This window comes from Enterobacter cloacae complex sp. 385G4 (assembly GCF_057320665.1).
Window position 1 is genome coordinate 1 of the sequence record NZ_JBXWDD010000007.1, and the last position, 55,441, is coordinate 55,441.

At 59.1% G+C, this 55,441-nt stretch carries 55 protein-coding genes and 3 tRNA genes (1 of these 58 cut by a window edge); 26 read left to right on the forward strand and 32 right to left on the reverse strand.

Going from position 1 to position 55,441, the window contains the following annotated elements; translation table 11 throughout:
* Window positions 1-13: 13 nt before the first annotated feature.
* The 12 genes from AC2FAJ_RS16990 to mltB all read right to left on the reverse strand — a co-directional run bounded on the left by AC2FAJ_RS16990 (window position 14) and on the right by mltB (window position 9,962).
* Window positions 14-90, reverse strand: a tRNA-Arg gene (locus AC2FAJ_RS16990).
* 64 nt (window positions 91-154) lie between these two features.
* A tRNA-Arg gene (locus AC2FAJ_RS16995) sits at window positions 155-231 on the reverse strand.
* Between the two features lie 4 nt (window positions 232-235).
* A tRNA-Ser gene (locus tag AC2FAJ_RS17000) sits at window positions 236-328 on the reverse strand.
* Window positions 329-670: 342 nt separating this feature from the next.
* Window positions 671-856, reverse strand: a complete 186-nt coding sequence (gene csrA / locus AC2FAJ_RS17005) for a carbon storage regulator CsrA (RefSeq protein WP_000906486.1) — start codon at window positions 854-856, stop codon at window positions 671-673.
* A gap of 241 nt (window positions 857-1,097) precedes the next feature.
* Window positions 1,098-3,725, reverse strand: coding sequence for an alanine--tRNA ligase (alaS, locus tag AC2FAJ_RS17010; RefSeq protein ID WP_485454340.1), 2,628 nt, complete (start codon window positions 3,723-3,725; stop codon window positions 1,098-1,100).
* Between the two features lie 131 nt (window positions 3,726-3,856).
* Window positions 3,857-4,357, reverse strand: coding sequence for a recombination regulator RecX (gene recX / locus AC2FAJ_RS17015; protein WP_041908514.1), 501 nt, complete (start codon window positions 4,355-4,357; stop codon window positions 3,857-3,859).
* Between the two features lie 68 nt (window positions 4,358-4,425).
* The gene (gene recA / locus AC2FAJ_RS17020; protein ID WP_028014189.1) at window positions 4,426-5,484 is read right to left on the reverse strand and encodes a recombinase RecA; all 1,059 of its coding nucleotides are present in this window, start codon (window positions 5,482-5,484) and stop codon (window positions 4,426-4,428) included.
* Between the two features lie 89 nt (window positions 5,485-5,573).
* A complete protein-coding gene (gene pncC, locus AC2FAJ_RS17025) occupies window positions 5,574-6,071 on the reverse strand; it encodes a nicotinamide-nucleotide amidase (protein ID WP_028014190.1) in 498 nt (165 codons plus the stop codon).
* Window positions 6,072-6,200: 129 nt separating this feature from the next.
* Complete coding sequence (locus AC2FAJ_RS17030; protein WP_485454341.1) at window positions 6,201-7,079, reverse strand: metal ABC transporter substrate-binding protein; 879 nt, start codon at window positions 7,077-7,079, stop codon at window positions 6,201-6,203.
* Window positions 7,080-7,093: 14 nt separating this feature from the next.
* Complete coding sequence (locus AC2FAJ_RS17035; RefSeq protein ID WP_485454342.1) at window positions 7,094-7,954, reverse strand: metal ABC transporter permease; 861 nt, start codon at window positions 7,952-7,954, stop codon at window positions 7,094-7,096.
* Window positions 7,951-8,604: a metal ABC transporter ATP-binding protein gene (locus tag AC2FAJ_RS17040; RefSeq protein WP_485454343.1), complete on the reverse strand. Its 654-nt coding sequence runs from the start codon at window positions 8,602-8,604 to the stop codon at window positions 7,951-7,953. The genes AC2FAJ_RS17035 and AC2FAJ_RS17040 overlap by 4 nt, the downstream gene beginning before the upstream one ends.
* 257 nt (window positions 8,605-8,861) lie before the next feature.
* Complete coding sequence (mltB, locus tag AC2FAJ_RS17045) at window positions 8,862-9,962, reverse strand: lytic murein transglycosylase B (protein WP_168733281.1); 1,101 nt, start codon at window positions 9,960-9,962, stop codon at window positions 8,862-8,864.
* Between the two features lie 253 nt (window positions 9,963-10,215).
* Between mltB and srlA the strand changes: the two genes are divergently transcribed.
* The 7 genes from srlA to gutQ all read left to right on the forward strand — a co-directional run bounded on the left by srlA (window position 10,216) and on the right by gutQ (window position 15,126).
* Window positions 10,216-10,779 (forward strand): PTS glucitol/sorbitol transporter subunit IIC, encoded by a 564-nt coding sequence (srlA, locus tag AC2FAJ_RS17050; protein ID WP_003862164.1) that lies wholly within the window; start codon window positions 10,216-10,218, stop codon window positions 10,777-10,779.
* Window positions 10,776-11,735: a PTS glucitol/sorbitol transporter subunit IIB gene (gene srlE, locus AC2FAJ_RS17055; protein WP_045261264.1), complete on the forward strand. Its 960-nt coding sequence runs from the start codon at window positions 10,776-10,778 to the stop codon at window positions 11,733-11,735. Before srlA ends, srlE begins: the two co-directional genes overlap by 4 nt.
* Before the next feature lie 12 nt (window positions 11,736-11,747).
* The gene (srlB, locus tag AC2FAJ_RS17060) at window positions 11,748-12,110 is read left to right on the forward strand and encodes a PTS glucitol/sorbitol transporter subunit IIA (protein ID WP_485454344.1); all 363 of its coding nucleotides are present in this window, start codon (window positions 11,748-11,750) and stop codon (window positions 12,108-12,110) included.
* Between the two features lie 14 nt (window positions 12,111-12,124).
* On the forward strand, window positions 12,125-12,904 hold the full coding sequence (gene srlD / locus AC2FAJ_RS17065; RefSeq protein ID WP_023294411.1) for a sorbitol-6-phosphate dehydrogenase: 780 nt from the start codon (window positions 12,125-12,127) through the stop codon (window positions 12,902-12,904).
* A gap of 67 nt (window positions 12,905-12,971) precedes the next feature.
* Window positions 12,972-13,331 (forward strand): transcriptional regulator GutM, encoded by a 360-nt coding sequence (gene gutM, locus AC2FAJ_RS17070; RefSeq protein ID WP_028014197.1) that lies wholly within the window; start codon window positions 12,972-12,974, stop codon window positions 13,329-13,331.
* A gap of 63 nt (window positions 13,332-13,394) precedes the next feature.
* Window positions 13,395-14,168, forward strand: a complete 774-nt coding sequence (srlR, locus tag AC2FAJ_RS17075; protein ID WP_010434430.1) for a glucitol operon DNA-binding transcriptional repressor SrlR — start codon at window positions 13,395-13,397, stop codon at window positions 14,166-14,168.
* Complete coding sequence (gutQ, locus tag AC2FAJ_RS17080) at window positions 14,161-15,126, forward strand: arabinose-5-phosphate isomerase GutQ (protein WP_041908497.1); 966 nt, start codon at window positions 14,161-14,163, stop codon at window positions 15,124-15,126. The genes srlR and gutQ overlap by 8 nt, the downstream gene beginning before the upstream one ends.
* On the opposite strand, the gene norR is transcribed toward gutQ, so the two are convergent.
* Entirely contained in the window at window positions 15,123-16,637 is a 1,515-nt protein-coding gene (gene norR, locus AC2FAJ_RS17085; RefSeq protein ID WP_485454345.1) for a nitric oxide reductase transcriptional regulator NorR, read from the reverse strand. The genes gutQ and norR overlap by 4 nt on opposite strands.
* Window positions 16,638-16,824: 187 nt before the next feature.
* On the opposite strand from norR, the gene norV reads away from it, so the two are divergent.
* Together norV and norW are read left to right on the forward strand one after the other, a co-directional pair.
* Window positions 16,825-18,267, forward strand: a complete 1,443-nt coding sequence (norV, locus tag AC2FAJ_RS17090; protein ID WP_045629922.1) for an anaerobic nitric oxide reductase flavorubredoxin — start codon at window positions 16,825-16,827, stop codon at window positions 18,265-18,267.
* Complete coding sequence (gene norW, locus AC2FAJ_RS17095; protein WP_485454346.1) at window positions 18,264-19,397, forward strand: NADH:flavorubredoxin reductase NorW; 1,134 nt, start codon at window positions 18,264-18,266, stop codon at window positions 19,395-19,397. The genes norV and norW overlap by 4 nt, the downstream gene beginning before the upstream one ends.
* 90 nt (window positions 19,398-19,487) lie before the next feature.
* Here norW and AC2FAJ_RS17100 read toward each other — a convergent pair whose 3' ends face one another.
* The 4 genes from AC2FAJ_RS17100 to AC2FAJ_RS17115 all read right to left on the reverse strand — a co-directional run bounded on the left by AC2FAJ_RS17100 (window position 19,488) and on the right by AC2FAJ_RS17115 (window position 24,427).
* Window positions 19,488-20,510 (reverse strand): HoxN/HupN/NixA family nickel/cobalt transporter, encoded by a 1,023-nt coding sequence (locus tag AC2FAJ_RS17100; protein WP_045261259.1) that lies wholly within the window; start codon window positions 20,508-20,510, stop codon window positions 19,488-19,490.
* A gap of 1 nt (window position 20,511) precedes the next feature.
* A complete protein-coding gene (hypF, locus tag AC2FAJ_RS17105) occupies window positions 20,512-22,728 on the reverse strand; it encodes a carbamoyltransferase HypF (RefSeq protein WP_485454347.1) in 2,217 nt (738 codons plus the stop codon).
* Window positions 22,729-22,734: 6 nt separating this feature from the next.
* Window positions 22,735-23,280, reverse strand: a complete 546-nt coding sequence (hydN, locus tag AC2FAJ_RS17110) for an electron transport protein HydN (protein ID WP_045261257.1) — start codon at window positions 23,278-23,280, stop codon at window positions 22,735-22,737.
* Window positions 23,281-23,413: 133 nt separating this feature from the next.
* Window positions 23,414-24,427 carry a LacI family DNA-binding transcriptional regulator gene (locus AC2FAJ_RS17115; protein ID WP_032644912.1) on the reverse strand — a complete coding sequence of 338 codons (1,014 nt, stop codon included), beginning with the start codon at window positions 24,425-24,427 and terminating at the stop codon, window positions 23,414-23,416.
* 213 nt (window positions 24,428-24,640) lie between these two features.
* Between AC2FAJ_RS17115 and ascF the strand changes: the two genes are divergently transcribed.
* Both ascF and AC2FAJ_RS17125 read left to right on the forward strand, forming a co-directional pair.
* Window positions 24,641-26,092 (forward strand): PTS cellobiose/arbutin/salicin transporter subunit IIBC, encoded by a 1,452-nt coding sequence (gene ascF, locus AC2FAJ_RS17120; RefSeq protein ID WP_045261256.1) that lies wholly within the window; start codon window positions 24,641-24,643, stop codon window positions 26,090-26,092.
* 18 nt (window positions 26,093-26,110) lie between these two features.
* Entirely contained in the window at window positions 26,111-27,535 is a 1,425-nt protein-coding gene (locus tag AC2FAJ_RS17125) for a 6-phospho-beta-glucosidase (protein ID WP_045261255.1), read from the forward strand.
* Window positions 27,536-27,614: 79 nt separating this feature from the next.
* Here the strand turns inward: AC2FAJ_RS17125 and hycI are convergent, their stop codons facing one another.
* From hycI to hycA, 9 genes are all read right to left on the reverse strand, one after another.
* Window positions 27,615-28,070, reverse strand: coding sequence for a hydrogenase maturation peptidase HycI (gene hycI / locus AC2FAJ_RS17130; RefSeq protein ID WP_485454348.1), 456 nt, complete (start codon window positions 28,068-28,070; stop codon window positions 27,615-27,617).
* A complete protein-coding gene (locus tag AC2FAJ_RS17135; protein ID WP_041908479.1) occupies window positions 28,063-28,473 on the reverse strand; it encodes a formate hydrogenlyase maturation HycH family protein in 411 nt (136 codons plus the stop codon). Before AC2FAJ_RS17135 ends, hycI begins: the two co-directional genes overlap by 8 nt.
* A complete protein-coding gene (locus tag AC2FAJ_RS17140) occupies window positions 28,470-29,237 on the reverse strand; it encodes an NADH-quinone oxidoreductase subunit B family protein (protein WP_028014210.1) in 768 nt (255 codons plus the stop codon). Before AC2FAJ_RS17140 ends, AC2FAJ_RS17135 begins: the two co-directional genes overlap by 4 nt.
* On the reverse strand, window positions 29,237-29,779 hold the full coding sequence (locus AC2FAJ_RS17145) for a formate hydrogenlyase complex iron-sulfur subunit (RefSeq protein WP_309257476.1): 543 nt from the start codon (window positions 29,777-29,779) through the stop codon (window positions 29,237-29,239). Before AC2FAJ_RS17145 ends, AC2FAJ_RS17140 begins: the two co-directional genes overlap by 1 nt.
* A 9-nt stretch (window positions 29,780-29,788) precedes the next feature.
* Window positions 29,789-31,498 carry a formate hydrogenlyase subunit HycE gene (gene hycE / locus AC2FAJ_RS17150; RefSeq protein ID WP_041908476.1) on the reverse strand — a complete coding sequence of 570 codons (1,710 nt, stop codon included), beginning with the start codon at window positions 31,496-31,498 and terminating at the stop codon, window positions 29,789-29,791.
* A gap of 15 nt (window positions 31,499-31,513) precedes the next feature.
* The gene (locus AC2FAJ_RS17155; RefSeq protein ID WP_063437559.1) at window positions 31,514-32,437 is read right to left on the reverse strand and encodes a respiratory chain complex I subunit 1 family protein; all 924 of its coding nucleotides are present in this window, start codon (window positions 32,435-32,437) and stop codon (window positions 31,514-31,516) included.
* Window position 32,438: 1 nt separating this feature from the next.
* Window positions 32,439-34,253, reverse strand: a complete 1,815-nt coding sequence (gene hycC, locus AC2FAJ_RS17160) for a formate hydrogenlyase subunit 3 (protein WP_045629932.1) — start codon at window positions 34,251-34,253, stop codon at window positions 32,439-32,441.
* Entirely contained in the window at window positions 34,250-34,858 is a 609-nt protein-coding gene (locus tag AC2FAJ_RS17165) for a 4Fe-4S dicluster domain-containing protein (protein ID WP_028014215.1), read from the reverse strand. The genes hycC and AC2FAJ_RS17165 overlap by 4 nt, the downstream gene beginning before the upstream one ends.
* 73 nt (window positions 34,859-34,931) lie before the next feature.
* Complete coding sequence (gene hycA, locus AC2FAJ_RS17170; RefSeq protein ID WP_041908468.1) at window positions 34,932-35,396, reverse strand: formate hydrogenlyase regulator HycA; 465 nt, start codon at window positions 35,394-35,396, stop codon at window positions 34,932-34,934.
* Window positions 35,397-35,607: 211 nt separating this feature from the next.
* Between hycA and hypA the strand changes: the two genes are divergently transcribed.
* The 10 genes from hypA (at window position 35,608) to AC2FAJ_RS17220 (ending at window position 45,541) form a co-directional block, all read left to right on the forward strand.
* A complete protein-coding gene (hypA, locus tag AC2FAJ_RS17175) occupies window positions 35,608-35,958 on the forward strand; it encodes a hydrogenase maturation nickel metallochaperone HypA (protein ID WP_028014217.1) in 351 nt (116 codons plus the stop codon).
* A gap of 3 nt (window positions 35,959-35,961) precedes the next feature.
* Window positions 35,962-36,825 carry a hydrogenase nickel incorporation protein HypB gene (gene hypB / locus AC2FAJ_RS17180; RefSeq protein WP_485454349.1) on the forward strand — a complete coding sequence of 288 codons (864 nt, stop codon included), beginning with the start codon at window positions 35,962-35,964 and terminating at the stop codon, window positions 36,823-36,825.
* Window positions 36,816-37,088 (forward strand): HypC/HybG/HupF family hydrogenase formation chaperone, encoded by a 273-nt coding sequence (locus AC2FAJ_RS17185; RefSeq protein WP_028014219.1) that lies wholly within the window; start codon window positions 36,816-36,818, stop codon window positions 37,086-37,088. The genes hypB and AC2FAJ_RS17185 overlap by 10 nt, the downstream gene beginning before the upstream one ends.
* A gap of 3 nt (window positions 37,089-37,091) precedes the next feature.
* Window positions 37,092-38,213: a hydrogenase formation protein HypD gene (hypD, locus tag AC2FAJ_RS17190; RefSeq protein ID WP_045629934.1), complete on the forward strand. Its 1,122-nt coding sequence runs from the start codon at window positions 37,092-37,094 to the stop codon at window positions 38,211-38,213.
* Window positions 38,210-39,220, forward strand: coding sequence for a hydrogenase expression/formation protein HypE (gene hypE, locus AC2FAJ_RS17195; protein WP_485454350.1), 1,011 nt, complete (start codon window positions 38,210-38,212; stop codon window positions 39,218-39,220). The genes hypD and hypE overlap by 4 nt, the downstream gene beginning before the upstream one ends.
* A gap of 63 nt (window positions 39,221-39,283) precedes the next feature.
* Complete coding sequence (gene flhA, locus AC2FAJ_RS17200) at window positions 39,284-41,356, forward strand: formate hydrogenlyase transcriptional activator FlhA (RefSeq protein ID WP_045629936.1); 2,073 nt, start codon at window positions 39,284-39,286, stop codon at window positions 41,354-41,356.
* 151 nt (window positions 41,357-41,507) lie between these two features.
* Window positions 41,508-42,506 carry a siderophore ABC transporter substrate-binding protein EitA gene (gene eitA / locus AC2FAJ_RS17205; RefSeq protein WP_028014223.1) on the forward strand — a complete coding sequence of 333 codons (999 nt, stop codon included), beginning with the start codon at window positions 41,508-41,510 and terminating at the stop codon, window positions 42,504-42,506.
* On the forward strand, window positions 42,506-43,543 hold the full coding sequence (locus tag AC2FAJ_RS17210; protein WP_028014224.1) for a FecCD family ABC transporter permease: 1,038 nt from the start codon (window positions 42,506-42,508) through the stop codon (window positions 43,541-43,543). Before eitA ends, AC2FAJ_RS17210 begins: the two co-directional genes overlap by 1 nt.
* Window positions 43,543-44,304, forward strand: a complete 762-nt coding sequence (eitC, locus tag AC2FAJ_RS17215) for a siderophore ABC transporter ATP-binding protein EitC (protein ID WP_045629937.1) — start codon at window positions 43,543-43,545, stop codon at window positions 44,302-44,304. Before AC2FAJ_RS17210 ends, eitC begins: the two co-directional genes overlap by 1 nt.
* 16 nt (window positions 44,305-44,320) lie before the next feature.
* Window positions 44,321-45,541 (forward strand): MDR family MFS transporter, encoded by a 1,221-nt coding sequence (locus AC2FAJ_RS17220; RefSeq protein ID WP_045629938.1) that lies wholly within the window; start codon window positions 44,321-44,323, stop codon window positions 45,539-45,541.
* 5 nt (window positions 45,542-45,546) lie between these two features.
* Here AC2FAJ_RS17220 and AC2FAJ_RS17225 read toward each other — a convergent pair whose 3' ends face one another.
* Entirely contained in the window at window positions 45,547-45,891 is a 345-nt protein-coding gene (locus AC2FAJ_RS17225; RefSeq protein ID WP_028014227.1) for a nitrous oxide-stimulated promoter family protein, read from the reverse strand.
* Window positions 45,892-46,066: 175 nt separating this feature from the next.
* Between AC2FAJ_RS17225 and AC2FAJ_RS17230 the strand changes: the two genes are divergently transcribed.
* The gene (locus AC2FAJ_RS17230) at window positions 46,067-46,297 is read left to right on the forward strand and encodes a SymE family type I addiction module toxin (RefSeq protein ID WP_041908449.1); all 231 of its coding nucleotides are present in this window, start codon (window positions 46,067-46,069) and stop codon (window positions 46,295-46,297) included.
* Window positions 46,298-46,410: 113 nt separating this feature from the next.
* On the forward strand, window positions 46,411-48,972 hold the full coding sequence (gene mutS, locus AC2FAJ_RS17235; protein ID WP_041908448.1) for a DNA mismatch repair protein MutS: 2,562 nt from the start codon (window positions 46,411-46,413) through the stop codon (window positions 48,970-48,972).
* Between the two features lie 93 nt (window positions 48,973-49,065).
* Here the strand turns inward: mutS and AC2FAJ_RS17240 are convergent, their stop codons facing one another.
* Genes AC2FAJ_RS17240 through AC2FAJ_RS17250 form a run of 3 tightly spaced genes read right to left on the reverse strand, consistent with a single transcriptional unit; the run spans window position 49,066 to window position 51,317 of the window.
* Complete coding sequence (locus AC2FAJ_RS17240; RefSeq protein ID WP_003862116.1) at window positions 49,066-49,287, reverse strand: non-oxidative hydroxyarylic acid decarboxylases subunit D; 222 nt, start codon at window positions 49,285-49,287, stop codon at window positions 49,066-49,068.
* A gap of 10 nt (window positions 49,288-49,297) precedes the next feature.
* Window positions 49,298-50,725: a non-oxidative hydroxyarylic acid decarboxylases subunit C gene (locus AC2FAJ_RS17245; RefSeq protein WP_485454351.1), complete on the reverse strand. Its 1,428-nt coding sequence runs from the start codon at window positions 50,723-50,725 to the stop codon at window positions 49,298-49,300.
* The gene (locus AC2FAJ_RS17250) at window positions 50,715-51,317 is read right to left on the reverse strand and encodes a non-oxidative hydroxyarylic acid decarboxylases subunit B (protein WP_045629940.1); all 603 of its coding nucleotides are present in this window, start codon (window positions 51,315-51,317) and stop codon (window positions 50,715-50,717) included. The genes AC2FAJ_RS17245 and AC2FAJ_RS17250 overlap by 11 nt, the downstream gene beginning before the upstream one ends.
* A gap of 173 nt (window positions 51,318-51,490) precedes the next feature.
* Between AC2FAJ_RS17250 and AC2FAJ_RS17255 the strand changes: the two genes are divergently transcribed.
* Window positions 51,491-51,898, forward strand: a complete 408-nt coding sequence (locus AC2FAJ_RS17255) for a MarR family winged helix-turn-helix transcriptional regulator (RefSeq protein WP_045629941.1) — start codon at window positions 51,491-51,493, stop codon at window positions 51,896-51,898.
* Here the strand turns inward: AC2FAJ_RS17255 and AC2FAJ_RS17260 are convergent.
* Entirely contained in the window at window positions 51,895-52,782 is an 888-nt protein-coding gene (locus AC2FAJ_RS17260) for a LysR family transcriptional regulator (RefSeq protein WP_059358076.1), read from the reverse strand. The genes AC2FAJ_RS17255 and AC2FAJ_RS17260 overlap by 4 nt on opposite strands.
* A 108-nt stretch (window positions 52,783-52,890) precedes the next feature.
* Here AC2FAJ_RS17260 and AC2FAJ_RS17265 point away from each other — a divergent pair, with 108 nt between their 5' ends.
* Both AC2FAJ_RS17265 and AC2FAJ_RS17270 read left to right on the forward strand, forming a co-directional pair.
* A complete protein-coding gene (locus AC2FAJ_RS17265) occupies window positions 52,891-54,093 on the forward strand; it encodes an MFS transporter (protein ID WP_485454352.1) in 1,203 nt (400 codons plus the stop codon).
* Window positions 54,090-54,467 (forward strand): DUF4440 domain-containing protein, encoded by a 378-nt coding sequence (locus AC2FAJ_RS17270; protein WP_028014235.1) that lies wholly within the window; start codon window positions 54,090-54,092, stop codon window positions 54,465-54,467. Before AC2FAJ_RS17265 ends, AC2FAJ_RS17270 begins: the two co-directional genes overlap by 4 nt.
* 52 nt (window positions 54,468-54,519) lie before the next feature.
* Here the strand turns inward: AC2FAJ_RS17270 and rpoS are convergent, their stop codons facing one another.
* Window positions 54,520-55,441 carry the 3' portion of an RNA polymerase sigma factor RpoS gene (gene rpoS, locus AC2FAJ_RS17275; RefSeq protein WP_013098493.1) on the reverse strand. It continues 71 nt past the right edge of the window, so the window shows 922 of its 993 coding nt (coding positions 72-993); its start codon lies off the right edge, out of view; the stop codon is at window positions 54,520-54,522.

Genomic DNA, 55,441 nt, shown 5'->3' on the forward strand with positions numbered 1-55,441 from the left:
ATGAAGTAATAGATGGTGCATCCGGGAGGATTCGAACCTCCGACCGCTCGGTTCGTAGCCGAGTACTCTATCCAGCTGAGCTACGGATGCATCGGGATTTACTACTGTACTGCTCGATATTCATATCACTTCGAAAGCAATATGAAGTAATAGATGGTGCATCCGGGAGGATTCGAACCTCCGACCGCTCGGTTCGTAGCCGAGTACTCTATCCAGCTGAGCTACGGATGCAAAATGGCGGTGAGGCGGGGATTCGAACCCCGGATGCAGCTTTTGACCGCATACTCCCTTAGCAGGGGAGCGCCTTCAGCCTCTCGGCCACCTCACCACACAACGCCTCTTTCGAGTGCTTCGAGTGACTCGTTAAGAGCTTCTCGTCGCTGCGTGGCGCATATATTACTTTCTGGGACTTATAAGTCAAACAATTTTCCAAAAGCTTTTATCGTTTGCACAAATCACACGCAATTCGCATGTAAAAGCCGCAAAGAGGGTGTTTTATAAGCGGATTTTGCAGGCAATGCCACAGAAAACATCTGCCGAAATGGCGGTATTGAGACGAGTTAAGGGTAACGGAGTGGTTAAAAAGAGAGCGATTGAAATTAAACGGTAACTTTGAGCAGGAAAAATAGCGGGAGGGTTGCGTCTCGCCCGACAGCGAGACGCGACAATATCAGTAACTGGACTGCTGGGATTTTTCAGCCTGGATACGCTGGTAGATCTCTTCACGGTGGACAGATACTTCTTTAGGAGCGTTAACACCAATACGTACCTGGTTACCCTTTACCCCTAAAACTGTCACGGTGACCTCATCCCCAATCATGAGGGTCTCACCAACTCGACGAGTCAGAATCAGCATTCTTTGCTCCTTGAAAGATTAAAAGAGTCGGGTCTCTTGTATCCCGGCATTATCCATCATATAACGCCAAAAAGTAAGCGATGACAAACACGTAAAGTGTAAGCAGTCACGGCATCACATTCTGTTAAACGTAAGTTTAGCCGATATACACAAACTCAACCTGACTTTATCGTTATCGATAGCACAGTGAACAAGACGCCATAACGTTGCCGCTATGGCGTCTGCTTGTGCTTTGTAGTTATTACAGTTTCGCGCTTACCCAGCTTTCAACGCTGGCTAATGCCGCAGGAAGTGCCGCCGCATCCGTACCACCGGCTTGCGCCATGTCCGGACGACCGCCACCCTTGCCGCCCACCTGCTGGGCGACCATACCAATCAGTTCCCCTGCTTTAACGCGGTCGGTCACATCCTTAGAGACGCCCGCAATCAGAGAAACCTTACCTTCTGCCACCGTCGCCAGCACGATAACGGTAGAACCAAGCTGGTTCTTGAGATCGTCGACCATAGTACGCAGCATCTTAGGCTCAACGCCCGCCAGATCGCTGACCAGCAGTTTGACGCCCTTAATGTCTACAGCCTTGCTGGAGAGGTTTGCACTCTCCTGCGCCGCAGCCTGCTCTTTCAGCTGCTGCAGCTCTTTTTCCAGCTGACGAGTACGATCCAGCGCAACGCGCACTTTCTCGCCCAGATTCTGGTTATCGCCTTTCAGCAGCTGCGCGATGTCGTGCAGCTGATCGCTCTGCGCATGCAGGCTGGCGATTGCGCCTTCACCGGTCACCGCTTCAATACGACGCACACCTGCAGCCGTACCGGATTCGGAAACAATGCGGAACAGGCCGATGTCACCGGTGCGCGAGGCGTGAGTACCGCCGCACAGTTCGGTAGAGAAGTCGCCCATGCTCAACACGCGAACGCGCTCGTCATATTTCTCGCCAAACAGCGCCATCGCACCTTTTTTCTTCGCGTCCTCAAGATCCATGATGTGGGTCTCAATTGGCAGGTTACGACGGATCTGCGCGTTCACCAGGTCTTCCACCGCGCGAATTTCAGACGGCTTCATCGCTTCAAAATGCGAGAAGTCGAAGCGCAGCACTTTATCGTTTACCAGAGAACCTTTCTGTGCAACGTGGGTACCCAGCACGTCGCGCAGGGCTGCGTGCATCAGGTGGGTTGCAGAGTGGTTCAGACGAATGCGCGCACGGCGTGCTTCATCAACGTTAGCCTGTACGCCCTCGCCCACTTTCAGAGAACCGGATACCAGTTTGCCCTGGTGACCGATCGCCTGACCGTATTTCTGGGTGTCGCTGACGCTGAAGCTAAAACCGTTGCCTTTCAGTTCGCCTTTATCGCCAACCTGGCCGCCGGATTCCGCATAGAACGGCGTTTTGTCCAGAATGACAACGGCTTCCTGACCCGCGCTGATGCTGTCTACGGCTTTACCGTCAACAAACAGGGCAGTCACTTTGCCGGTCAGTTCCAGCACTTCATAACCTTTGAATTCAGACGCGCTATCAACGCGGATCATCGCGTTGTAGTCTGCACCGAAACCGCTGGACTCACGCGCACGACGACGCTGCTCTTCCATCGCAGCTTCAAATCCTGCTTCATCAACTTTGATGTTGCGCTCGCGGCAAACGTCCGCCGTCAGGTCAACCGGGAAGCCGTAGGTGTCGTACAGGCGGAAAGCGGTTTCGCCATCCAGCGTGTCACCCTTAAGCTTCGCCAGTTCTTCGTCCAGCAGCGCCAGACCGCGCTCCAGCGTACGAGCGAACTGCTCTTCTTCGGTTTTCAGAACCTGCTCAACCTGCGCCTGCTGGCGTTTCAGCTCGTCGCCGGCTGACCCCATCACGCCAATCAGTGGCCCAACGAGTTTATAAAAGAAGGTGTCCTTCGCGCCCAGCATGTTGCCGTGACGGATCGCACGGCGAGTGATGCGACGCAGCACGTAGCCACGGTTTTCATTCGACGGAATAACGCCGTCGGCAATCAGGAACGCACAGGAACGAATATGGTCCGCGATAACGCGCAGCGATTTGTTGTTCAGGTCGGTCCGGCCGGTAACGTTCGCAACGGCTTTGATCAGAGTGCTGAACAGGTCAATCTCGTAGTTGGAGTTAACGTGCTGCAGAACCGCGGCGATACGCTCCAGGCCCATACCGGTATCAACGGATGGCTTCGGCAGCGGCTCCATAGTGCCGTCAGCCTGGCGGTTGAACTGCATGAAGACAATGTTCCAGATCTCAATATAGCGATCGCCGTCTTCTTCCGGGCTGCCTGGAGGGCCGCCCCAGATATGGTCGCCGTGATCGTAGAAGATCTCGGTGCACGGACCGCAAGGACCGGTGTCGCCCATCTGCCAGAAGTTATCAGACGCATATGGCGCACCTTTGTTATCACCGATGCGAATAATACGCTCGCGCGGGATACCGACCTCTTTTTCCCAGATTTCGTAGGCTTCGTCATCGGTTTCATAGACGGTAACCCACAGACGCTCTTTCGGCAGGTTGAACCAGTTTTCACCGGTCAGCAGTTCCCACGCATACTGGATGGCATCGTGTTTGAAGTAGTCGCCGAAGCTGAAGTTACCCAGCATTTCGAAGAAGGTGTGGTGACGCGCGGTGTAACCGACGTTTTCCAGGTCGTTGTGTTTACCGCCCGCACGCACGCAACGCTGTGAGGTTGTAGCGCGGGAATAATTACGCTTGTCGAGACCAAGGAACACATCCTTGAACTGGTTCATCCCGGCGTTGGTAAACAGCAGAGTCGGATCGTTGTTCGGTACCAGGGAGCTGCTTGCAACAACCTGGTGTCCCTTACTATGGAAAAAATCGAGAAACGCCTGACGGATCTCAGCGGTGCTCTTGCTCATAATTATCCTGAAATCAAGCTAACGAAATGTCGTAGCCAGCCTGTATCGGTAAACCGTTGGACAGACCAGCTACTGGAAAAAGTGGGAATAAGATAAGTTTTCTTTAGTGGGAAGTAAAATCCCGCATGCGTTCAATCGGCAAAATTACGCCAGATATCCTGAATATCTTCCATCAGAAAGCCGCGGTAGAGCAAAAAGCGCTGGATTTTGACTTTTTCTGAAAATTCACGCGGCAACGGTTCGCCGTACTTACGAATCGCCTGCTCTTTTGCCAGTTCGCACCAGTCGGTGTCGCTTTCGCGCATCGCTTTTTCGATGGACTCCCTGGCCACCCCTTTCTGGCTTAGCTCCTGGCGGATGCGCGCGGGCCCATACCCTTTGCGACCACGGCTGGCGAGAAAACGCGAGGCAAACCGGTCATCGTCCAGGTAATGATGCTCATAGCACCAGGCCACCACGCGGTCGTAGTCTTCCGCAGTGGCATCAATCCCTTCCGGCCCGTTTTTGCTCATGACGGGCGCTGACAGCTTCCGCCGCAGCTCCTGTTCACTGTGGTCGCGCACGGCGAGAATGCGTACCGCACGATCCAGCAAGCGCGCGTAGGCGGGTCGGCGTGATGTCGGTTCACTCATAAAAAACCTGCAGAATCAGAAATGCAAAAAGGGCCGCGTCAGCAGCCCTTCATCTTTACACGAGAGACTTAAAAGTCTTCGTTGGTTTCTTCAGCATCCGCGGCATCCACCACGAAATCAGGTTTGGAGTCCTGGTTGTTCAGCAGAAGCTCACGCACCTTCTTCTCAATCTCTTTCGCCGCAGCCGGGTTCTCTTTCAGCCAGGAGATAGCATTCGCTTTACCCTGACCAATCTTGTCACCGTTGTAGCTGTACCAGGCGCCCGCTTTTTCAATCAGCTTCTCTTTCACGCCCAGGTCAACCAGCTCGCCGAGGAAGTTGATACCTTCGCCGTAGAGGATCTGGAATTCGGCCTGTTTGAACGGTGCTGCGATTTTGTTCTTCACAACCTTCACGCGGGTTTCGCTACCCACCACGTTCTCGCCCTCTTTCACCGCGCCGATACGGCGGATATCCAGACGGACAGAGGCGTAGAATTTCAGGGCGTTACCACCGGTGGTGGTTTCCGGATTACCGAACATCACACCAATTTTCATACGGATCTGGTTGATGAAGATCAGCAGCGTATTGGACTGCTTCAGGTTACCGGCCAGCTTACGCATCGCCTGGCTCATCATACGTGCCGCGAGGCCCATGTGAGAGTCACCGATTTCACCTTCGATTTCCGCTTTTGGCGTCAGCGCCGCAACGGAGTCGACGATGATCACGTCAACCGCACCGGAGCGTGCCAGCGCGTCACAAATTTCCAGCGCCTGCTCGCCGGTGTCCGGCTGGGAACACAGCAGGTTGTCGATATCAACGCCCAGCTTACGGGCATAGACCGGGTCCAGCGCGTGCTCGGCATCGATAAACGCACAGGTTTTACCTTCGCGCTGCGCCGCTGCAACAACCTGCAGGGTCAGCGTCGTTTTACCTGAGGATTCCGGACCGTAGATTTCTACGATACGCCCCATCGGCAAACCGCCCGCGCCCAGTGCGATATCCAGAGAAAGCGAACCGGTGGAGATAGTTTCCACATCCATGGAACGGTCTTCACCCAGGCGCATGATGGAGCCTTTACCGAATTGCTTTTCGATCTGGCCCAGTGCTGCCGCCAACGCTTTCTGTTTGTTTTCGTCGATAGCCATTATTACTCCTGTCATGCCGGGAGAAGCAACTGCGCTTCACCATGGACTTCTGTTCTGTTGGTGCAATTATACTGTATAGTCATACAGTATCAAGTATTTTGTAGAAATTGTTGCCAGAGCGTTTTTAACGCATAAACGGTAGCCTGACGACGCACGCTTTCGCGATCGCCGCTAAAGCACTCCCGGCGGGTTATCCCTTCCCCTTTGGACGTGGCAAACCCGAACCAGACGGTGCCGACAGGCTTCACGTCGCTGCCGCCGTCCGGCCCCGCGATGCCGCTGATGGAAATGGCGTAATCTGCCCGCGCCTCTTTCAGCGCGCCAATGGCCATTTCAATGACAACCGGTTCGCTGACCGCGCCATGCTGTTCCAGCGTGGCTTCGCGCACGCCAATCATCTGCGCCTTAGCTTCGTTACTGTAGGTCACAAAGCCACGTTCAAACCAGGCGGAACTGCCGGCGATATCGGTAATCGCTTTCGCCACCCAGCCGCCGGTGCAGGATTCCGCGGTGGTGATTGTCGCGCCACGCTGCTTCAGGGCAAGGCCAACGATCTCGCTTAGCTGCATCAATTCATGGTCAGTCATTCTAGCTCCAGGCTTGAGAAAAACGTGCAGCACAAGATAGCACTTTCTCGTCAGATATGGGGATGCGCTTCAGGTTTTACGAGGGGGCTTCAGAAAAAAGCCGGTGCGGGCGCACCGGCTGTAGAAATATTATTTCATGCTGTTCGCAAGCGTATCGACATTATGGCGAAACGCCTTAACGTAGGTGTCTGCTGCCCCACCTTTTGCCGACAGGGCTTCCGGGTAAAGTTCGCCGCCCGGCTGTGCGCCCGTCGCCGACGCAATCTGCTTCACCAGACGCGGATCGAGCTGGTTTTCCATAAACCACGTTTTCACGCCGTCGGCTTTAATCTGCTTGATAATCTCCGCCACCTGCGACGCGCTGGCCTCGCTCTCTGAAGAGAGTCCTTGAGGTGCCAGGAAGGTTACGCCGTAAGCGCGGCCAAAATAACCAAACGCGTCATGGCTGGTCAGCACTTTGCGCTTTTCCTGCGGGATCTGGCTAAAGCGCGTTTTGGCCCAGCTGTCCAGTTGGGTCAGTTGCGCAATGTAAGGTTTTCCTGAAGCCTCCAGCGCCGCTTTGTCTTCCGGATCGGCTTTCACCAGCCCGTTCAGAATATTTTGCGCATACAGCGCACCGTTCGCCGCGCTGTTCCAGGCGTGCGGATCGGTCACGGTCTTTCCATCTTCCTCAAGCGTGTGGGTTTTCACCCCGTTTGAGGCAACGACCAGCTGGCCTTTGAACCCGGAGGCTTTCACCAGGCGGTCGAGCCAGCCTTCCAGCCCTAAACCGTTGACCACGACCACGTCAGCCTTGCTCAGCGCCGCGCTGTCCTTAGGCGACGGTTCGAAGGTATGGGGATCGCCGTCCGGCCCCACCAGCGTCGTCACGTTTACACGATCGCCCCCCACCTCCTGTACGATATCCCCCAGTATCGAAAAGCTGGTGACCACATTCAGCGTTTTCGCCATCACGCTATGCGACATCATCCCCAGCGCTAGCGCCATGATTAATCCTGTACTTTTCATCGTTTCCCCTTGCGTTAAAAAAGCGCCCGCAGGCTGCCAGCCAGCCTGCTGCGCGTGCCAAATAAAACGGAAATAAAGAACAGCGCGCTGGCGGTCAGCACAATAGATGGCCCCGCCGGTAAACTTGCCGCCCAGGAGAGGCTTAGCCCCAGCCACGCGCAGAAAATACCGCTGATACCGGCCATCAGGAGTAATCCGGGTAAGGTGCGGACCCAACAGCGCGCCGCCACCGCCGGGAGCATCATCAGCCCGACGGCCATCAGCGTGCCGAGCACCTGAAAACCGGCCACCAGGTTCAGGACCAGCAGCGCCAGAAACAGACCGTGCAATACGCCGGGTAGCCAGCGGGCATTCACCTGCAGCCAGGCGGTGTCAAACGCCTCCGTCACCAGCCCGCGGTAAAAAAGGGCCAGCATGATAAGGGTGAAGATGCACACGCCGGTCACAAACAGCGCGGCGTCGTTGTCCACCGCGAGGATTGAACCAAACAGCAGATGCAGCAGATCGACATTCGAGCCGCGCAGAGATACCAGCGTGACGCCCAGCGCCAGTGACCCCAGGTAAAAACCGGCAAAGCTGGCATCCTCTTTCAGCGGCGTGCGGCGGCTGACCAGCCCGGCCACCAGCGCAACGGCAATCCCGGCGATAAACCCGCCGACGGTCATAGCCAACAGCGACATCCCGCAGAGCAAATACCCCACGGCGACGCCGGGCAAAATGGCGTGAGAAAGCGCATCGCCCATCAGGCTCATCCGGCGCAGCTGAAGAAACACGCCGAGCGCGGTGGTGCTGACGGAGAGCGCCAGGCAAACCACCAGCGCGCGGCGCATAAAACCGAATTCGATAAACGGCTGGAAGAATGTGTGCCAGATCATGCCACCCTCACCCGTTCGGTTTTCCACTGGGGGGCTTCAGTATCCAGCCGCAGCGTTTGCGGGAAGTGGCGCGCCACGCGCTCGCTGTCGTGCAGTACCGCGAGCAGCGTTTGCCCCTGCATATACATCTCCAGCATCAGATCCATCAGCACGTTGCAGGTCGCTTCATCAACGCCGGTAAAGGGCTCGTCGAGCATCACCAGCGGCGCCTGCTGTACTAACACGCGGGCAAAAAGCATGCGCTGAAACTGGCCGCCGGAGAGTTCATCAATGGTGGAGAGCGCCATCGACTCCAGCCCCACGCGCTCAAGTGCACCACTAATGCGCAGACGCGCTTCGCGACGAAAACCGGCGAAAAGCGAAATTCCGGGCCAGCAGCCCATGCTCACCACGTCCTGGACGGTCAGCGGAAATTGCGCTTCCAGCGCGTGACGCTGCGCCAGCCAGCCGATTACCGGTCGTCTACCCTGCCAGTGAAATCTGCCGCTGACGGGCGGAATAAATCCGGCGAGGGTTTTCAGCAGCGTGGATTTGCCGCAGCCGTTGGCGCCGATAATCGCGGTCATGCTGCCGCGTTCAATCACGCCCGAAAGCGGACGCGTGACGGGCTGGCGGTCGTAGCCCGCAACCAGTGCGTTCATCACGATCATGGCAGCGCCACCGCCCAGCGCACGGCCAGCCCGAGAAACAGAATGAGCACCATCGCCAGCAGCAGCCGAACCGGGGATGAGAGAGAAAACAGGGACATGGATATTTCAACTCAAAAATAATGTTATAACATAACAATAATGAAAGGCGATGAAGATGTAAACGGCGGGAATGAAATGGGAGTGTGGCGAAATGTTTCTGCGGGAAAGAGGTGCGCGCGGGTGCCCTCTCCCACAGGGAGAGGGCGGAATAAGGCGAGTTACTGACTAAACGGCGACGCCGCCGGGACGCGAGCCTGCGATACCGCCAGCCCCAGTTGCCACACCGCCATCGCATAGTGGGTGCTATGGTTGTAGCGGGTGATGGTGTAGAAGTTCGGCATGCCGTACCAGTACTGGTAGCCGGTTCCCACGTCCAGACGCAGCAGGCTCACCTGGTCAACGTTGCCCAGCGGCTGGGTTGGCGTTAAGCCTGCCGCCGTCAGCTGCGCAACGCTGTATTTGGTTTTAAAGCCGTTTTCCAGACCAAACGCTTCGCCGTTCGCCTGCACGGCAACCTGGCCGCCCGGCGTCCAGCCGTGCGCTTTAAAGTAGTTCGCCACGCTGCCGATGGCATCCACCGGATCCCACAGGTTAATGTGACCATCCCCGTTAAAGTCGACGGCATACTGTTTATAGGACGACGGCATAAACTGGCCGTAACCCATCGCGCCGGCAAATGACCCTTTCAGATCGAGCGGATCGTCCTGCTCGTTGCGCGCCATCAGCAGGAAGGTTTCCAGCTCGGAAGAGAAATACTCCGCGCGGCGCGGGTAGTTAAAGGAGAGTGTCGCCAGTGCGTCGAGGATGCGGGTTTTGCCCATCACGCGCCCCCAGCGGGTCTCTACGCCGATAATCCCGACGATGATTTCCGGCGGCACGCCGTAAACCTGCCACGCGCGGTTGAGCGCATCTTCATACTGGTTCCAGAACGCCACGCCGTTTTGCACGTTGTCCGGGGTAATAAACTGTTTGCGGTAGCGCAGCCATGCGCCGTTCGGCCCGCTCGGCACCTGGGCGGATGGTGCCTGCCTGTCCATCAGGCGCAGAACGTAGTCCAGACGCTTCGCCTGAGACAAAATTTCATGCAGCTGCTGGCGGTCGAAACCGTGTTTGCTCACCATTTTATCGATGAACTGCTCGGCCGCCGGGTTATTCGCGAAGTCGCCTCCCATCTGCATCATATTGTGCTGCGGCTCCAGCAGGAATCCCCCGGAAGGCGCGCCCGCCGTTTGCTGAACGGCTTCGGTCTTAGGTTTGCTGCTACAGGCAGACAGCAGGATAAGCGCAGGCAACAGCGCTGCATAACGACGCTTGAACATGAGACATCCATTTAACGGGTTCGATAAGAACCCAGTATGGTAAAGCATCCGCAACACCTCAAGGAAGCGGTACGCGCCTCCACAACGCAAATCCGCGCTTTTTTCCACCGAAAATCATTCACCCCACCAATTAACTTTCAAAATAATACATTTTTCTTTCATTGTGAGATCTAACTAACACTTTAAAACCTTTCAAAGTGATTATTATTAGCCGCAGTTATACAAAAACAAAAAAGCCCCACAGGAGAGAAGAATGATAGAGACCATTACCCACGGCGCCGAGTGGTTCATCGGGCTGTTTCAGAAAGGCGGAGAAGTGTTCACCGGCATGGTGACCGGGATCCTGCCCCTGCTGATCAGCCTGCTGGTGATCATGAACGCGCTGATCAACTTTATCGGCCAGCAGCGCATCGAACGCTTTGCCCAGCGCTGCGCCGGTAACCCGCTGTCCCGCTACCTGATATTGCCATTCATCGGCACCTTTGTTTTCTGTAACCCGATGACCTTAAGCCTCGGCCGCTTTATGCCGGAAAAGTACAAGCCGAGCTACTACGCCGCCGCCTCCTACAGCTGCCACTCGATGAACGGCCTGTTCCCGCACATCAACCCCGGAGAGCTGTTTGTCTACCTCGGGATCGCCAGCGGCCTTACCACGCTTGGCCTGCCGCTCGGCCCGCTGGCGGTGAGCTACCTGCTGGTTGGCCTGGTGACCAACTTCTTCCGCGGCTGGGTGACTGACCTCACCACCGCTATTTTCGAGAAAAAAATGGGCATCCAGCTTGAACAGAAGGTCCATCTTTCAGGAGCGACAGCATGAACCGGATCCGCATTGAGAAAGGCACGGGCGGCTGGGGCGGCCCGCTGGAGTTCGACGCCACCGAAGGCAAAAAGATCGTCTACATCACCGCGGGCACGCGCCCGGCGATTGTCGACAAGCTGCGCGAGCTGACCGGCTGGGAAGCGGTTGACGGCTTTAAAGAGGGCGAGCCGCCGGAAGCGGACATCGGCGTGGCGGTGATTGACTGCGGCGGCACGCTGCGCTGCGGCATCTATCCGAAGCGCCGCATTCCGACGGTGAATATTCACTCCACCGGGAAATCCGGCCCGCTGGCGCAGTACATCCTGGAGGACATTTATGTCTCGGGCGTGAAGGAGGACAACATCACTCTGGTGAATGGCACTGCCGCGCCGCAAAAAGCAGCCCCGCGCGAGTACGACACCAGCAAGAAGATCACCGAGCAGAGCGACGGCCTGCTGGCAAAGGTCGGGATGGGGATGGGCTCCGCCGTGGCGGTGCTGTTCCAGTCCGGGCGCGACACTATCGATACGGTGCTGAAAACGATTCTGCCGTTTATGGCGTTCGTCTCGGCGCTGATCGGCATCATCATGGCGTCCGGCCTGGGCGACTGGATTGCCCACGGCCTCGCCCCGCTCGCCAGCCACCCGCTCGGGCTGGTGACGCTGGCGCTGATCTGCTCCTTCCCGCTGCTGTCGCCGTTCCTCGGCCCGGGCGCGGTGATTGCCCAGGTCATCGGCGTGCTGATAGGGGTGCAGATTGGTCTGGGCAACATTCCCCCGCACCTCGCCCTGCCCGCCCTGTTTGCCATTAACGCCCAGGCGGCGTGCGACTTCATCCCCGTGGGTCTGTCGCTGGCCGAAGCGCGCCAGGACACCGTGCGCGTGGGCGTGCCGTCCGTGCTGGTGAGCCGCTTCCTGACGGGCGCGCCGACGGTGCTGATTGCCTGGTTTGTCTCCGGCTTTATCTATCAATAAGAGGTTCCTGCAATGAACGTCATTTACCAGACCACCATTACCCGCATCGGCCAGAGCGCAGCGGACGCGCTGAGCGACCAGATGCTGATCACCTTCCGCGAAGGCGCTCCGGCGGATATCGAAGAGTTTTGCTTTATGCACTGCCACGGCGAACTGAACGGCGAGCTGAAGGCCGGAAGCCAGCTGGAGCTGGGCGAGGCGCGCTATGCCGTCACCGCCGTCGGCGACGTGGCCGAACAAAACCTGCGCGAGCTCGGCCACATCACCCTGCGCTTCGACGGCCAGCCGCAGGCGGAATACCCCGGTACGGTTCACGTGGATGGCCCGGTTCCGCAGTCTGTCACCCCAGGCTGCACGTTAAAATTTGTTGCGTAATTAAGGAGAGTCACATGAGTCAGGTTGCCGTTGTCATTGGTGGGGGACAAACCTTAGGCGAGTTCCTCTGCCGTGGGCTTGCCGCAGAAGGTTACCGCGTGGCGGTAGTGGACATTCAGAGTGAAAAAGCCGCCCGCGTGGCGGACACCATTAACACCGAGTTTGGCGAAGGGATGGCGTACGGGTTTGGTGCGGACGCCACCAGCGAGCAGAGCGTGATGGCGCTGGCCCGCGGCGTGGACGAGATTTTTGGGCGCACCGATCTGCTGGTCTACAGCGCGGGGATTGCGAAAGCGGCGTTTATCAGCGATTTCGAACTGGGGGATTTTGACCGTTCGCTGCAGGTGAATCTGGTGGGCTATTTCCTCTGTGCCCGCGAGTTTTCCCGTCTGATGATCCGCGACGGCATTCAGGGGCGCATCATTCAGATCAACTCAAAATCCGGGAAAGTGGGCAGCAAGCACAACTCCGGGTACAGCGCGGCGAAGTTTGGCGGCGTGGGGCTGACGCAGTCCCTGGCGTTGGATCTGGCCGAATACGGGATTACCGTGCACTCGCTGATGCTGGGCAACCTGCTGAAATCGCCGATGTTCCAGTCCCTGCTGCCGCAGTACGCCACCAAGCTCGGCATCAAGGCTGAGGAAGTGGAGCAGTACTACATCGATAAAGTGCCGCTGAAGCGCGGGTGTGACTATCAGGACGTGCTGAACATGCTGCTGTTTTACGCCAGTCCGAAAGCGTCGTACTGCACCGGGCAGTCGATTAACGTGACCGGTGGGCAGGTGATGTTCTGATCGAGCGGCCTGATGCCCTCACCCTAACCCTCTCCCACCGGGAGAGGGAACAAAACAAGGAGTCGATATGGTAACCGCACTCATCACCGTCGCCGCCCTCGCCTGGCTGTGCCAGATGGCGTTTGGCGGCTGGCAGATCCACCAGTTTAACCGCGCGTTTGATGCGCTGTGTCAGAAGGGCCGCGTCGGCGTCGGGCGTTCCGGCGGACGCTTTAAACCGCGCGTGGTCGTCGCCGTAGCGCTGGACGAGCACGACCGGGTGTGCGATTCCCTCCTGATGCGTGGCATGACGGTATTTGCCCGTCCGGCCAAAATCCAGGCAATCAACGGCCTCTTGTTACAGGAATTGCAGCCTGATGTGATCTTTCCCCATGATCCACTCTGTCAGAATGCACTATCATTAGCGCTCAATCTGAAACATGGATAATTTCGTTGTGAAAGTTATAGACTTGCGAAATTATCATTTCGCAACCTAAGGAACGAAGCGCCTATGAAACCACGTCAGCGGCAGGCGGCCATTCTCGAGCATCTGCAAAAGCAGGGAAAATGCTCGGTAGAGGATCTGGCCCACTACTTTGACACCACCGGCACGACAATACGCAAGGACCTGGTATTGCTCGAAAACTCTGGCGCCGTTATTCGCACCTACGGCGGCGTGGTGCTCAACAAGGACGAAGCGGACCCGCCAATCGATCACAAAACGCTGATCAATACCCACCAGAAAGCGCTGATTGCCGAAGCCGCCGTGAAATTTATCCAGGACGGCGATTCCATCATCCTCGACGCAGGCAGTACCGTCCTGCAGATGATCCCCCTGCTCAGCCGCTTTAACAACATCACGGTGATGACCAACAGCCTGCACATCGTCAACGCGCTGTCGGAGTTCGACAGCGAGCAGACCATCCTGATGCCCGGCGGCACCTTCCGCAAAAAATCGGCGTCCTTTCACGGCCAGCTGGCGGAGAACGCTTTCGACCACTTCAGCTTCGATAAACTGTTTATGGGCACCGACGGCATCGACCTGAACGCAGGCGTCACGACGTTTAACGAGGTGTTCAGCGTCAGTAAAGCGATGTGTAACGCCGCGCGGGAGGTGATTTTAATGGCCGACTCGTCGAAGTTTGGCCGCAAAAGCCCCAATATTGTCTGTAGCCTCGAAAGCGTTGATAAGCTGATTACCGACGCGGGTATCGATCCGGCGTTCAAAAAAGCGCTGGAAGAAAAAGGCATCGACGTGATCGTAACCGGAGAAAGAGATGAGTGATTTTCTGTTAGAAACGGGCCGCCAGACGCTGATGCTGGAGCTGCAGGAAGCCAGCCGCCTGCCGGAACGTCTGGGCGAGGATTTTGTCCGCGCCGCCAACACCATTATCCACTGCGAAGGCAAAGTGATTGTGGCGGGCATCGGTAAATCTGGCCATATCGGCAAGAAGATTGCCGCGACGCTCGCCAGCACCGGTACCCCGGCGTTCTTCGTGCATCCGGCAGAGGCGCTGCATGGCGATCTCGGGATGATCGAAAGCCGCGACGTGATGCTGTTTATCTCCTACTCCGGTTCGGCCAAAGAGCTGGATCTGATTATTCCGCGCCTGCAGGAAAAATCTGTCGCCCTGCTGGCGATGACCGGGAAACCCCGCTCGCCGCTGGCGCTGGCCGCCAAAGCGACGCTGGATATTTCCGTTGAGCGTGAAGCCTGCCCGATGCACCTCGCCCCGACCTCCAGCACCGTTAACACCCTGATGATGGGCGACGCGCTGGCGATGGCGGTAATGCAGGCGCGCGGATTCAATGAGGAAGATTTTGCCCGTTCGCATCCGGCAGGTGCGCTCGGCGCGCGACTGCTCAACAAGGTTCACCATCTGATGCGCACCGACGATGCCATTCCGCAGGTCAAACTCGATACCAGCGTGATGGACGCGATGCTGGAGCTGAGCCGCACCGGTCTGGGGCTGGTGGCGGTATGCGATGACGGCGGAAACGTGAAGGGCGTCTTCACCGACGGCGACCTGCGCCGCTGGCTGGTGGGCGGCGGCAGGCTGGAAACAAACGTGTCTGACGCCATGACCAAAGGCGGGCTGACGCTCAACGCCGACAGCCGCGCCATTGAAGCCAAAGAGGTGCTGATGAAGCGCAAAATCACCGCCGCACCGGTGGTGGACGAGCACGGCAGGCTGTGCGGCGCTATCAACCTGCAGGACTTCTACCAGGCCGGGATTATTTAACCCTTCAGCCCAAGACGCTTCGCCAGCCGGTGCAGGTTGGCGACGTCCATCTCCAGCGCCCGCGCGCACGCCGCCCAGCTGCGGTTATTCTGCTCCAGCGCGCGGGTAATCATCTGACGCTGAAACTCTTCCGTCGCTTCGCGCAGGTTTTCGATTGCGCTCTCAGGCACAGCAGGCTTCACGGTCGGGGCATTTTCCTCATGCAGCGCAAAATGGCGCGCATGAATCACCACTTCATCCCCCGAGCGCGTCGCCCTCGCCAGCACCACCGCGCGGTGAATCGCATGCTCCAGCTCGCGCACGTTGCCCGGCCAGCCGTAGCTGAGCAGATGCGCTCTCGCCCCCGGGCTAAGCACCACGCGGGACAGCCCCATTTTGAGACGGCACTGTTCGCAGAAATAACCCGCCAGCAGCACCGCGTCGTCTCCGCGCTCGCGCAGCGGCGGCACGGACAGCGGGAACACGCTCAGGCGATGGAACAGGTCGGCGCGGAACTGCCCGGCCAGCACCGCTTCGCGCAGATCCCGGTTGGTCGCAGCAAGGACCCGCACGTCCACCCGCAGGCTGCGGTCATCCCCCACGCGCTGGATGTCGCCGTACTGCAATACGCGCAGCAGCTTGGCCTGAAGTGAAAGGGAAAGCTCGCCAATCTCATCAAGAAACAGCGTGCCGTTATCGGCCATTTCAAACTTGCCGCTGCGGTTGCTGATGGCCCCGGTAAACGCCCCTTTGACGTGACCGAACAGCTCGCTCTCCGCCACGCTTTCCGGCAGCGCGGCGCAGTTGAGGTACACCAGCGGATTGACCGCGCGCGGCGACGCTTCGTGAATCGACTTCGCCACCAGCTCCTTACCGGTACCAGTCTCTCCGAAGATCAGCACGTTCAGATCGGACGCGGCGACAATCTCAATCTCTTTTTTGAGCTGCTCCATGCCCGGTGAAAGGCCGATCATCTCGGTGTGCGCCACCGGCTCAAACGCCGTCGGGCTACCGGGAAGAATATTCTGGCTCTCCAGTTGCTCTATCAGCAGCGCATTATTCAGCGCCCCGGCGGCCAGCGCGGCAATCAGCCGTAGCTCTTCGTCGCTGAAGGTGTCGAACTGATCCGGCGACATGCCGTCGAGGGTTAATGCGCCAATCAGATTCTGCCCGGCGAACAGCGGCAGGCCAATACAGGCGTGCACCTTCAGGCTCTCCTGCCCCGGAATCAGGCCGTCGTACGGATCGGGCAGATCGCTGTCTGCCGGGAAACGCACCACGTCGCCCGCGCGGGCGATGGTTTCCAGACGCGGGTGGCCCTCCAGCGTAAAGCGCCGCCCGAGTACGTCCTTCGCCAGGCCGTCGATAGCCAGCGGAATAAACTGCCGCCCTTCGTAACGCAGCAGCGCCGACGCATCGCAATCCAGCACGTGGCGCAGCGTGGAGATCAGGCGCTGAAAGCGGTCCTGATGGCCGATACCGGTCTGCAACTCAATGGCGATCTTCGCCAGCACGTCTACGGAAAAGCTCATTTTGACCTCGCTGTCATTTTGACAATGCATAATGTCATATTGACTCTTTTTAGGATAGTCATAATGACTACTCATCATGGGGCATTAAATCGCAACTTATTGAATATTAATAATTTAAAAAGTTGGCACGCAACTTGATATAAGCAAACCATCTTATTTGAAAACGCTGTATTAAGTTGAGGTTGCTATGTCTATTCTGGTTAAAAATAACATTCATTGGGTGGGTCAACGTGACTGGGAAGTGCGCGATTTCCACGGGACGGAATACAAAACGCTGCGCGGCAGCAGCTACAACAGCTATCTCATCCGCGAAGGTAAAAACGTCCTGATCGATACCGTCGATCACAAATTCAGCCGTGAGTTCGTGCAGAACCTGCGCGGTGAAATCGACCTGAATGACATCGACTACATCATCATCAACCATGCGGAAGAGGACCACGCCGGGGCGCTGACCGAACTGATGTCCCACATTCCGGATACCCCAATCTACTGCACCACCAACGCCATTGATTCAATTAACGGCCACCACCATCATCCGGAGTGGAACTTCCACACCGTAAAAACCGGCGACACGCTGGATATCGGCAACGGCAAGCAGCTGATCTTCGTCGAAACCCCGATGCTGCACTGGCCGGACAGCATGATGACCTACATGACCGGCGACGCGGTGCTGTTCAGCAACGACGCCTTCGGCCAGCACTACTGCGACGAACGCCTGTTCAATGACGAAGTGGATCAGACCGAGCTGTTCGAACAGTGTCAGCGCTACTACGCCAATATCCTCACTCCGTTCAGCCGCCTGGTGACGCCTAAAATTACCGAAATCCTCGGCTTCAACCTGCCGGTGGAGATGATTGCCACCTCCCACGGCGTGGTGTGGCGTGAAAACCCCACCCAGATCGTCGAGCTGTACCTGAAGTGGGCCGCGGATTACCAGGAAGATCGCATCACTATCTTCTACGACACCATGTCCAACAACACCCGCATGATGGCGGACGCGATTGCCCAGGGGATCAATGAAGTTGACCCGAACGTAGCGGTGAAAATCTTCAACGTGGCGCGCAGCGATAAGAACGAGGTATTGACCAATGTCTTCCGCTCCAAGGGCGTGCTGGTGGGAACCTCCACCATGAATAACGTGATGATGCCGAAGATTGCCGGCCTGGTGGAAGAGATGACCGGCCTGCGCTTTCGTAACAAACGCGCCAGCGCCTTTGGTTCACACGGCTGGAGCGGCGGCGCGGTAGACCGTCTTTCCACCCGTTTACAGGATGCGGGTTTTGAGATGTCCATGAGCCTGAAGGCGAAATGGCGTCCTGATATCGACGCGCTGGAAATCTGCCGCCAGCATGGCCGCGACATCGCCCGTCAGTGGGCGCTCGCCCCGCTTCCTGAAGTCACCGCAAAACCTGCGGAACAGCCACAAACCTGTTCTACGGCAGCCAGCGCCGATCTCGGTCCGCGCATGCAGTGCAGCGTCTGCCAGTGGATCTACGATCCTGAGCTGGGCGAACCGCTGCAGGATGTTGCCCCGGGCACGCCGTGGAGCGAGGTGCCGGACAACTTCCTCTGCCCGGAATGCTCCCTCGGCAAAGACGTCTTTGATGAACTGGCAACGGAGGCAAAATGAGCAACAGCATCGTTATCATCGGCTCGGGCTTTGCTGCCCGCCAGCTGGTGAAAAATATCCGCAAACAGGATGCAAACGTGCCGTTGACGCTGATCGCCGCCGACAGCATGGACGAGTACAACAAGCCTGATTTAAGCCACGTCATTAGCCAGAATCAGCGCGCCGATGACCTCACCCGCCAGACGGCGGGGGAGTTCGCGGAGCAGTTCAACCTGCGTCTGTTTCCGTACACCTGGGTCACCGATATCGACGCCGACGCCCACGTGGTAAAAGCGAAAGAGAAAACCTGGCAGTACGACAGGCTGGTGCTGGCGACCGGGGCATCTGCGTTTGTGCCGCCGGTTGAGGGCCGCGAGCTGATGATTACCCTCAACAGTCAGCAGGAGTATCAGGCCAGCGAAACCCGGCTACGCGATGCCGCCAGAGTGATGATCGTCGGCGGCGGGCTGATCGGCACCGAGCTGGCGATGGACTTCTGTCGGGCGGGAAAATCCGTGACCCTGGTTGACCACGCGGCCAGCATTCTGTCGGCGCTGATGCCCGCAGAAGTAAGCAGTCGCTTACAGCATCGTCTGACCGATATGGGCGTGCATCTGATGTTGAAATCGCAGCTACAAAGCCTGAGCAAAACCGAAGGCGGCATTCGTGCCATGCTCGACCGAAGCCGCAGCGTAGAAGTGGATGCGGTGGTTGCCGCGACGGGCCTGCGCCCGGAAACCGCGCTGGCGCATCGCGCAGGGGCTGAAATAAACCGCGGCGTGAAGGTAAATAGCTACCTGCAAACCACGCGGCCGGATATTTATGCCCTGGGCGACTGCGCGGAAATTAACGGCCAGGTGCTGCCCTTCCTGCAGCCGATACAATTAAGCGCCATGTATCTGGCAAAAAACCTGCTCGGCGGCAGCGCGCCGCTGAAATTACCCGCCATGCTGGTAAAGGTCAAAACGCCGGAATTGCCGCTGCATCTTGCAGGAGAAACGCAGCGTCAGGATCTGAACTGGCAAATTACCCTCGAACCGCAGGGAATGGTGGCGCGCGGCACCGATGCTGACGGTCAGATATGCGCCTTTGTCGTCAGCGAAGACCGGATGAAGGAGGCCTTCGCCCTGCTGAAATCGCTGCCTGCTTAACCCTCGTATTGCCGGGTAGCGCTCCGCTTACCCGGCCTACATGCAGACCCGCGCAAGCGTAGCGCCGCCGGGTAAAACAGGGTGGGGAGTTCAGGAACGCACCACCAGCGCGTCGTAGCCGCGCCAGCGATAGTTGGCCATGGAGATGAGCCAGCAGGCAACGAACAGCCCGACAACCACAAACCCGGCGTTGCCCAGGTTGTCATTTACCGCGCCGATCAGATCCCAGATGCCGCCGCTGAGAGCAAATTTATCCATCAGCAGGCCCAGCGCTTCCAGCCCGCCGATAAACAGCGCAACAACCACGGAGGTGCCGGTGATGGTCATGTTGTAGTAGAGCTTGCGCTGCGGTTTATCAAACGCCCAGCCGTAGGCACCGACCATCAGCAGGTTATCGAGCGTATCCACCAGCGCCATGCCGCTGGCGAAGAGCGCCGGGAAGATCATGATTGACCACACGGACATCCCGCTGGAGGCGCTGGCGGCGGAGATCCCCAGCACGCCGATTTCCGTGGCCGTGTCGAAGCCGAGGCCAAACAGGAAACCCACCAGATACATCTGCCAGCTTTTATTGACGAGGCGGAAGGTTTTACCGAACAGCCAGTTCATAACGCCCCCCTGGGCAGGCAGCGTGACGTCACCCTGCACCGTCTGGCCCTTTTTCAGCGCCTGGAAACTGCGCCAGACGCCGCGCAGGATCACCATGTTCACCAGCGCCATCGCCAGCAGGAAGGTGGCGGATACCGCAGTGCCAATCAGGCTGCCGGTTTCGTGGAACCATTCCATGTTTTTCTGAAACGCCGTGGCGGTGGCGGCGATGGCAATGGAGGCCAGCACCACGATGGTGGAGTGCCCCAGCGAGAACCACGCCCCCACCCCGCACGGGCGTTTGCCCTGCTGCATCATCTTACGCGTCACGGTATCAATGGCCGCGATGTGGTCGGCATCCACCGCATGGCGCAGCCCGTAGCACCACGCCAGCAGGCTGGCGGCCATCAGCGCCGTGCTGCCGCTAAAAGAGTGCCATGCCCATCCCCAGGCCAGCAGGTTTGCCATTACCAGAGCCAGCAGCAGAAGCGCGGCGCGAGGTTCGTTGCGTAACAGTCGTAACATTTTAAATCCTTTTTGAACATGACCGGGCAGCGGCAACCACCGCCTGCCCGAAGGAGATCGCTCCGTCACCTGCAGGCAGGCGCGAAGGAAAAAGAAGCGTAAAGTCAGAAAGATAATGACGCAGGCGCGCGCGCAGCAGACGGTTGTGCAACACGCCGCCGCTGAGACAGATTGTCGACAGCGATAAGCGTCGGGCATGGAGCGCGGCGAGTTCTGCCAGCCCTTTTGCCAGCGCGTCGTGAAACGCCCACGCGCGCTCGCAGGGCTCCGCCTGCCAGTTCAGCCACTGCTGCCAGAACAGCGCAAGGTTATTCGCTTCCAGAATCACCGGATGGTCAACGCCCGCGCACTGCGATGCCAGCGCCTCCAGCCTGCACGCTGCCTCGCCTTCGTAGCGCTGCGCGTCGATGCCCAGCGCGCAGGCGACCGCGTCAAACAAACGACCGCAGGACGACGCCTGCGGGGCGTTGATGCCACGCTGGATCGCCGTTGCCAGCAGCGGCCAGCTGTGGCGCTGAACCGCTCGCGTTTCCGGGTAGCGTTGCCAGTCCGGGACAAACGCCAGGCTGTGGGCGAGCAGATTACGCCACGGCTGCTTTGCCGCCAGATCGCCGCCCGGCAGCGCCACGGCAGGCAGGCCGCCGAGCCGTTCGCAGTCGAGATAGTTCACCCGCAGGCACTCTCCGCCCCACAGCGCGCCGTTCTCGCCCATGCCGATCCCGTCCAGCGTCAGAGCGATAGCGTCTCCGCCGCCGAGCGGCCAGCCGTTCTCCGCCAGGCACGCCGCCGCGTGAGCGTGATGATGCAGCACGGTTTCGACGGGCAGCGCCTGCTCCTGCGCCCACCGGCGCGCGCGATACCCCGGATGGGCATCGCACACCAGCTTATCAGGCTGGAAAGCGTAGATGACCTGCATCGTCGAGAGCGCGCTGCGCCACTGCGCCTCTACGCCCTCGTCGCTCAGATCGCCAAAGTGCTGGCTCAGCACCGCCTGGTTGCCGCGCACCAGGCAGAAGGTGTTTTTCATCTCTGCACCGGTGCACAGCATGGCGGGGACATTCTCAAAACCCGCGGGCAACGTGACGGCATCGGGCACAAAACCCCGGGCACGACGCAGGATAGCGCCATCCCGATCCATCACCGAATCATCCATGCGCTGCAGGATGTCGCGGTTGTGCAGCAGGAAGCCGTCCGCGATGCCGCCGAGCTCCTCCAGCGCCTGCGCGTTGGTGACGGCAGGCGGCCTGCCGCAGAGGTTGCCGGAGGTCATCACCAGCGGGCGCCGGCAGTCCATCAGCAAAAGATGCTGGAGCGGGTTCGCGGGCAGCATCACGCCTACGCAGTCGAGCCCTGGGGCAATTTCCTCGGGAAACGCGGGAAGCGAAGCTTTCGGCGTCAGCACGATCGGTGCCGCGGGCGAGCGTAACAGCGTCTGTATCGTCTCCGGCAGATCGTCCGCATCCGGTAGCATCACCGCCAGCGGCTTCGTCGGGCGCTGCTTGCGTGCCCGCAGCGTCGCCACTGCCTGCGGGTTAAGCGCGTCGCAGACCAGATGAAATCCCCCCAGCCCTTTAACCGCCACGATCCCGCCGTTTTTCAGCCTCTTCACCGCCGCGTTTAAGGCCGATTCGCGAGTGGCAATAGTGTCTCCGGCTCGCCATTCCAGCTGCGGCCCGCAGTCCGGGCAGGCCACCGGCTGGGCGTGGAAGCGGCGGTCGGCCGGGTTGCGGTACTCGGTTTCGCACGGCGCGCAGAGCGGGAATGCGGCCATTGCCGTGGCCGGGCGGTCATAGGGCATGGCGCGGATAATGGTAAACCGCGGCCCGCAGTGGGTGCAGTTGATAAACGGGTAGCGATAGCGGCGCTCGCCGGGGTCGCGCATTTCAGCCAGACACGCCGGGCAGGTGGCGGCATCCGGCACGATTTGCGTATCCATCGCCCCGCGATCGCTGTGGCGGATGGTAAAGTCCTCAGGCATGTCCGCCCAGGTGAACGGCTGCGTTTCAACGCGATCGATGCGCGCCAGCGGTGGGCAGTCCTGATGCAGCCTCGCGGTAAAGTCCCCCCCATTACCCGCGAGACGCACCAGGACACCCTCTCCGTCGTTGCAGACATCGCCCACAAGCTTCAGCCGGTGTGCCAGCTGCCAGACGAAGGGCCGAAACCCCACGCCCTGCACTTTGCCGCGCACCCGAAGCAGTACGCCGTTAACGCTCATCGCAGCTTAAAACAGCAGCGATGACGAGGTGTCGAACGCCGCGCGACGGCGTTTTTCTGCGCTCATCTGCTCAAGCTTGTCACGATCCACGCAGACCAGCGCGTGCGTAGGGCAGGCCTCCATACAGGCCGGGCCGGCTTCGCGGTGATAGCAAAGATCGCATTTATTGGCTTCGGCTTTCTCCGCCCGCACGCTCAGCCCCATGCCGCTGTTGCGCACCACCGGGCGGACAACCACCTCCATCGCGCCATACGGACAGGCCACCACGCAGGTTTTGCAGCCAATGCAGCGCTCCTGCATCACGTGCACAAAGCCCTTCTCGCGCTTAATCGCCCCGTTCGGGCAGACGTTCGCGCACGGCGCATCTTCGCACTGGCGACAGATGGCGGCGGTGGAAATATTCACACCTTTAATGACGTGAATGCGCGGCAGGAAGGTATCGGGAGTGAGAGAGGCGCAATCCTGCTCCACCTGGTGGGAAACCACGCACGCCACTTCACAGGTACGGCAACCAATGCACTTGCTGGCATCGGCCATAATAAAACGGTTCATCTGCTTCTCCGGCATAACTGTTATGCGCGAAGCTATTCATAAACCGTGCCAATATTTAACACACTGATTTTTAAGAATAATAAAAACGCAGCGTTTCTGTCATCGTCATTAGTGACGATGACAGATGTCGACGTCAGCGGTGCGGGCCATCGGTAACGGAGTCGCGCAGGACAAGCTCGCCAGAAAAGGTTTGCTGATATTTGAACTCTCCGCCGTCGAGCATGAAAATCAGGCGACTGACGATCTCCTGGATCATCGCCGTCACCGGAATACGCACGCTGGAGAGCGACGGCACGATGTAGGGCGCAATCGCCACGTCGTCAAAGCCGATGACGGACACCGCGTCCGGCGTGGCGACGCCGCTGTCGTGCAGCTGCTTGATGGCGCCGATCGCCATATCGTCGTTGCTCGCCACCAGCGCGGTAAACGGTTCGCCGCGGGAGAGGAGTTGAGTGACCGCCGCCGCGCCGCTGGCCGGGTTCCACTTCCCTTCGGCGATAAGCGCGTCACGCGCTGCAATACCGTGCTGCGCCAGCGCATCCCTGTAACCGGAAAGACGCTCAACCCCGGTGGGGGAATCCAGCGAACCGGTGATAAAGGCAATCTCCCGGTGCCCTTTCGCAATCAGCTGCGACACCGCGTCCTGACACGAGGCTTTATGATCGGACCAGACGCTGTGGCTGCTGTTTTTCCGCAGGCGGCGGTTAAGCACCATAATCGGCTGCTCGCATTTCTCGACGAGCTCGTCCAGCTCTTCCACGCTCAGAAAACGCGGGTAGATAATTACCGCATCGCAGCGCATATCCAGTAGATACTGGATCGCCTCGCGCTCTTCTTCGGCGCTGTGCTTGCCGTCGGCGAGGATCAGCTGCCGCCCTTTTTCTTCCGTCATCCGCGCGGCGTTAAACAGCAGCTCGCTAAAGTAGACGCCGTGATACAGGGTGTTGGTCACTACCAGCCCAAGCGTCTGGGTGCGTTTGGTCGCCAGGTTTCGCGCCAGCAAGTTCGGGCGATAGCCGCTCTCTTCAATGGCCTGAAAAACCCGGTCTTTAGTCTCCTGGCTAACGTAGCCGTTGCCCGACAACACCCGGGAGACCGTCGCTTTCGACACGCCTGCCCGCTTCGCCACTTCCAGCATCGTGGTCATATTGTTCTTCCATCCGAAACTCGTGCGGGCAGTGTACTGCACCGCGAAAAAATTGTCGCAGCGACGACGTCACGCTTTCTACACCCCACTGCGATCTTCATCACGAAAAGAAAAAATGTCCAAAAAGCGGTCTTGTTTCAACAAAAGAAACTCATGATGATTATGTGGAACCGGTTTCCTACATTTCACACAACGATAACAGGAACAGATCCGATGGCCAAAAACTACGCTGCGCTGGCAAACGACGTTATCAGCGCGCTGGGCGGCAAAGAGAACATCGTCGCCGTCACACACTGCATGACGCGCCTGCGTTTCGTTCTGAAAGACGAAAATCTTACCGACGTTGCGCGCCTGAAAAGCATCAGCGGCGTGCTTGGCGTGGTGCGTAACGACAACCAGTGCCAGGTGATTATTGGCAACACGGTTTCACAGGCGTACCGCGAAGTAGTGAGCCTGCTGCCCGTTGACCTGCAGCCCGTGGTACCGGAAGGCCCGCAGAAGCTGACGTTACGCCGCATTGGCGCCGGGATCCTCGACGCGCTGATCGGCACCATGTCGCCGCTGATCCCGGCGATCATCGGCGGTTCGATGGTCAAGCTGCTGGCGATGATCCTCGAAATGACTGGCGTGCTGGAAAAAGGCGCGCCGACGCTCACCATTTTGACGGTTATTGGCGACGGGGCGTTCTTCTTCCTGCCGCTGATGGTGGCGGCCTCGGCGGCGGTGAAGTTTAAAACCAACATGTCGCTGGCGATTGCCATCGCGGGCGTGCTGGTGCACCCGAGCTTTATCGAGCTAATGGCGAAAGCCGCGCAGGGCGAGCACGTTGAGTTCGCCTTTATTCCGGTGACGGCGGTGAAATACACCTATACCGTCATCCCGGCGCTGGTCATGACCTGGTGCCTGTCGTATATCGAACGCTGGGTGGATCGCATCACCCCGGCGGTGACCAAAAACTTCCTCAAGCCGATGCTGATCGTGCTGATTGCCGCCCCGCTCGCCATCGTGCTGATTGGCCCGCTGGGGATCTGGATCGGTAGCGCCATCTCCGCGCTGGTTTACACCATTCACGGCTACCTGGGCTGGCTCTCCGTCGCCATCATGGGCGCGCTGTGGCCGCTGCTGGTGATGACCGGGATGCACCGCGTGTTTACGCCGACCATCATTCAGACCATTGCCGAAACGGGCAAAGAAGGAATGGTGATGCCGTCAGAAATCGGCGCCAACCTGTCGCTCGGCGGCTCGTCGCTGGCGGTGGCATGGAAAACGAAAAACCCGGAACTGCGCCAGACGGCGCTGGCCGCGGCGGCCTCCGCCATCATGGCGGGGATCTCTGAACCGGCCCTGTACGGCGTAGCGGTACGCCTGAAGCGTCCGCTGATTGCGAGCCTGATCAGCGGCTTTATCTGCGGCGCGGTGGCGGGTATGGCAGGCCTTGCCAGCCACTCGATGGCGGCGCCGGGGCTGTTTACCAGCGTGCAGTTCTTCGACCCGGCCAACCCAATGACCATCGTCTGGGTGTTTGGCGTAATGGGGCTGGCCGTGGTGCTGTCATTTGTTCTGACCCTGCTTTTAGGGTTTGAGGATATCCCGGTCGAAGACGAGGCTGAAAAAGCGCGCGCCCTGCAGACCGCACCGGTACAGAACAACGCAGCAAAAGCATAAATTGAAAGCGAGGTAAGAATGTCTGTTTTTCCACAAGGATTTTTATGGGGCGGCGCGCTTGCCGCCAACCAGAGTGAAGGTGCTTACCGTGAAGGCGGCAAAGGACTGACGACGGTCGATATGATCCCCCACGGCGCGAACCGCCTGGCGGTGAAGCTGGGTAAGGAAAAGCGTTTTTCGCTGCGTGACGATGAGTTTTACCCGAGCCATGAAGCGATTGATTTTTACCATCGCTATAAAGAGGACATCGCCCTGATGGCGGAGATGGGCTTTACGGTGTTCCGCACCTCGATTGCCTGGAGCCGCCTCTATCCGAACGGCGACGAGCCGCTGCCAAACAAAGAGGGCATCGCCTTCTACCGCGCGGTGTTCGAGGAGTGCAAAAAGTACAACATTGAGCCGCTGGTAACGCTTTGCCACTTCGATGTGCCGATGCACCTGGTGACGGAGTACGGCTCCTGGCGCAACCGTAAGATGGTCGATTTCTTCGCCCGCTACGCCCGCACCTGCTTCGAGGAATTTAACGGGCTGGTGAAATACTGGCTGACCTTCAACGAAATCAACATCATGCTGCACAGCCCGTTCTCCGGCGCGGGGCTGGTGTTTGAGGAAGGTGAAAACGAGGATCAGGTGAAATACCAGGCCGCGCACCACGAGCTGGTGGCCAGTGCGCTGGCGACAAAAATCGCTCACGAGGTAAACCCGGAAAACCAGGTCGGCTGCATGCTGGCTGGCGGTAACTTCTACCCGTACTCCTGCAAACCGGAAGACGTGTGGATGGCGCTGGAGAAAGACCGCGAGAACCTGTTCTTTATCGACGTGCAGGCGCGCGGCAGCTATCCGGCCTACTCCGCCCGCGTGTTCCGCGAGAAAGGCGTCGTGATTGTGAAAGACCCAGGCGATGACGAACTGCTGAAAAATACCGTCGACTTTGTCTCGTTCAGCTATTACGCCTCGCGCTGCGCGTCGGCGGACATGAACGCGGGCAACACCAGCGCGGCAAACATCGTGAAGTCCCTGCGTAACCCGCATATTCAGGTAAGCGAGTGGGGCTGGGGCATCGATCCGCTCGGCCTGCGTATCACCATGAACATGATGTACGACCGCTACCAGAAGCCGCTGTTCCTGGTGGAAAACGGCCTGGGAGCGAAGGACGTCATTGATGAAAACGGCGAGATCAACGACGACTACCGCATCAGCTACCTGCGCGAGCATATCCGCGCGATGGGCGATGCGATTGAGGACGGCGTGCCGCTGATGGGCTACACCACCTGGGGCTGCATCGACCTGGTGTCGGCCTCAACGGGCGAGATGAGCAAGCGCTACGGGTTTGTGTACGTTGACCGCGACGATGCCGGCAACGGGACGCTGGACCGCAAGCGCAAGAAATCGTTCTGGTGGTATAAAAAGGTGATTGCGAGTAACGGGGCGGATCTGGCGTAGCCAGTTGCCCGGTGGCGCTGCGCTTACCGGGCCTACGGTTTTGTAGGCCGGGTAAGGCGTCGCCGCCACCCGGCACTGCTCAGAGCGGAGAAAACCCTCCATCCCCAACCCACTCCGCCAGCCGCGAATACACATCTTCCACCGCCGCCTTCACCGGCGGCGTCATCGGGTAATAAAACCCGACAATGTCCGGCTGGATCCCTAAAAACAGCACCTCGCCCACGTCGTCTTTAATCTGATCGACCAGGTAGTTCAGCGGCATATTGTGGGTGGTCATCATAAACATCTCGGCGATGTCGTCCGGATCAATCAGGCGGATTTCGCCCGGGTTCAGCCCCATATCGGTGGCATCGACAATCAACAGCCTTTCCGGACGCAGCTCGCGAATGGCGACCACATCGTTTTCCGGCGCGCTGCCGCCGTCAATCACCACCCAGTCGCCCTGCGGTTTTGCGGCGCACATCTCCGCCAGCAGCGGGCCCGCGCCGTCGTCGCCCATCATGCTGTTGCCGACACACAGTAAAACGTCAGTCACGTAATCTCCTCACCATCAGGTAGATGGCGCTCTCCTGATGAATATCGTGCAGCATGCCGAGCAGCGTTTTGCTCCACGCCTGCTGCGCCGGGGTTTGCCTGCCGAGCGCCGCGTCAAAGGCGTTGGCGAGCATTGTGATATGGTTGGCGTCGATGACGATCTCGCCATACTTCGGCACGCCCTCCATCTTGCGCCGCGCGGTGCTGCCCTCCTCCAGCGTGGCGATCCACGCCAGGTATTCCGGCCACGGGCAGGTTAGCGCCGCCTCCAGACAGTCGATCACCCCGAGGTGGTGCCCAATCGCCAGGCTGTAATAGACCACCTGCTGCGCCGCATCCGGCGTGGCATCGTTCTCATCAATAAACTTACGGCTCAGCTGGCTGAACACCACCGTTTCACTCATCGGATACGCGCCTCATCCACAATGCTGTTCAGGTTTGCCACGATCTCATTGAGACGCGGATCGTTTTCCGCTTCCAGCCAGCGCGCCACCTGATGGTCGCCCTGGCTCAGCAGGCGCAGGTAATCGTCGGCAATCTGACGCCCGTAGCGATAGCCCGCCAGCCTGCGCGCCGTGCGGTCCACCTTCACGCGCAGCGGCTGGACCATGTCCGGATGCAGAATGGCCGCGGGCTGGTTGTCGATCTCGCCAGGTGCGCGGGCATGGATCTTCTGCTCCAGCAGGCCGAGCGCCATCGCAAAGCCGTACAGCGTGGCGGCAGGCGTCGGCGGGCAGCCCGGAATATAGACATCCACCGGCACGATTTTGTCGGTGCCGCCCCAGACGCAATAAAGATCGTGGAAGATGCCGCCGCTGTTGCCGCAGGCGCCGTAGGAGATGCAGATTTTCGGATCCGGCGCGGACTGCCAGGCGCGCAGCGCGGGCGATCGCATGGCGCGGGTCACCGCCCCGGTAAACAGCAGAATGTCCGCATGACGCGGGGACGGTACCACTTTGATGCCGAAGCGTTCGGCGTCAAACAGCGGCGACAGGGTGGCGAAGATCTCGATCTCACAGCCGTTGCAGCCGCCGCAGTCCACGCGGTAGACGTAGGCTGAGCGTTTGATTTTTTTCAGTAGCGACGCTTTCATGCTGGCGATGGACTCCTCCACCGTCAGCGGCACCGGAATGCCGTTATCGTCGCGCGGGCCGAGTAAGTTTTCCATCAGCTGGCCTCTCTCATATGGCGGGTAATATCAATGCGGTCGGACGGCAGCAGGCACTTCTGACGCTTACACTCCGGGCAGGTTTCGAAGCTTTCGCGGTGATGCTCCGCGCGGGCGTCGCCGTTGTGCTGCAGCAGCGCGATGGCGTAGTCGATCTCTTTTTGCACGGCGAACGGACGCTTGCAGACGCGACAACTGCACAGCGCAAAGCGCGACTGCTGCAGAAAATCGGCTTTCTTCCACACCGCCAGCTCGTACTCCTGCGACAGGCGAATGGCGACCGTCGGGCAGACCTCCTCGCAGCGGCCGCAGAAGATGCAGCGTCCAAGGTTAAACTGCCAGGCCAGCTCGCCGGTTTTGAGATCCGTTTCCACCGTCAGGGCGTTCGACGGACAGGCATTGACGCAGGCCGCGCAGCCGATGCACTGCTGCGGGTTGTGCTCCGGCTTGCCGCGAAAGTTTTTATCCACCGGGATCGGCTCCAGCGGATAGCTGCTGGTCTGCGCGCCGGTTTTGATCACTTTTTTGATAAAGGTAAACATGGCGTGTCCTTATTTCAGCGGCGAGTTCTTGCGCTCGATGCTGTAGCGCTCAAGCTCTTTGTACGGCACTACCTGGCTTTTCTTCTTGCGCACGTCCACCACCGTCATGCGGTCAGTGCAGGAGTAGCACGGATCGAGGCTGCCGATGATCAGCGGCGCGTCAGAGACCGTGTTACCGCGCAGCATATAGCGCAGGGTAGGCCAGTTGGCGTAGGTCGCCGCGCGACAGCGCCAGCGGTAGAGCTTCTGATTGTCGCCGGTCATGCTCCAGTGGATATCATCCCCTCGCGGCGCTTCGGCAAAGCCGAGGGCAAAGCGGTTTGGAATGTAGGTGAAGCCCTCCACCATCAGCGGACCGCCCGGCAGGTTGTCCAGGCCGAAGTCGATCATGTTCAGGGCGGTGTAGACCTCGTTGATACGCACCTTGAGGCGAGAAATAACGTCGCAGCCCTGTTCGCTGTGCACGGTCATCGGCAGCAGGCCGTAGCCGACGAACGGGTGATCGGCGCGGGTGTCACGGGCGTGGCCGCTGGCGCGCACCATCGGGCCGACATTGCTGAAGTCGCGGGCAATTTCCGGATCAAGACGACCAATCCCGACGGTGCGCTGCTCGATGTTTGGCGTGCTGAGCAGCATGTCCACCAGCTCCTGCACGTCCCGGCGCATCTGCTGCGCCAGCTGGCGGGTCTTGATCATGTCGTCTTTCAGCAGGTCGCGGCGGATCCCGCCGATCAGGTTCAGGCCGTAAGTTTTACGCGCCCCGGTGAGGATCTCCGCCATCTTCATCGACGCTTCGCGCACGCGGAAGAACTGCATAAACCCGGAGTCAAAGCCGACGAAGTGGCAGGCAAGGCCGAGATTCAGCAGGTGCGAATGCAGGCGCTCCACCTCCAGCAGAATAGCGCGGATCATCTGCGCGCGCTCCGGCACCACGATCCCCATACCGTTCTCCACCGAGGTGGTGTAGGCGGTGCTGTGGGCGAAGCCGCAGATGCCGCACACGCGGTCAGAGAGGAACGTGACCTCGTTGTAGCCCATGCGGGTTTCCGCCAGCTTCTCCATGCCGCGGTGGACGTAGAACAGGCGGTAGTCGGCGTCGATGATATTCTCGCCGTCGACGAACAGGCGGAAGTGGCCCGGTTCGTCGGAGGTGACGTGCAGCGGGCCGATCGGCACCACGTTGTTCTTCTTGCTGCCCAGCTCGTTGATGAACTCGTAGGTTTCGCTGTCGGTGGTCGGGGCCGGACGCTGGCGGTAATCCATGCTGTCCTTGCGCAGCGGATAGAGTTCATCCGGCCAGTCGTCCGGCAGCACCAGACGACGCTCGTCGGGCAGGCCGACCGGCACCAGGCCGTACATGTCGCGCACCTCGCGCTCACCCCAGACGGCGGCAGGAACGCGCGGCGTTACGGACGGGTATTCCGGCTTATTCGGGTCGACCTCGACGCGCACGGTGAGCCAGCACTTCTCGCCCTGCTCCATCGACATCACGTAGTACACCGCGTAGTTACCGCACAGCTGGCGCTCGTCGTTACCGAACAGCACCGACAGCCAGCCGCCCTGCTGGTAATAGAGAAACTCCACCACTTCCGGCAGGTAGTTCACCTTCACGGTAATGGTGATCTGATCTTTGGTTTGCCAGGACTCCTCCAGCACCACGCCGGGGAAAGCCTGATGCAACGCGGCGAGATACTGCTGACCTTTCTTTTCTTCAGACATAAACACTCTCTTTAATCACGCCACCAGCAAGGAGACGAACGCTAAAAATGCAAAACCAAAACCGGCCCAGGTGATGCGCGAGGTTGCCGCAAAACGCAGGCGTGCCATGCTGTTTTCAAACAGGGCGATGACCAGCACGCCGACCAGCAGCTTGAGGGCAGCAACCACCACGGCCAGCAGCAGGCCGCCTGCAGAGAAGTGCGTCATCTGCCCCCACGGGAAGAAAACGCCAACAAACATCTGCAACACCACCAATTGCTTAAGGCTGATGCCCCACTTCAGCACCGCGAAGCCGTAGCCGCTGTACTCGGTAAGCGGCCCTTCCTGCAGCTCCTGCTCCGCTTCCGCGAGATCGAACGGCAGCTTGCCCATCTCAATAAACGTGGCGAACGCGCAGGCGCAGAGTGCCAGCACGAGCGGGATGGAGCGGGCCACCGGCCAGTGGTAAACGGTGTCGGTGATAAAACTGATGTGGGTCGAACCTGCAACCTGCGCGGCTACCCACAGCCCCAGCAGCAGGATCGGCTCCACCAGCACGCCGAGCATCGCCTCGCGGCTGGCGCCGATGCCGGTAAACGGGCTGCCGGTGTCCAGGCCCGCAATCGCAAAGAAGAAGCGCGCGATGGCGAAGAGGTAGATGAGCGTAATCAGATCGCCGAGCACCGGCAGCGGCGAGCCTACCGTGACCACTGGCAGCGCGGTGGCGATGGTGAGCATCACGCCGACCATCACGAACGGCGTCAGGCGGAACACCCAGCCCGCGGCATCCGGCGCGACGCTCTGGCGAGAGAGCAGTTTGAAGAGATCGCGGTACTCCTGGAGCACGCCAGGCCCGCGACGGTTGTGCATTCGGGCGCGCGCCACGCGCGTGATGCCCGACAGCAGCGGCGCGACGGCGAACAGCACCAGCGCCTGAAGAATTGCCAGTAAAAGACTCATGTCAGGCTCCTCGTGAAATCACAATCACTACCAGCACCGCCAGCTCGATCAGCGCCAGCCGGCGGAACAGCACGGGCACGGCAGCACTCTGCCAGCCCGGCACCCAGCCCTGCGGGTTAAGCCACTGGCGCAGCTTCAGCACGGCGGCGAAGTTCTCCTTCACCGGCATGGCAAAACCGTGGGCGGTAATGACCATCGACGGCTCGTGTTCGTAGCCGCAGGCCCACGCCGCGCCGCGCGAACGGGAGGCGAGACGGTCGCGCCTGAAGAACAGCATCAGCACGAACGGCAGGAGCGGCCCGGCGATCAGCAGCAGCGCCATCATCGGCTGGGAGACAACGGTATGCGCCGTCGCCAGCGGCAGCGGAACGGCGTGGCCCAGCAGCGGCAGCAGCCACGGCGCGGCAACCCCGCCCGCAATGCAGCACAGCGCCAGCGCGACCACGCTGGTGGCCATCAGTACCGGGGCGCAGCAGGCGTTCTCCGCTTCACGGGTGCGCGGCGCGCCGAGGAAGGTGACGCCATAGACTTTCGCCATGCACATCACCGCCAGCGCCCCGGTAATCGCCAGGCCCACCGCCAGCAGCGGGCCGAGCAGCCGCGCGATAAACGCGTCGCTCTGGCCGAGCGCGAAGAAGGACTGATAGATCACCCACTCCCCGGCAAAGCCGTTCAGCGGCGGCAGCGCGGCCATCGCCATCAGCCCCACCAGCATGGCGAGTGAAATCATCGGCATCTTTTTGCCAATCCCACCGAGCTTTTCGATATCGCGATGGCCGGTGCGGAACCAGACGCTGCCCGCGCCGAGGAACAGAGTGGTTTTAAACAGGCTATGGTTGACGAGGTGATACAGACCGCCGACAAACCCGGCAGCAATCAGCGCCGGCTGGTTGAGCGCCAGCCCGGTGACGCCCGCGCCCATGCCGAGCAGGATGATGCCGATGTTTTCCAGGGTGTGATAGGCCAGCAGACGCTGGATGTTGTGCTCCATCAGGGCGTACAGGCCGCCGACAAATGCGGTGATCATCCCCGCAATCAGCAGCGCTACCCCCCACCACAGCGGCGGCTGACCGCCCGTCAGGGTAATCGTCAGGATACCGAACAAACCGACCTTCATTACCACCGTCGAAAACAGCGCGGCGGCGGGCGCAGAGGCATTCGCGTGCGCCTGCGGGACCCAACCGTGCAGCGGGATAATCCCGGCCAGCAGGCCAAAGCCGACTGTGCCCAGCAGCCAGACGTCGTTCCCCAGCGGCTGGCCGTTAAGCGCGGCAAAATCCAGGGTGCCGAAACGCTGCCACACCAGCCAGCAGGCCAGCGCCAGCAGCAGCGTGCCGAGGCGTCCGAGCGCAAACCATAGCTTGCCGGAGGCGCTGCAGCCGGTCAGGAACACGCCACACAGCGCCATGATCTCTGCCATCACCACCAGCGCGCCGAGGTTGCTGGCGATAACCGTGCAGACCGCGGCGGCCATCAGCAGATTGACCAGCAGGCCGTTGGCTTTGGTCTGCTGATGGCGGTGCCAGTCAATATTGAACAGGCTGATAAACAGCCCGCACAGGCCAAAGGTCACCAGCCAGATGGCGTTCAGCGGCGTAATCGCCACGGTGTGGCGAATCAGCGGCATGAGTGTTTCCACGGATTGTCCGCCGAGCAGGACGACACCGCCCGCCGCCAGCGTCATCAGGCTGCCGACCGCCCCGCCGATACCGGCTATCCAGCCGCTCAGGGTTTTATGGAAAGAGAACACCAGCGCCAGCGCGGCGGCAGCGGCAAAGTACGCCACGGCGCTGTTAATCATAAATATCGCGTTCACTTCGCCCCCTCGTTAAGCGCCTGCAGAAGCGAAAGATCGCCGACGTCGGTATTAATGGTCAGCTCGCGCTTGCGCCTGCTGGTACGGGCGATATCGCGGATGTTAACCAGGATCAGCGCTTTGGTCGGGCAGGTCCGCACGCAGGCCGGACCCTGTTCGTCAAAGCTGCACAGATCGCACTTCACCGCAATAGCGCGGATGCCGGGCACCCAGTCCAGCAGCGTGCTCACGCGTGCCGGAGCCGGTGGCGCAGGCGGCGCTTTCGGGGTATTGGCGTTCGCCGGGATATGCAGCGGGCGGCTGCCGGAGAATTCAATGGCACCGAACGGGCAGGCGATGCCGCACAGCTTGCAGCTCACGCACAGGCTTTCGTTCAGCTGGACCGCGCCATCGACGCGGGTGATGGCATTGACGGGACACACGCCCGCGCACGGGGCATCTTCACAGTGGTGGCAGAGCTGCGGGGCAGACTCTTTCTCATTACGCATGACGCGCAGGCGCGGCATGGACTGCAGCCCGTGCAGGCGGTGCGTTTCCGAACACGCCGCCTCACAGGTCCGACAGCCAATACAGACCGTCGAGTCAGCAATTACAAAACGGTTCACCGGGCAATCCTCTGGTGATGGTCATTTTTGACGACGAAAAACTGTCTCATCGACACTTTTCGACATTCGGTTATCAGGCAAGATTTGCGGGGGCCTTTCCCACGACGAGCTGTTTGAGGTCGACCGGCAAGTCGTGCTCAACCGCGGCGTAGAGACCGTTGTAAACCGGCGCGATTTTCTCCAGATAGTGCTCAAGCACCTGCTGGCGATCGCGGTTGCTGACGTAGCCGTCAACCATGCCGTCGGCCATCAGCTGCGCCTGCGCAATACGTTGTTTTTCACCCTCTTTATTCTCAACGTAGTACTCGATGGTGTGGCTGTTAAAGCTGTCTGCCAGGGTCACAAAGACCGTGAAATGACCGAACAGGACAAAGCGCATATCCCCCTGCGCCGCACAGCTCATTGCATGATGCAGTCGGGCTTTTGACAGGGTGATCCCCTGAACCAGAGAGTTACAGTAGAGGTGCCACTGATCCTGAAGCTGCTGGTGGCGCTGCGCGATGTAATCCGCTTTTTCGCTAATTTCCCAAATAGTCATAGAAGGTATCCGGTTAATGGAGATAGCGGCTGTTAAGCAGATTCCGTGCCAGTTTTTAATGTGTTGATTTGAATGATTTTTATTAAATAAGACACTGTCAACGCCGCCGTGTCGACGTGTCATTTCGACAGCGCTGACATCGTCACGCCGTAACGCAAATCAAGCTGGCACCGTTATTGCATTTACTGGCGCAAATCATTGAGGAGGCGTCATGCACGAAATCACCCTCTGCCAGCGGGCTCTGGAACTTATCGAACAGCAGGCAGTGCAAAACCACGCGAAGCGCGTCACCGGCGTCTGGCTGAAGGTCGGGGCGTTTTCCTGCGTCGAGACCAGCGCCCTGAACTTTTGTTTTGAGCTGGTGTGCCGCGGCACGCTGGCGGAAGGCTGCGCGCTGCATATCGACGAGCAGCAGGCGGAGTGCTGGTGCGAGCAGTGCCAGCAGTACGTCACCCTGCTCTCATCAAAGGTTCAACGCTGCCCGCAGTGTCAGAGCACGGGTCTTCGCATCGTGGCGGATGACGGTATGCAGATCCAACGCCTCGAAATTGAGAAGGAGTAATGTATGTGTAGCACCTGCGGTTGCGCCGAAGGCAACCTGTATATAGAAGGGGATGAACACCGTCCCCACTCCGCGTTTCGCTCCGCGCCTTTTTCCCCTGCCCCGCGTCCTGCGGCGGCCCTGACCGGCATCACCTTTGCGCCGCAGCGTTCCGACGCGGGCGACCTGCATTACGGCCACGGCGAAGCGGGCACCCACGCGCCGGGCATGAGCCAGCGCCAGATGCTGGAGGTGGAGATCGACGTGCTGGACAAAAATAACCAGCTTGCCGCCCGCAACCGCGCCCGCTTTGCCGCGCGTCAACAGCTGGTGCTCAACCTGGTCTCTAGCCCCGGCTCCGGTAAAACCACCCTGCTGACCGAAACCCTCAAACGGCTGAACCAACGCATCTCCTGCGCGGTGATCGAAGGCGATCAGCAAACCGTTAACGACGCGGCGCGCATCCGCGAAACCGGGACGCCCGCCATTCAGGTTAACACCGGCAAGGGCTGCCACCTGGATGCGCAGATGATTGCCGACGCCGCCCCTCGCCTGCCGCTGGCGGATAACGGCATCCTGTTTATCGAAAACGTCGGCAACCTGGTCTGCCCGGCAAGCTTCGACCTCGGCGAACGGCATAAAGTGGCGGTGCTCTCCGTGACCGAAGGGGAGGACAAGCCGCTGAAGTACCCGCACATGTTCGCCGCCGTCTCCCTCATGCTGCTGAACAAAGTCGATCTGCTGCCGTACCTGAACTTCGACGTGGATAAGTGCCTTGCCTGTGCCCGCGAGGTGAACCCGGACATTCACATCCTGCTGGTTTCCGCCACGCGCGGCGACGGCATGGACGCCTGGCTGGATTGGCTGGAGAGCGAACGATGTGCATAGGCGTACCGGGACAAATCCATTCCCTCGACGGCAATCAGGCCAAAGTGGAGGTTTGCGGGATCCTGCGCGACGTCGACCTGACGCTGGTGGGCAGCACCGATGAGACGGGCGCGTCGCGCCTCGGCCAGTGGGTGCTGGTCCACGTGGGGTTTGCGATGAGCGTGATTAACGAAGCGGAAGCCCGCGACACGCTGGACGCGCTGCAAAACATGTTTGACGTGGAGCCGGACGTGGGCGCGCTCCTGTACGGCGAGGAGCGCTAGCCTATGCGTTATGTTGATGAATACCGCGCGCCAGAACAGGTGATGCAGCTTATCGGACATCTGAAAACGCGCGCGGCGCTGCTGGACTACACGAACGAAAGGCCGCTGCGGATCATGGAGGTGTGCGGCGGGCACACGCACGCCATCTTCAAGTTTGGCCTCGACCAGCTGCTGCCGGAGAACATTGAGTTTATTCACGGCCCCGGCTGCCCGGTGTGCGTTTTGCCGATGGGGCGCATCGACAGCTGCATCGAAATTGCCGGCCAGCCCGACGTCATTTTCTGCACCTTTGGCGACGCGATGCGCGTGCCGGGGAAAAACGGCTCGCTGTTGCAGGCGAAGGCGCGCGGCGCGGACGTGCGGATCGTTTACTCGCCGATGGATGCCCTGACGCTGGCAGAGGCTAACCCTGAGCGCAAGGTCGTCTTTTTCGGGCTGGGTTTTGAAACCACCATGCCCGCTACGGCCATCACGCTGCAGCAGGCGAAAGCGCGCAACGTCACTAACTTTTTCTTTTTCTGCCAGCATATTACGCTCATTCCCACGCTGCGCAGCCTGCTCGAAGAGCCAGACAACGGCATCGATGCGTTTCTGGCGCCGGGCCACGTCAGCATGGTGATTGGCACAGACGCCTACGGTTTTATCGCTGATCAGTACAATCGTCCGTTAGTGGTGGCTGGTTTCGAACCGCTTGATCTACTGCAAGGCGTAGCCATGCTGGTTGAGCAGAAAATAGCGTCCCTGAGCGCGGTCGAAAACCAGTACCGCCGCGTGGTGCCCGATGCGGGAAATGAACGGGCGCAGCAGGCGATTGCCGACGTGTTTAGCGTTGAGGGCGACAGCGAGTGGCGCGGGCTGGGGCTGATTGCGGAATCCGGCGTGCGCCTGACGCCTGCCTATCGCGAATTTGATGCCGAAGCGCACTTCCGCCCTCAGCCACAGCAGGTGTGCGACGATCCCCGGGCCCGCTGCGGCGAGGTGCTTACCGGCAAATGCAAACCTCATCACTGCCCGCTATTTGGCAACACCTGTAACCCGCAAACCGCGTTTGGCGCGCTGATGGTCTCCTCTGAAGGGGCTTGCGCCGCGTGGTATCAGTATCGCAACCAGGAGTGTGAAGCATGAACACGGTGGAAATGGCGCACGGAAGCGGTGGACAGGCGATGCAGCAGCTGATTAACCGGCTGTTCATGGAGGCCTTTAATAACCCCTGGCTCGCCGAGCAGGAGGATCAGGCGCGCATCGCGCTCTCAACCCTCACGGCACACGGCGACCGGCTGGCGTTCTCCACCGACAGCTACGTGATTGACCCGCTATTCTTCCCGGGCGGCGATATTGGCAAGCTCGCCGTCTGCGGTACGGCCAACGACGTGGCCGTCAGCGGCGCTATTCCGCGCTACCTCTCGTGCGGATTTATCCTCGAAGAAGGATTACCGATGGAGACGCTTGCGGCAGTGGTCAACAGCATGGCGCACACCGCCCGCGAGGCGGGGATCGCTATCGTCACCGGGGATACCAAAGTGGTCCAGCGCGGCGCGGCGGATAAACTCTTCATCAACACCGCCGGAATGGGGGCGATCCCCGCCGACGTTCACTGGGGCGCGCAACGCCTTAGCGCGGGCGACGTGCTGCTGGTAACCGGAACGCTGGGCTGCCACGGGGCAACCATCCTGAACCTGCGCGAAGGCTTAGGGCTGGACGGCGAGCTTCGCAGCGACTGCGCGGTGCTCACCCCGCTTATCCAGACGCTGCGCGACATCCCGGGCGTCAAAGCCCTGCGCGACGCTACCCGGGGCGGGGTTAATGCCGTTGTCCACGAGTTCGCCGCAAGCAGCGGGTGCGGGATTGAACTGAGCGAGCGCGACCTGCCCGTTAAGCCTGCCGTGCGGGGGCTGTGTGAGCTTTTAGGGCTTGACCCGCTAAACTTTGCCAACGAGGGCAAGCTGGCGATCGGCGTGGAACGTTCGGCGGCGGAAGCCGTACTTGAACAGCTGAGAGCGCATCCCTTAGGGAAAGAGGCGGCCATCATTGGCGACGTGGTTGAGCGCAAAGGGGTGCGCATGACCGGACTTTACGGCGCGAAGCGCACGCTGGATCTGCCGCACGCTGAGCCGTTACCCCGAATTTGCTAGAACCGCGCCATAAGCGGTCAGCAGTGAAGTCTCTTTTTTGCCAGTTTCTATTGGAAAGCAATAATGCCGTATACACCGATGAGCGATCTTGGACAGCAGGGCCTGTTTGACATCACGCGCACACTTTTACAACAGCCCGATCTCGGCGCGCTGAGCGATGCCCTGACGCGGCTGGTCAGGCAATCAGCGCTGGCGGACAGCGCGGCGATTGTGCTCTGGCATAGTGGAACGCACCGCGCGAGCTACTATTCCACGCGTGAGAATGGCAAAACATTTGAATACGAAGACGAAACGTACCTCGCGCACGGCCCGGTGCGCCGCATTCTCTCCCGGCCTGAAGTGCTGCACTGCAATTTTGAAGAGTTTCGGATGGCATGGCCGCGGCTGGCAGAGAGCAATCTCTATCAGCCTTTCGGTCATTACGGCATGCTGCCGCTGGCGGCGGAGGGCCATATTTTTGGCGGCTGCGAGTTTATCCGCAATACCGACCAGCCCTGGAGCGAGGCGGAGTACGAGCGGCTGCACACCTTTGCCCAGATTGTGGCCGTCGTCGCGGAGCAGATCCAAAGCCGCGTCACCAATAACGTGGATTACGACCTGCTGAGCCGCGAACGCGATAACTTCCGCATTCTGGTTGCCATCACCAACGCCGTACTCTCAAGGCTCGACATGGACGAGCTGGTCAGCGAAGTCGCCAAGGAGATCCACCACTATTTCAGGATCGACGCCATCAGCATCGCGCTACGCGGGAACCGCAAAGGCAAGCTGAACATCTACTCCACCCACTATCTTGATGAGGCCAACCCGGCGCACGAGCAGAGCGAGGTGGACGAAGCGGGCACCCTTTCTGAGCGGGTATTTAAAAGCAAAGAGATCCTGCTGCTGAATCTCAGCGAGCAGGACCCGGTGGCGCCGTACGAGCGGATGCTGTTTAACACCTGGGGCAACAAAATTCAGACCCTGTGCCTGCTGCCGCTGATGTCCGGCAGCACCATGCTTGGGGTGCTCAAACTGGCGCAGTGCGATGAAGCCGTGTTTACCACCGCCAACCTGAAGCTGCTGCGCCAGATCGCCGAGCGTATTTCCATCGCGCTGGATAACGCCCTCGCCTATCAGGAGATCCACCGCCTGAAAGAGCGGCTGGTGGACGAAAACCTGGCCCTGACCGAACAGCTCAACAACGTGGACAGCGAGTTTGGCGAAATCATTGGGCGCAGCGATGCCATGTACAGCGTGCTGAAGCAGGTTGAAATGGTGGCGCAGAGTGACAGCACGGTGCTGATCCTCGGTGAAACCGGCACCGGTAAAGAGCTGATAGCCCGCGCCATTCATAACCTGAGCAACCGCAACAGCCGGCGGATGGTGAAGATGAACTGCGCGGCGATGCCCGCGGGTCTGCTGGAAAGTGACCTCTTCGGCCACGAGCGCGGGGCGTTTACCGGGGCCAGCAGCCAGCGGCTGGGCCGTTTCGAACTGGCGGATAAAAGCTCGCTGTTCCTCGACGAAGTGGGCGATATGCCGCTGGAGCTGCAGCCCAAGCTGCTGCGCGTTTTGCAGGAGCAGGAGTTTGAGCGCCTCGGCAGCAACAAGCTGATCCAGACCGACGTGCGGCTGATTGCCGCCACCAACCGCGACCTGAAAAAGATGGTCGCCGACCGCGAGTTTCGCAGCGATCTCTACTATCGCCTGAACGTCTTTCCGATCTGCCTGCCGCCGCTGCGCGAGCGCCCGGAAGATATTCCGCTGCTGGTGAAGGCCTTTACCGCGAAGATTGCCCGCCGGATGGGGAGGAATATCGACAGTATTCCTGCCGAAACGCTACGTACCCTTTCGGCGATGGAGTGGCCGGGGAACGTGCGCGAGCTGGAAAACGTCATTGAGCGCGCGGTACTGCTGACGCGCGGGAACGTTCTTCAGCTCTCTTTGCCTGAAGTCTCCCTTCAGGAAGCCCCCACGCTTTCGGCAGAGGTCGCGCAGGAAGGCGAAGATGAATATCAGCTCATTATGCGCGTACTGAAAGAGACCAACGGCGTGGTAGCCGGACCGAAGGGCGCAGCTCAGCGGCTGGGGCTGAAACGCACTACCCTGCTCTCTCGCATGAAGCGTCTGGGAATCGATAAAGAGAGCCTGCTTTAACCCGACATTCCGGCGCCGCTTATGGCGCCGCTTTTCGTCACCCTGCGCAATTGTCCCTCATTGACACAATATATTTTCCTCTGTATAAAATTCCGCCTTAATAATGCGTTTCATTTGCATCAAAAATAATATTAATGAAGGGTAGCGTTTCATGAAGAAGGTCATCTGCGCGTTAGGCCTGGCGATTGCGTCGGTCAGTTCTGCTCTGGCAACCACATATCCTCTGACGATTGAAAACTGTGGCTATAAAGAGACATTCACTAAAGCGCCTGAACGCGTCGTGGCCCTCGGTCAGAACACCGTGGAAATTTTGCTCCTGCTGGGGCTGGAAGATAAGGTCAAAGCCAGCGCCTTCTGGCCGACCAAGGTGCTGCCGCAGCTGGCTGAGCAGAATGCAAAAATTAAAACCCTGACCGTCGAAATTCCGACTCTTGAATCCATCCTTGCGCAAAACCCCGATTTTGTTCCTGCACAGCTGCCGCTGCTGCTTGGGCCGGAAAGTAAGGTCGCAAAACGTGAAGATCTGGCTACCGTCGGCGTGAACAGCTATTTATCTCCAGGCATGTGCGCCACCAAAAAAGCGGCAGGCGATATGTACGGCAGCCGCCAGACGCTGTGGGATATGACGTACCTTTATAAAGAGATTGAAGATTTCGCGAAGATTTTCAACGTTGAAGCGCGTGGCCAGGCCGTTATCGCTGATTTCAAAAAACGTGAGGCCGACCTGCGTCAGGAATTTGGTAAAAACAAAAAAGATCTCTCGTTTGTTTTCTGGTTCTCAAGCGCCTCGCCTTCGGCAGATGCCTATGTCGGCGGGAAAAATAGCGCCTCCGGTTTTATTGCTAACGTGCTGGGTGGCCATAACGCCATTACCGCTGAGACCGAATGGCCGACCGTCGGCTGGGAAAGTATTATTGCCGCGAACCCTGATGTGATTGTCGTCTCCAGTCTGGACCGCAACCGCTGGGCGCTGGATAACGCGGATGAGAAAATCAAATTCCTGAAAAGCGATCCTGCCGTGAGCCAGCTTGATGCCGTCAAAAAAGGCCATATCGTGGTGATGGACGGTCAGGCGATGAACCCGACGATTCGTACGATTTACGGTGCTGAACAGGTGGGTGAACAGCTCAGAAAACTGGGGCTGAACTGATGACGGCAGCCGTACTTCAGGCCCGCCAGGGCCTGATCCTGACCACTTCCGCTCTGCTTGCCGTTGTCCTGCTGTTTTTAGTGATTGCTCTTGGCGTCAGCGTCGGCGAGCTGTCGATTCCGCTCTCCAACGTCTTTTACGCTATTGGTAATAAGCTGGGGCTGACCGACGTTCCGCTCAACCGCATCTATGAGAGCGTAATTTGGGACTTTCGCCTGAGCCGCGCGCTGGTGGCGGCCTGCTGCGGGGCCGGTTTAGCCATCTGCGGTGCCGTGCTGCAAAGCCTGCTGAAGAACGCGCTGGCGGAACCCTACGTGCTCGGCGTGTCGGCGGGTGCCTCAACCGGGGCGGTGTCGGTCGTCGTCCTGGGCATCGGCACCGGCGCGGTGTCGCTCTCTGCGGGCGCGTTTGCCGGGGCGTTCGCCGCCTTTGCGTTTGTCGCCTTTCTGACGAACGGCGCGCGCGGCGGCAATGAACGCACCATTCTGGCAGGCGTTGCTGCATCTCAGCTTTTCAACGCCATTACCGCCTACACCATCAGCACCTCCGCCAGCGCGCAGCAGGCGCGCGACGTGATGTTCTGGCTGCTGGGCAGCTTTAGCGGCGTGCGTTGGCCGGAATTCCAGCTGGCGCTGGTTGTCGTGCTGGCGGGCCTTGCCGTCTGCCTCTACTATTCCCGGGCGCTGGACGCCTTTACCTTTGGTGATGATGCGGCAGCCTCCTTAGGCATTGCCGTGCCCTGGGTGCGTCTTGCCCTGTTTACCACCACGGCCCTGATCACCGCGACCATCGTCAGCATGGCGGGCTCAATCGGCTTTGTAGGGCTGGTGGTGCCGCACGTCATGCGCTTCCTGTTCGGGCCGCTGCACCGCACGCTGCTGATTGCCAGCGCGCTGGCGGGGGCGATCCTGATGGTGCTGGCCGATATCGCCTCGCGCATGCTGATTGCCCCGCAGAGCCTGCCCGTCGGCGTGGTCACCGCGCTGGTGGGCGTACCTTTCTTTGCCGTGATTATCTACCGCTCAAGGAATAAGTGATGAGTATCTGCGCTGAAAATATTACCTGGAAGGTAGGCAAAAAAGTTATCGTCAATGGTGTCTCGCTGAAGGTTTCACGCGGCGAAACGGTGGGTTTGCTTGGTCCTAACGGCTGCGGCAAATCGTCCCTTTTGCGTATCCTGGCAGGCCTGCGTCGCCCGGATTCGGGCAGCGTGACCCTGGACGGGCAGGACATTTCCCGCATCGTCAAAAAGCAGCTTGCCCGCCGGGTGGCGTTCGTTGAGCAGCACGGGATGACCGACGCCAATATGCGCGTGCGCGACGTGGTCAAACTTGGACGTATTCCGCACCACTCCCCTTTTTCTAACTGGAGCGCGCAGGATGACGACACCGTCACCGCGGCTCTGCAGCGTGTCGATATGCTGGACCGCAGCGAGCAGGGCTGGCTGAGCCTATCCGGCGGCGAGCGTCAGCGGGTGCATATTGCCCGCGCGCTGGCGCAAACGCCAACCGAAATCCTGCTGGATGAACCGACCAACCACCTGGATATCCATCATCAGATGCAGCTGATGCAGTTGATCAGCCAATTACCCGTTACCAGTATCGTCGCCATCCACGATCTCAACCACGCTTCAATGTTCTGCGACTCGCTGATTGTGATGCAGAAAGGGCAAATTGTGGCGACCGGAACGCCGCAGGACATCTTATCCGAGTCGTTGCTCTGGGATGTGTTCCGGGTCAAAACCAAAATTGAGATCTCGCCGTTTCATGGCAAAAAGCACATTCACTTTATCGTTTAGGGACGAGTGATCGACAATGTCCCTTCGCCCCGCCACCACGCTCTGGCCGCCCGTTTTACTGGGTAGCCAGTTTGTTTTTAACATTGGTTTTTACGCCGTCGTTCCCTTCCTGGCGATATTTCTGCGTGACGACATGCTGCTCTCCGGCGGGCTTATCGGGCTGATCCTGGGTCTGCGCACGTTCTCGCAGCAGGGGATGTTTATCGTTGGCGGTGCGCTCTCGGACCGGTTTGGCGCGAAGGTCATCATCCTCAGCGGCTGTATAGTTCGTGTTTCAGGCTATCTGCTGCTGGCCTTCGGGGGATCGCTGTGGCCGATTATTCTGGGCGCGTGTCTGACGGGCGTCGGCGGCGCGTTATTTTCTCCCTCAATTGAGGCTCTTCTGGCGAAAGCGGGTACCCACAGCGAGGCGAAAGGGAAACGAAGCCGGGCGGAGTGGTTCGCGCTCTTTGCCGTCTGCGGGGAGCTCGGCGCGGTACTGGGCCCGGTTGCTGGCGCTCTGCTAACGGGGCTTGGCTTCCGCCAGGTAGCGCTGGCGGGGGCAGGCGTCTTTATCATTGCGCTAGTGGTGCTTTACTTCTGTCTGCCTGCTGCCGGGCAACGTTCACAGAAGATAAAAATAGAGCCCTGGTGGACGACGTTCCGCCAGCCGCGCTTTGTCGCCTTTATCATTGCCTACAGCTCCTGGCTGTTAAGCTATAACCAGCTCTATCTGGCGCTGCCGGTGGAGATCCAGCGCTCCGGCGGTAACGAGAAAGATCTCGGCCCGCTTTTTATGCTGGCCTCCGTTCTGATCATTACCTTACAGCTGCCGCTGGCGCGTTTCGCCCGACGCGTGGGCGCGGTGAACATTCTTCCGGTGGGCTTTTTGCTGCTTTCCGCCGCCTTTGCGAGCGTGGCAATGTTTGCGGCAACAGAACCGCCTGAAGGCTGGCTGCGGCTTCTGCCCTCGGTCTCGTTTGTCACGCTGCTGACGCTGGGGCAGATGCTGCTGGTGCCGTCGGCAAAAGATCTCATTCCGCGGTTCGCCGATGAATCCACGCTGGGCGCGCACTATGGCGCACTCTCCACCGCCGGAGGTATTGCGGTACTGGCTGGAAATTTGTTATTTGGCAGCCTGCTGGATCGCGCGCTGGTGCCTTCAACGCAGGCGATTTATCCGTGGCTGCTGCTGGCGCTCTTTCCACTCTGCAGCGCGCTGGCCCTGAACATGATTTGCCGTCCGCTACGAAGCTGATCGGTTCACTTTTTCGGTCGATACTTCTCCGGCAGTTCCGGCACCGGACGACGGTCATCCATCAGATGGAGGACGGTCAGAATGGGGTGACGCCATAACATACGCGGGCCTGCCCAGCGCATAATCTGCTTCATCTCTTCACGTCTGGCAGGCTGGTAGCAGTGCACCGGGCATTGTTTACAGGCGGGCTTTTCTTCACCAAAAACGCACTTATCCAGGCGCTTATCAGCATACGCGTTGAGCGCCTGATAATGCCCCGCTTCCTGAGAAGCCTGTGGACACTGCTTTGCGTACAACGCGATCATTTTCGCGATGGTCTCTTTTTCACGTGATATGCGTTTACCGGTCATAGCGACTTACCAAATAATAAGATGCATCAATAATACACTTTAAAACTGTGGATTTCAGGTGTTGCATTCCGTTTTCTGAAGCCTGATTCCACTATTAACCCTGCACCTCCTGGAAATCACTGGTATTTTATACAGGCATCAGGAATGACCGTTGTCCGTATAGTCTGGAGACCCTATGAAAGAGATCGCGATCGGCAAACCCTACCGCCATTTAAAAGTGGGATATTTCAGAAAACGTCACGAGGATCGAAAAACGAAGATACCAAAGCGATACAGCGTGCATGCGGCGCTGAGCTTAAAAGGAGACTGGCTTGAAAAGGCGGGCTTTACCACCAACTCCCAGGTCAGGGTGGGCGTTGAGCATGGAAAAATCGTCATAGAGTTAATGTCTGAAGGCGCCTCGTAAAGCCGCCACATTTTTCTGCGCCGTACCTTTTTTTCATGCGACAATAGAACGAACAAACGGCCACTGAGCCGCTCAAAACGGTTTATTTTCAAAGAAATGGACATCATAACTCCATGAGCACAATCGACAATTTCGACGCACATACGCCGATGATGCAGCAGTACCTGAAGCTGAAGGCACAGCATCCGGAAATCCTGCTGTTTTACCGCATGGGCGATTTTTACGAGCTGTTTTATGACGATGCTAAACGTGCGTCGCAGTTGCTCGACATCTCGCTAACCAAACGTGGCGCATCCGCAGGCGAGCCCATTCCGATGGCCGGTATCCCGCACCACGCGGTTGAAAACTATTTGGCCAAGCTGGTGAATCAGGGTGAGTCCGTTGCCATCTGCGAACAAATCGGCGATCCGGCAACCTCGAAAGGCCCGGTTGAGCGCAAAGTCGTACGCATCGTCACGCCAGGCACCATCAGTGATGAAGCCCTGCTTCAGGAGCGCCAGGATAACCTGCTGGCGGCGCTGTGGCAGGACGGCAAAGGGTTTGGCTACGCCACGCTGGACATCAGCTCCGGGCGTTTTCGCCTGAGTGAGCCGGCTGACCGCGAAACGATGGCTGCCGAACTGCAGCGCACCAACCCGGCAGAATTGCTCTACGCCGAAGACTTCGCCGAAATGGCGCTGATTGAAGGCCGTCGCGGATTGCGCCGTCGCCCGCTGTGGGAATTCGAAATTGATACCGCGCGCCAGCAGCTGAACCTTCAGTTCGGTACCCGCGATCTGATTGGCTTTGGCGTGGAAAATGCTCCACGCGGGCTGTGTGCCGCTGGTTGCCTGCTGCAGTACGTGAAAGACACCCAGCGCACCGCCCTGCCGCATATCCGCTCTATCACCATGGAGCGCCAGCAGGACAGCATCATCATGGATGCCGCCACGCGCCGTAACCTGGAGATAACTCAGAATCTGGCGGGTGGCGTCGAAAACACCCTGGCTTCCGTCCTCGACAGTACCGTTACGCCGATGGGCAGTCGCATGCTGAAACGATGGCTGCATATGCCGATTCGCGATACCGATACGCTGGTTTGCCGCCAGCAGACGATTGCTGCGTTGCAGGATCGCTATACCGAGCTGCAGCCGGTCCTGCGTCAGGTGGGCGATCTGGAGCGTATCCTGGCCCGTCTGGCATTGCGCACCGCGCGCCCGCGTGACCTCGCGCGGATGCGTCATGCTTTCCAGCAGCTGCCGGAACTGCGTGCGCAGCTGAGTGACGTTGACAGCGCGCCGGTACAGAAACTCCGCGAAACGATGGGCGAATTCACTGAACTTCGCGAACTGCTGGAGCGCGCCATTATCGATGCACCTCCGGTTCTGGTGCGCGATGGCGGCGTGATTGCTCCAGGCTACAACGAAGAGCTGGACGAATGGCGCGCGCTGGCCGACGGCGCGACGGACTATCTCGATAAGCTGGAAATTCGCGAACGCGAGCGTCTTGGGCTCGACACGCTGAAAGTGGGATATAACGCGGTACACGGTTACTACATTCAGATCAGCCGCGGGCAGAGCCATCTGGCGCCGATTCACTACGTACGTCGTCAGACCTTGAAAAACGCCGAGCGTTACATCATTCCCGAGCTGAAAGAGTACGAGGACAAAGTACTCACCTCGAAAGGTAAAGCCCTGGCGCTGGAAAAACAGCTGTATGACGAGCTGTTCGACATGCTGATGCCGCACCTTGCTGACCTGCAGCTCAGCGCCAGCGCGCTGGCGGAGCTGGACGTGCTGGTGAACCTGGCAGAACGGGCTGAAACGCTAAACTATACCTGCCCGACCTTTACCGACAAGCCCGGCATTCGCATTACGGAAGGCCGTCACCCGGTCGTTGAGCAGGTGCTGAACGAACCGTTCATCGCCAACCCGCTGAGCCTCTCGCCGCAGAGAAGAATGCTGATCATTACCGGCCCGAACATGGGCGGTAAGAGTACCTATATGCGCCAGACGGCGCTGATTGCTTTGCTCGCCTATATCGGCAGCTACGTCCCGGCGCAAAAAGTGGAGATTGGCCCCATCGATCGTATCTTCACCCGCGTTGGGGCAGCGGACGATCTGGCGAGCGGTCGCTCAACCTTCATGGTCGAGATGACCGAAACGGCTAATATTCTGCATAACGCAACGGAGCACAGCCTGGTGCTGATGGACGAAGTGGGACGCGGAACCTCAACCTATGACGGCCTGTCACTGGCCTGGGCCTGTGCTGAAAGCCTCGCGAATAAAATCAAGGCCATGACGCTGTTCGCCACCCACTACTTCGAGCTGACGCAGCTGCCGGAGAAAATGGAAGGCGTGGCTAACGTTCATCTTGATGCGCTGGAGCACGGCGATACCATTGCCTTTATGCACACGGTGCAGGATGGCGCGGCGAGCAAGAGCTATGGCCTGGCCGTTGCGGCGCTGGCAGGTGTACCAAAAGAGGTGATCAAGCGCGCTCGCCAGAAGCTGCGTGAGCTGGAAAGCCTCTCGCCGAATGCGGCGGCGACGCAGATTGATGGCACCCAGATGTCGCTGTTGGCGCCACCGGAAGAAACGTCGCCTGCGGTGGAAGCGCTGGAGAACCTCGACCCGGATTCACTGACGCCGCGTCAGGCGCTGGAGTGGATTTATCGGTTGAAGAGTCTGGTTTAGTTTTCTGCGGTCTGTTTTGTCGGGTGGCGGCTTCGCCTTACCCGACCTACAAAACCCGTAGGCCCGGTAAGCGCAGCGCCACCGGGCCTATTATTACAACAGCGGCGGGATCGTCGGCACCTGCGGTGCTTCATCAATATCCTTCTGCGTCATGCGGAACGCTTCCGGGTAATGCTCGCGGCTGGTACGACGCAGCGGTTCGGTATCGCGCCAGGTATAAAGACAATGCTGGCACTGATAAACGGTCCAAACCCCTTTCACCGGTGACGTCGCCATCACTTCAATATGCTCATCGGCACAACGTGGACAAATCATCTTTTCCTCCTTATTGGCGTGCTGCCAGCATCGCGGTCAGTTTTTCAGCCCAGGCTTTAGTTTCAGGCAGATCCTGTACCGGCTGGCTGTAGTGGCCACGGGTGTCCGGTGCAACAGGCGTGGTGGCATCAATAATCAGTTTGTCGGTAATGCCCGCCGGGCTGGAGCCAGGGTCGAGTTCAAGCACTGACATGTTCGGCAGCTGCACCAGATCCCCTGCCGGATTGACCTTCGATGAGAGCGCCCACATCACCTGCGGGAGGTTGAACGGATCGACATCCTCATCCACCATAATCACCATCTTCACGTAGCCCAGACCGTGCGGCGTGGTCATGGCGCGTAAACCGACCGCGCGGGCAAAACCACCGTAGCGTTTTTTGGTGGAGATAATTGCCAGCAGACCGTGGGTGTACATCGCGTTCACCGCCTGCACTTCCGGGAATTCTGCCTTCAGCTGCTGGTAAAGCGGCACGCAGGTGGCAGGTCCCATCAGATAGTCAATCTCGGTCCACGGCATGCCGAGGTAAAGGGATTCGAAGATCGGTTTGGTGCGGTAAGAAACTTTGTCGATACGGACCACCGTCATATTACGGCCACCGGAATAGTGTCCGGTAAACTCGCCGAACGGCCCTTCGATTTCACGTTTGCGGCCTTCAATCACCCCTTCCAGGATCACTTCAGACCCCCACGGCACGTCGAAGCCGGTCAGCGGCGCGGTGGCAATCGGGTACGGGCTTTCGCGCAGCGCGCCGGCCATTTCATACTCAGACTGATCGTATTTCAGCGGCGTGGCGCCCATCAGGGTGATGATCGGGTCGTTGCCGAGAGTAATCGCGATCGGCAGATCTTGTCCGTGCTCTTCCGCTTTGTGCAGATGGAAGGCGATATCGTGCATCGGTACCGGCTGCAGGCCGAGCTTGCGCTTGCCCTTGACCTCCATGCGGTAGATCCCGACGTTCTGCTTGCCGAAATGATCCGGGTCGAGCGGATCGCGCGAGACAACGCACGCTTTATCGAGATAAAAACCGCCGTCACCGTCGTTCAGGCGAAACAGCGGCAGGATATCGAACAGGTTAATGTCTTCACCGTCGACCGTATTTTGCGCCCAGGCCGGGTTAGCGCGGCGCTCCGGCGTAACGGGGAATTTATCCCAGCGGCGAATAAACTCGTCGATCTGTTTTTTTACCGGGGTATTCGCTGGCAGCCCCATCGATATGGCGTGGTTTTGCCACGAGCCGATGGTGTTCATCACCACGCGGGCATCGGTAAAGCCACGAATATTGTCGAACCACAGCGCGGGCGCGCCGTCGCCAATACGGCCTGTGGCGTTGGCTGCCGCCGCCAGATCCGGCTCCGCATTCACCTCTTCCTCAATTTTCAGCAGTTGCCCTTGCTCATCGAGCGCCTGCAGGAAGCTTCTCAAATCATCAAATGCCATCTTTGTTCTCCTGTGAAAAATGTTTCGCCTCCCGCAACCCGTTCCATCGGCGCGCCTTTTTGTGCTCCAGACCAAACTGGTCGAGCACACGAGTGACGATATGCTGGGTGATGTCATCGGCGGTTTGCGGGTGGTTGTAATACGCAGGCATGGGCGGCACCATCGCCACGCCCATGCGGGAAAGCGCCAGCATGTTCTCCAGATGAATGGTGCTGAGCGGCGTTTCGCGGGGAACGAGCACCAGCTTGCGCCCCTCTTTCAGCACCACATCTGCCGCACGGCCCACCAGCCCTTCGGCGTAGCCCGCGCGGATCCCCGCCAGCGTTTTCATGCTGCAGGGAATGACGATCATGCCGTCGGTGCGAAACGAGCCGGAGGAGATAGTGGCGGCCTGGTCAGCCGGGCTGTGAACAACGTCAGCCAGCGCAGCAACGTCCTGCACGCTGTAAGGCGTTTCCAGCTCAATGGTTGTTTTTGCCCACTTCGACATGACCAGATGGGTCTCTACCTCCGGCATTTCCTTCAGCGCCAGCAACAGCGCCACGCCGAGCGGAGCCCCCGTTGCTCCTGTCATTCCCACGATCAATCTCATTCATCACCTCAATCAATTTGTTCGTGTACGAACATTTATAAATAAACTACTCCCGGATCGCTCTACTGACAAGATCGTTCGTACACGATCACACTAATTGCTAAAAAATCCCGCGTTATCATCCCGGGCTTTAGCGGCTATCATAGGGGGTGATTTTTTCTGTCGGAGTGTTCATGGAACTAAGACAAGAGGCGTTCCACCTGTTACGTCAGCTTTTTCAACAGCATACCGCTAAGTGGCAACATGCCCTGCCGGAACTGACCAAGCCGCAGTATGCGGTTATGCGCTCCATTGCCGAGCACCCGGGCATTGAGCAGGTGGCATTGACCGAAGTGGCGGTCAGCACGAAGGCGACGCTGGCGGAGATGCTCAGCCGAATGGAGGCGCGCGGGCTGGTCAAACGCGAGCACGATCCCGCAGATAAGCGCCGCCGGTTTGTCTTCCTGACGCCGGAAGGCGAAGCCCTGCTTGCAGACTGCCAGCCGGTCGGCAACGAGGTGGATGAGGCGTTTTTAGGGCGTCTTAATAAGGCCGAACGGGAGCAGTTCTCTGCGCTCATCAAAAAGATGATGCACGATTAATTCACGCTGGCGCGCATAAAATCAATAAAGGTGCGCACTTTCGCAGGCACGTGCCGGGCATCCGGATAAACCGCGTGAATGCCCTGCCGCGCGAAGGTATATTCCGGTAAAACCGGGACCAGTTTTCCCGCATCAAGCGCATCGCGCACCAGCCATTCCGGCAGTAACGCCACGCCACTTCCCGCAAGCGCAAAAGCCATAAGCGCCTGCGCGCTGTCGGCAAACAGGCGTGGCGCTTTTTTTATCTCAAGCATTTCAGACGCACCGCTGGCATCTTTCACCTGCCAGCGCAGCGGCGACGCTAAGCGCTCGTGAATAATCCAGTCGGCTTGCGCCAGCTGCGCAAGCGATTCAACTGGATGATTCATCCGCCATTCAGGCGTCGCGACGGGCAGGATGGAAAAATGTGAAATCAATGCGGCGTGGTAGCGCGAGTCGGTAAGCGTTCCCAACCGAATAGCCACGTCAAAGCGCTCTGAGATCAGGTCGGCATGGAGTGAAGACGAAACATGACGCACGCGAAGCTCCGGGTGCAGCTGGCTAAACCTTGCCAGCAACGGTACCACGACCCGCGAACCATACTCAGGCGTGGTGGTGATCCGCAATTCCCCCGTGAGTCCTGCATGATTCGCGCGAACATCATCCTGCAGCCGTTCTGCGTCCTTCAGAAGCGCCACGCTGCGCTGATGAAAAAGCGCTCCCGCCTCGGTTAACGTCAGGCGGCGGGTGGAGCGCAGCAGCAGCGTCACCCCCAGCTCGGCTTCGAGCTGGCGAATATTGAAGCTGACCACGGCTTTTGTCAGACCCAGCGCATCGGCTGCGGCAGTAAAACTGCCGGTATCGGCCACCGCAACAAACATCTGCGTCCGCTGTAGGTTAATCATCATTACGCCTTTTACCGTCAAAATTTTTTTGACAGTATATCGCGCTTTGTCAGGTTTATCCGTGCTTCCGGGGTCGATACGATACGCCACCTCACGGGAGGATCCACCATGACGTATCGCAGCAAAGTCGCCGCTGTCTATCTGCTGGGCTTTTTTCTTGATTTGATCAACATGTTTATTGCCAGCGTCGCTTTTCCGGCGATGGCGCAAGCTCTTAACGCCACGCCTTCAGCGCTTGCCTGGATCAGTAACGGGTACATTGCCGGCCTGACGCTGGCGATCCCGTTCAGCAGCATGCTCACGCGCCGCTTCGGACCAAAGCGGGTCATCCTGATCTCGCTTTTTCTGTTCAGCGCGGCTTCTGCTGCGGCAGGCTTGTCTGCAACGCTGGAAAGTCTGATCGCCTGGCGCGTGCTGCAGGGCGTGGGCGGTGGCTTACTGATCCCTGTCGGACAGGCACTGACCTGGCAACTGTTTCAGCCTCACGAGCGAGCCAGACTCTCCTCGGCGGTCATGCTGGTCGCGCTGCTTGCTCCTGCCTGCTCCCCCGCTATCGGGGGCCTGCTGGTGCAGATGCTAAGCTGGCGGTGGATATTTTTCGCGACGCTTCCGGTGGCCATCGTGACCTTTGTGTTGGCCTGCCTGTGGCTTAAACATGAAATACCCGCGATGAAAGCGGCCAGGCTGCTCAACCTGCGGTTGCTCGGGGACCCGCTTTTGCGTTTTGCCATGCTTGTCTATGTATGCGTTCCTGGCGTATTTATCGGGGTGAACGTTACGGGCATGTTTTATCTTCAGCACGAGGCGAACATGAGTCCAGCCGCAACGGGTATGCTCATGTTGCCGTGGTCCGTGGCATCGTTTATCGCCATCACGGCGACGGGACGCTATTTTAACCGTATCGGCCCACAGCCGCTGATTGTTATCGGCTGCCTGCTGCAGGCGACGGGCATTCTGCTTTTGCTTAACGTCAGCTCGGCTACGCTGCTTCCTGTCGTTGCGTTTACCCTGATGGGCGCGGGGGGCAGCCTGTGCAGCAGTACCGCTCAGAGCAGCGCTTTTCTGACAACGCGCAGGGAAGAGATGCCGGATGCCAGCGCGCTGTGGAATCTCAATCGTCAGTTGAGCTTTTTTGCCGGTGCCCTGCTGCTGGCTGAGGTGCTGAGTCTGGCGCAGAGTTATCTGGCGCCACTCGCCGCCTGGCACGGAATGTTTCTTTTTGCCGCAGGCATGACCCTATTGCCTGTACTGTACGTTTTCCGACTTAACAATACGCAGGTGCTCGCCCAGCTGCGACAGGAGAATTCATGACGCCTTTTGAACACGACATTATCGACCTCCACATTGCGCTTGAAAACTGGTTAGGCAAAGGCGAAGGCGACTCCGACGCCCTGCTCGCCCGTTTCCGGCCAGATTTTCTGATGATCCCACCGGGTGGCGTTCATATCGACTATCACGGCCTTGTGGACTTTCTGCACAGTCAGCGAGGAAGCCGCCCCGGACTGAAGATCGTCATTGACGAATTATCCACGATCGAGCGCTGGGATCGTGGCGCGGTACTGCACTACCGGGAGACGCAAACCCGGCCGGACCTGCCCGTCAACGTGCGCTGGTCAACCGCGGTGCTTAATCAGGAAGGCGACGGGATTACATGGCGTCTGCTGCACGAAACGGCCCAGCCGTAGCACAAAAGAAAAAGGCCCGTCTCACGACGGGCCTTTTTTGACGAAAGGATGCTTATTCGCGGAACAGCGCTTCGATATTCAGACCTTGCCCCTGCAGGATTTCACGCAGGCGGCGCAGACCTTCTACCTGAATCTGACGAACACGTTCACGGGTCAGGCCAATTTCGCGGCCGACGTCTTCCAGTGTCGCAGCTTCATACCCCAGTAAACCGAAACGACGTGCCAGCACTTCACGCTGTTTGGCGTTCAGTTCGAACAGCCATTTGACGATGCTCTGCTTCATGTCATCGTCCTGCGTGGTGTCTTCCGGGCCGTTGTCTTTTTCATCGGCCAGGATGTCCAGCAGCGCTTTTTCGGAGTCGCCACCCAGCGGGGTGTCAACCGAGGTAATGCGCTCGTTGAGACGCAGCATACGGCTTACGTCATCAACCGGTTTGTCGAGTTGTTCGGCAATTTCTTCTGCGCTTGGCTCATGGTCCAGTTTATGGGACAACTCGCGCGCGGTACGCAGATAGACGTTCAACTCTTTGACGATGTGGATCGGCAGTCGGATCGTACGGGTCTGGTTCATAATAGCCCGTTCGATGGTCTGACGAATCCACCAGGTCGCGTAGGTTGAGAAACGGAACCCGCGTTCCGGGTCAAACTTCTCAACTGCGCGGATGAGACCTAAGTTGCCCTCTTCAATCAGATCCAGCAGAGCCAGACCACGATTGCCGTAACGGCGGGCAATTTTCACGACCAGTCGCAGGTTACTTTCGATCATGCGACGACGCGAGGCAACATCACCACGCAAAGCACGACGTGCGAAATAGACTTCTTCTTCGGCCGTTAGCAGTGGGGAGTAACCAATCTCCCCAAGGTAAAGCTGAGTCGCGTCCAGTACACGCTGTGTGGCGCCCTGCGATAACAGCTCTTCTTCAGCCAAATCGTTATCACTGGGTTCCTCTTCTACTAAGGCTTTTTCGTCAAAA

Excerpts from the sequence above, each read along its gene's own strand:
- csrA (WP_000906486.1), bottom strand. The coding sequence starts at position 856 with ATGCTGATTCTGACTCGTCGAGTTGGTGAGACCCTCATGATTGGGGAT.
- alaS (WP_485454340.1), bottom strand. The coding sequence starts at position 3,725 with ATGAGCAAGAGCACCGCTGAGATCCGTCAGGCGTTTCTCGATTTTTTC.
- recX (WP_041908514.1), bottom strand. The coding sequence starts at position 4,357 with ATGAGTGAACCGACATCACGCCGACCCGCCTACGCGCGCTTGCTGGAT.
- recA (WP_028014189.1), bottom strand. The coding sequence starts at position 5,484 with ATGGCTATCGACGAAAACAAACAGAAAGCGTTGGCGGCAGCACTGGGC.
- pncC (WP_028014190.1), bottom strand. The coding sequence starts at position 6,071 with ATGACTGACCATGAATTGATGCAGCTAAGCGAGATCGTTGGCCTTGCC.
- AC2FAJ_RS17030 (WP_485454341.1), bottom strand. The coding sequence starts at position 7,079 with ATGAAAAGTACAGGATTAATCATGGCGCTAGCGCTGGGGATGATGTCG.
- AC2FAJ_RS17035 (WP_485454342.1), bottom strand. The coding sequence starts at position 7,954 with ATGATCTGGCACACATTCTTCCAGCCGTTTATCGAATTCGGTTTTATG.
- AC2FAJ_RS17040 (WP_485454343.1), bottom strand. The coding sequence starts at position 8,604 with ATGATCGTGATGAACGCACTGGTTGCGGGCTACGACCGCCAGCCCGTC.
- mltB (WP_168733281.1), bottom strand. The coding sequence starts at position 9,962 with ATGTTCAAGCGTCGTTATGCAGCGCTGTTGCCTGCGCTTATCCTGCTG.
- srlA (WP_003862164.1), top strand. The coding sequence starts at position 10,216 with ATGATAGAGACCATTACCCACGGCGCCGAGTGGTTCATCGGGCTGTTT.
- srlE (WP_045261264.1), top strand. The coding sequence starts at position 10,776 with ATGAACCGGATCCGCATTGAGAAAGGCACGGGCGGCTGGGGCGGCCCG.
- srlB (WP_485454344.1), top strand. The coding sequence starts at position 11,748 with ATGAACGTCATTTACCAGACCACCATTACCCGCATCGGCCAGAGCGCA.
- srlD (WP_023294411.1), top strand. The coding sequence starts at position 12,125 with ATGAGTCAGGTTGCCGTTGTCATTGGTGGGGGACAAACCTTAGGCGAG.
- gutM (WP_028014197.1), top strand. The coding sequence starts at position 12,972 with ATGGTAACCGCACTCATCACCGTCGCCGCCCTCGCCTGGCTGTGCCAG.
- srlR (WP_010434430.1), top strand. The coding sequence starts at position 13,395 with ATGAAACCACGTCAGCGGCAGGCGGCCATTCTCGAGCATCTGCAAAAG.
- gutQ (WP_041908497.1), top strand. The coding sequence starts at position 14,161 with ATGAGTGATTTTCTGTTAGAAACGGGCCGCCAGACGCTGATGCTGGAG.
- norR (WP_485454345.1), bottom strand. The coding sequence starts at position 16,637 with ATGAGCTTTTCCGTAGACGTGCTGGCGAAGATCGCCATTGAGTTGCAG.
- norV (WP_045629922.1), top strand. The coding sequence starts at position 16,825 with ATGTCTATTCTGGTTAAAAATAACATTCATTGGGTGGGTCAACGTGAC.
- norW (WP_485454346.1), top strand. The coding sequence starts at position 18,264 with ATGAGCAACAGCATCGTTATCATCGGCTCGGGCTTTGCTGCCCGCCAG.
- AC2FAJ_RS17100 (WP_045261259.1), bottom strand. The coding sequence starts at position 20,510 with ATGTTACGACTGTTACGCAACGAACCTCGCGCCGCGCTTCTGCTGCTG.
- hypF (WP_485454347.1), bottom strand. The coding sequence starts at position 22,728 with ATGAGCGTTAACGGCGTACTGCTTCGGGTGCGCGGCAAAGTGCAGGGC.
- hydN (WP_045261257.1), bottom strand. The coding sequence starts at position 23,280 with ATGAACCGTTTTATTATGGCCGATGCCAGCAAGTGCATTGGTTGCCGT.
- AC2FAJ_RS17115 (WP_032644912.1), bottom strand. The coding sequence starts at position 24,427 with ATGACCACGATGCTGGAAGTGGCGAAGCGGGCAGGCGTGTCGAAAGCG.
- ascF (WP_045261256.1), top strand. The coding sequence starts at position 24,641 with ATGGCCAAAAACTACGCTGCGCTGGCAAACGACGTTATCAGCGCGCTG.
- AC2FAJ_RS17125 (WP_045261255.1), top strand. The coding sequence starts at position 26,111 with ATGTCTGTTTTTCCACAAGGATTTTTATGGGGCGGCGCGCTTGCCGCC.
- AC2FAJ_RS17135 (WP_041908479.1), bottom strand. The coding sequence starts at position 28,473 with ATGAGTGAAACGGTGGTGTTCAGCCAGCTGAGCCGTAAGTTTATTGAT.
- AC2FAJ_RS17140 (WP_028014210.1), bottom strand. The coding sequence starts at position 29,237 with ATGGAAAACTTACTCGGCCCGCGCGACGATAACGGCATTCCGGTGCCG.
- AC2FAJ_RS17145 (WP_309257476.1), bottom strand. The coding sequence starts at position 29,779 with ATGTTTACCTTTATCAAAAAAGTGATCAAAACCGGCGCGCAGACCAGC.
- hycE (WP_041908476.1), bottom strand. The coding sequence starts at position 31,498 with ATGTCTGAAGAAAAGAAAGGTCAGCAGTATCTCGCCGCGTTGCATCAG.
- AC2FAJ_RS17155 (WP_063437559.1), bottom strand. The coding sequence starts at position 32,437 with ATGAGTCTTTTACTGGCAATTCTTCAGGCGCTGGTGCTGTTCGCCGTC.
- hycA (WP_041908468.1), bottom strand. The coding sequence starts at position 35,396 with ATGACTATTTGGGAAATTAGCGAAAAAGCGGATTACATCGCGCAGCGC.
- hypA (WP_028014217.1), top strand. The coding sequence starts at position 35,608 with ATGCACGAAATCACCCTCTGCCAGCGGGCTCTGGAACTTATCGAACAG.
- hypB (WP_485454349.1), top strand. The coding sequence starts at position 35,962 with ATGTGTAGCACCTGCGGTTGCGCCGAAGGCAACCTGTATATAGAAGGG.
- AC2FAJ_RS17185 (WP_028014219.1), top strand. The coding sequence starts at position 36,816 with ATGTGCATAGGCGTACCGGGACAAATCCATTCCCTCGACGGCAATCAG.
- hypD (WP_045629934.1), top strand. The coding sequence starts at position 37,092 with ATGCGTTATGTTGATGAATACCGCGCGCCAGAACAGGTGATGCAGCTT.
- hypE (WP_485454350.1), top strand. The coding sequence starts at position 38,210 with ATGAACACGGTGGAAATGGCGCACGGAAGCGGTGGACAGGCGATGCAG.
- flhA (WP_045629936.1), top strand. The coding sequence starts at position 39,284 with ATGCCGTATACACCGATGAGCGATCTTGGACAGCAGGGCCTGTTTGAC.
- eitA (WP_028014223.1), top strand. The coding sequence starts at position 41,508 with ATGAAGAAGGTCATCTGCGCGTTAGGCCTGGCGATTGCGTCGGTCAGT.
- AC2FAJ_RS17210 (WP_028014224.1), top strand. The coding sequence starts at position 42,506 with ATGACGGCAGCCGTACTTCAGGCCCGCCAGGGCCTGATCCTGACCACT.
- eitC (WP_045629937.1), top strand. The coding sequence starts at position 43,543 with ATGAGTATCTGCGCTGAAAATATTACCTGGAAGGTAGGCAAAAAAGTT.
- AC2FAJ_RS17220 (WP_045629938.1), top strand. The coding sequence starts at position 44,321 with ATGTCCCTTCGCCCCGCCACCACGCTCTGGCCGCCCGTTTTACTGGGT.
- AC2FAJ_RS17225 (WP_028014227.1), bottom strand. The coding sequence starts at position 45,891 with ATGACCGGTAAACGCATATCACGTGAAAAAGAGACCATCGCGAAAATG.
- AC2FAJ_RS17230 (WP_041908449.1), top strand. The coding sequence starts at position 46,067 with ATGAAAGAGATCGCGATCGGCAAACCCTACCGCCATTTAAAAGTGGGA.
- mutS (WP_041908448.1), top strand. The coding sequence starts at position 46,411 with ATGAGCACAATCGACAATTTCGACGCACATACGCCGATGATGCAGCAG.
- AC2FAJ_RS17240 (WP_003862116.1), bottom strand. The coding sequence starts at position 49,287 with ATGATTTGTCCACGTTGTGCCGATGAGCATATTGAAGTGATGGCGACG.
- AC2FAJ_RS17245 (WP_485454351.1), bottom strand. The coding sequence starts at position 50,725 with ATGGCATTTGATGATTTGAGAAGCTTCCTGCAGGCGCTCGATGAGCAA.
- AC2FAJ_RS17250 (WP_045629940.1), bottom strand. The coding sequence starts at position 51,317 with ATGAGATTGATCGTGGGAATGACAGGAGCAACGGGGGCTCCGCTCGGC.
- AC2FAJ_RS17255 (WP_045629941.1), top strand. The coding sequence starts at position 51,491 with ATGGAACTAAGACAAGAGGCGTTCCACCTGTTACGTCAGCTTTTTCAA.
- AC2FAJ_RS17260 (WP_059358076.1), bottom strand. The coding sequence starts at position 52,782 with ATGATTAACCTACAGCGGACGCAGATGTTTGTTGCGGTGGCCGATACC.
- AC2FAJ_RS17265 (WP_485454352.1), top strand. The coding sequence starts at position 52,891 with ATGACGTATCGCAGCAAAGTCGCCGCTGTCTATCTGCTGGGCTTTTTT.
- AC2FAJ_RS17270 (WP_028014235.1), top strand. The coding sequence starts at position 54,090 with ATGACGCCTTTTGAACACGACATTATCGACCTCCACATTGCGCTTGAA.